This window comes from Proteiniphilum acetatigenes DSM 18083 (genome assembly GCF_000380985.1).
GTDB classification, from domain to species: Bacteria; Bacteroidota; Bacteroidia; order Bacteroidales; family Dysgonomonadaceae; genus Proteiniphilum; species Proteiniphilum acetatigenes.
The window spans coordinates 1-55,440 of record NZ_KB905702.1 but is presented as its reverse complement, the minus strand read 5'-3'; the positions used below and the strand labels follow the sequence as shown (position 1 = coordinate 55,440).

The following is a 55,440-nucleotide window of genomic DNA, read 5'->3' as shown; positions in this document are numbered from 1 at the left end:
GAGATCTTGAGTACGGAGATATTTTTCCGTCTAAAAGAGTATTTAGGCTTAAAAAGGAAGAGCAGCAATGAATAGAACGATATTTTTCAGCGAAATAAGACATTCACTCTTTTCCGGTCGGCTCACTCAAAGCCAGGTCGACGGAATAAACTTCAAGTTGAATGCCTGGGAGCAATCCGGATATACTGATATTCGTTGGCTTGCCTATATGCTTGCCACTGTTTACCATGAGACGGATAAAAAAATGATCCCTATTGAAGAATATGGCAAAGGCTGGGGGAAACCGTACGGTCAGAAAATCAGGCACGACCGTAAACCCTACACTCATCCCGATAAAATCTACTACGGCCGGGGCGACGTGCAGTTAACGTGGTATGAGAATTACGAATTAATGGGCAAACTGTTAGATATCCCGTTACTCGAACAACCCGAACTGGCGTTAGTTCCCGAGATCAGCGCAAAGATCATGATCGAGGGTATGACGAAAGGGAAATCGAATAGAGGCGATTTTACAGGTGTTTCGCTTGAAAACTATTTCAACGTTACAAAAGATGATCCCGTCAATGCCCGGCGAATTATCAACGGTATAGATAAAGCCCACCTGATCGCAACGTATCACTATAAATTTCTATCAGCAATAAAAAACGCATCATGAGAAATCCAAAATTCAATATCGGAGAAAAAGTGTACCACATCACGCCCGACAGTGATCAGGGCGTGGTGTTGGATTGTAGATATTCCATGAGAGAAGGATCCTGGAGTTATATAGTGACGTTTGGGGCTGAAAAGGAAGCATTGTTGTATTATGAAGATGAATTAAGTACAAGTAAAACGTTTTGATGTGAAAAAGATATACCAAAGAAGGGTTGACCAGGGGCACGGAGATTGTATGCAGGCGGCAATGGCTTCCCTGTTTGATGATGAGTATGAAAATGTGCCAGCATTTATAGAGCATAATAATTGGTTTGAGTTGTTCTGTGATTATGTCGAGTCAAAAGGCTATGAATATGACGGGATGCTTCATAACAAGACCTGGGGAACATTGATGAACCCTACTTTTGAATGTCTGGAAGTCCCGAAATTCGACAAATGGTCTTTATTGACCGATGAAAACCTAAAGAATTATCAAGGGGTAGACGGACTATTTTATGCCTCTGTATTGTCTCCTAAATATTTTAACTGGTCGGATATGGACACACATGCCGTTATCTGTGATACAGATTTAAATATCGTCCATGATCCGAATAAAGATTACGAGAATATTAGGGCTTATCCTTTGAGTTCTGTAATAGGCTGTAACGGAATTATCAACGTCTCTATTTTTAAAAAGAAATGATGAAAATAATTTATAGACTAAAATATTATGACAAAAAGTATGAAATACATATTAGGGTTATTGCTGCTTTGCTCCGTTTTTTCAGGATGTAAAACCCGAACGGTATATGTACCAACCGAGCGTACAAAAATAGAATACAGAGACCGATATACGCTCGACAGCGTGTTTTACCGAGACACCGTTCAACTGTCAAGTCGAAATGATACCGTTTTTCGGGATGTGATAAAATGGCGGGAACGATTCAAGATCGTAAAGGATACCGTGAATTTGACTGACAGCATCCCTGTTATTGTCGAGGTTGAAGTACCGGTAAATTATCTCACCAAGTGGCAAAAAATCAGGCTGCAAATACTGAATATGATCGGCGCCCTTGTTGCGGTTTATGTTGCGTATAGTATTGGTCGAAAGAAATGGTTTTAGAGATACGAATATATAAAACAAAAATGAATATAAGGTTAAAGTTTATTGAGCGGATTGTTTTAACAGTCCGCTTTCTTATTTTTGTAAAATGAAGAAAGTATATTCATCGCGGCAATTTGATTTCTATCTCCCCGAGTTTTCAAAGTTAGAACTCGATTTTGCAGGAAATATCGCGGCCGGGTTCCCCTCTCCTGCGGAAGGATTGTCGGATGACAGGATCGACCTCAACAAGCTACTTATCAAACACCCGGATGCTACTTTCTATGCACGTGCAAAAGGGTTATCGATGAATAATGACTTTCAGGAAGGGGATATCCTGATCATAGATAGAAGCGAGGAATGGTCAGATAATAAGATAGCTCTTTGCTTTGTTGATGGGGAGTACACGTTGAAGCGGATAAGCATAAAAGACGGAAAATGCCTGTTGATCCCGTCAAATGAGGTGTTTCCCGTTTTAGAGATGAATAGCGAGGTAATTATCTGGGGTATAGTCATATTTTCAATAAGGAAACATTAATGTTCGCTCTGGTAGACTGCAATAACTTCTATGCGAGTTGCGAGAGGGTGTTTAATCCTTCCCTCAACGATAAACCTGTTGTTGTTTTAAGCAATAATGACGGGTGTGTTATTGCACGTTCTAACGAGGCAAAAGCACTGGGAATACCGATGGGGGCACCCGCATTCGAGTATGACCTGTTGTTCAGAAGGCATAACGTAAAGGTTTTTTCAGCAAATTTCTCTCTTTACGGAGATATGAGCGCACGGGTGATGAATATCCTTTCGAATTACTCTCCCATGCAGGAAATTCACTCTATTGACGAGTGTTTCCTTGACCTAATCGGGATAGACGTAGATTACAGGGAATACGGATTAAAAATGCGTGAACATATCCTGAAATGGACAGGGATTCCCATCGGGGTAGGTATAGCTCCGACAAAAGCACTTTGCAAAGTAGCAAACCGGATCGCAAAGAAATTTCCCCAATTAGGAGGCGTTCACGTGATAGACACCGAGGAAAAAAGAATCAAGGCTTTGAAATGGCTGGATGTGTCAGATGTATGGGGTATCGGCAGACGGAACGCTAAGAAGCTTTATGCAATCGGGGTAAAAACAGCATACGACTTCACCCTATTACCCGAAAGCTGGGTGATGAAACACATGACCATTACAGGCATAAGGCTTCAAAAAGACCTTAAGGGAATACCTTCAATCGAGATGGAATTACCCGAAAAGAAACAGTCAATAGCGACTACACGGTCATTCGACAAGGAATACCGGTCTTTTGACGAGATGAGGGAGCGGATCACTACATTTACCTCACTGGGAGCAGAAAAGCTACGTGCTCAAAATTCGATGTGCAAACGGTTGATGGTGTTTATCGAGACTAACAGATTCAAGGATGAGGACAACTTCTACTCTAATAGTATTGTAGTAAAAATACCATTCCCGACTTCATCCACCCTCGAGATAAACAAATTTGCCGTCACCGGATTAAAAAGTATTTTCAGGGAACACAGGAATTACAAGCGTGCTGGTGTGGTGTTGATGGATTTCGTTGATACAAGCGAATATCAGCCGGATTTGTTCTTGAACTCAAATCCAAAGCATACCAAACTGATGCAATCGATCGACAAACTGAACAAGAAATACGGGCAGCAATTGATAAGATTAGGAAGTCAGGATAAGAAAGTACATAAGATGAAACAGGAACGTTTATCACGGGCGTTCACAACTAACATTAACGAAATAATCGAAGTCAAGGCATAATGTGTTTTACCGTATCAGTTGAAAAAAAAGCAAAAGAGGCAATAAAAGATTACCTAAAAAGTAACAAGGGTGTTCAATTCGATATCTACTTCGAGGATTACTACCTCGTTTCAGGTTTCGCACATCCCAAACTACCCGTCATAAAGCAGGACACGATAACCCTCTCCGAGTGGGGATTGATACCCTCATTCGTCTATTCTGAGGAAATGGCCTTGGACATGAAGTCCAAAACACTGAACGCCCGGAGCGATACGATACACGAAAAAAGGTCGTACAAGGATGCCATTAAATCACAACGCTGCGTTTTGATAGTTGATGGTTTCTTTGAATGGCGGCATGAAGAAAAGAAAATACCGTTTTACATCTACCCTAAAGATGAAACAGTTTTTTATTTGGGATGCATCTACAATTCATGGGTGAACAAACTGACAGGAGAAATACACGACACATTCTCGATCATCACGACCGATGCGAATCCGATGATGGAGTACATCCATAACTCTAAAAAGAGGATGCCCCTTATACTTCACAAAAATAACGTGGCGAAGTGGATTAATCCAGAAACGCCACAGTCCGAAATAGATGAATTGATGAAACCTTACACTGAAAGCCTGATGACTTCTCATATTATCTCGACCGATGCAGGTAACAGTCGTAAGAATAGGAACGTGGCAAATATAAAATGTCAAATTAAATAAGATTTCACTTCATCAATCGCTTCTTTCACACTCCGGGCAATAATATACTTGCTGCCACATTTCTCCGCCTGCATTTGAAATTCTTTCTGCTCGTCGGACTGTCTACCCGTTTTTGTTTTGAATTCAATACAGAGGCTCGCAAAGCCCTTTTTCGGGATAAGTAGAATGGCATCCGCTACCCCACTCTTCACACCTTGCCGTTTCAGATTAGCAGCTTCGATTTTATTGCGTGATCCTCCATTTGGTACAGCGAATAAAAGTTTATCCGGAATATGAGGAAAAAACAGTTTAACCTGATTGAAAAATTCAGATTGGATATCCGCCTCCTCGCTTGAATGCTTCCGCTTCTTCTTTTCCCCGGCATCTTTCTTATCCATGTAGCATTGATAGCACATATAGCCCGCATCGGTAGAAATAACCGATGCGGTTTGCTTTTTACAGGATATACAGGTTTGAAGATTCATCTTATTTGTTCTATGGTATCATAACCAAGGGAAACGGCCAAGCCATATTCTATGGCCGCACCTCTTGACTGTTTCCAATTCTTCAAAAGATAGATCGTATCACATTCAAGGAGCAGCTTTATATCTGCTTTCATGTGTTCAATCCATCCATGATTTACAGTTAACCCGTTATCCAGCGGATTGACAACTGTGAACCCTTCCTCTTTTAATCGTTGTTCGGCTTCGTTGAAATTCCGCTCCACTTCATCGAATGGAAGGCCTGTTATTTGACCGGAAATGTAGATCTTCATATCATCTATATTTTATTGTTTTATTCTCAAAATGTAAATGACACTCCATATCACCCCGCCAATAGAAAACGTTCCTTAGTTCTCCCAGGTCGGTATAATCTCTTTCCGCATACTCCCAACAATCAACGATCCTGCCTATATGCATATCATTCAGACCAGGGAATAATTCTTTTACCCACTTCCATTTTTTGTTTCGCTGTTTTCGATATTCTTTTGTATCCATTATTTTACTCTCCTATATTTCAATATCATCACTCAAATAATACAATACATGCTTCCTTATAAATAGCCGGAAGCGGGCTTTCAATCGTAGTTTCATGATCAATATCTAAACTTTGTGAAATGTATAATCGCCATTGGCTTTGTTAAATCGTAACTCCTGAACCATTCTCTAAAATCGTCAAATGAAAGACCGTCATTTTTTGCGAGGATTTCTAAATTCCAGTATTTGATTTCTCCATCGACTAACTGACTACTGAAAAAGCCCCCTGAGAAACTTAACAGTTGCACGCCTACTCCGTCATCCTTCGCCAATCGGCAAATCTCAACTTGTTTTGAACGATAAGGTTTGCCCGACCAGTATCGGAGAGAGAGAACCGCCTTGCCTTCTTGAACCTCCTTGATCCGGTTTGCCCATAGTTCGAAATTGGCCCGTATGGTGTGGATTTTTTCAGGTGGTTTTTGAAAGCATTCTTGGACAAGTTTGTGTTTATATCTGTCCCCCTGCCCTGATAATATTTTCTCTCTAAAAAAAGTTTCTTCACCTCTTCTCTTATGTGTAGCCGGAAAATAGCGGCTAACGATAATTACGTAAGTTTTCATTTCTGCATATTTCTTTTTATTTCTACCTGAATAACATCGAGGTTATCCTCGATGTAGTCCTTAACCGCCTTGTCGCATTTATCATTATCGTACAACCACATGAGGTATTCGGCTGGTACGTTTCCCATCTTTTCGCCTTTATGTTTACCCCAAGGCATTATTGAATCATCGTTCATCATAATATTAAAATTCTATAGGTTTCCATTTAGTGAAATTCTCACAATACCCGGCAACAGAATTATACTGCTTGTTTTCACGGCTATCTTTTTCATAAATAGCCATATCGTCATTATTATTAGTTACTATGATTTTTTGGCCATCTTTCGGCTTGTCATGTTTTGAACACCATGAATTCGCTATCGCTCGCATTGCTTCCGCTCCAGCCATAAAGTCGTTTTTGACCGAGGTGAAAAACACCTTCGCAGCCATAGAATTAGTGTCTGAATATTTTTCGTTCATATATTTCAAAGCGTATTCGTCCGCTTTCCGCTCTATTTGTCCTTCGTAGTCCATTTTTCAATAGTTTTTCAATCTCAATTTTGTTTCAGGCTGCAATCCTACTCTCAACCTGAACCTCTCATTTTTAATAGTCTCATTCCGTTTCCGGTGAACACGTTCGATCAGCTCCGGATTATCCTTCATTGCCGGCACGTGGCCCGGTTTGAAACGGTATTTCTCACTGCCGGGAACACTCCATCCTTTTTGACCTTTTGTCGGGTTTGGTCGCCTGGCTTCCCTTGCCATCTGTGATATTTCTTTCCTGTTTTTATCCAGGAATCCCCGCTCCTTCTCCAATCCCAATTCCCGGGCTTTACGTATCATTGTCCGTAAACTCACACCCAATTCATCGGCAAGGTCACGGTTGAATGAAGTGGCGAATTTTGAGGTGATAATTTCGATCATTTCATCGCTCCATTCAATGCCGGCAGTCCGTCGTTTTGGTTTGGCGACAACCGGAAGGCTCAATTCGTAATATCTCGAGAAATCAGAATCCATTATCAACAGTTTCTTTTTGATTAAAAAGTTTGGCTATCAGGTCTACGATGTTTTCAGGAATTTCATCCGTACTACCGGTAACGGCATTGGCGATCGCTTTCTTCATCTGGATGATCTGGTAAACCTTTTCATCGATTGTCTTTTTACCGAGAAAGTAATAGCATGTAACGCTGTCTTTTTGCCCTATCCTGTGCGTTCTGTCCTCACATTGCACGCAATCGGCATAAGTCCATGGGAATTCAACAAACGCAACGTTTGAGGCCGCTGTAAGCGTTAAACCAACGCCTGCCGCCTTGATAGAACAAATGATGATATCCGTTTTGGGATTATTCTGGAAACTATCGATAGCCGCTTGTTTTTGCTCCTGGTTCTCCCGGCCTGTTACCGATACTGCAGATGGGAAAGCAGCTTTCAGGCCGTCAACCACTTCATGGAGTGAGCAGAATAATACGATCTTTTGCCCCTGTTCCCGGAAGTCCTGAACGAACTCAACTACTTCTTTAATCTTCCCACGTGCGGAAACCTGCCGGAGTATATTGATACGTACCATTACTTCACCCCGGAGCGCCCTTTGTATCTTTTCGTCGGTAGCGTCCTTGTATTTGATCAGGTATGAGATCAAATCCTTTTCAGCATCCATATATTCTTTCCGGTTAGTGATATCGCAAACCATTGTTTGCCTGATTTTATCCGGAAGATCCTTTAATACCTTTGCCTTTTCACGCCGGAACATGCAATTAGTCCAAAGCTTATAGTTCAACTCCTTTAGGTTACTCGCTTCGTTAGGCCCGGAGCAATACCGTTGAACGAAATGTTTATAACCGCCGAAATCTTCCATTCGTCCTAATATGGATAATTGCGGTACCAGGTCCTTTGGTTTGTTCACTACCGGAGTACCGGTAAGTTGGATGATCCATTCTTTACCGGATGCAATCCCTTTGGTGAATTTTGATTGCTGTGTGGCCGATGATTTGCACCGGTGCGATTCGTCAATAATCACTGATTTGAAAAGATTGATTGTGTTGCGGAACTCAACATCTCGAAGCGTCCAGCGTTCTTTTTTCTTGATCCGCAAAACGAAGTATTTCTTCAGTGATTCATAATTCACGATAAACACCTGGTGCAATCCGGTTTGCCAATAGAACGGCCAACTATCCTTTGCACTATCGGATAGGATCATCGCCTTTTTATCTGTGAATTTATTCCATTCCCGCTCCCAGTTGATCTTGAGCGATGCCGGACAAATCACCAGGCACGGGAATGCATCCGCAAGGTTTATCGTAGCGATTGACTGCATACTTTTTCCGAGACCCGGTTCGTCCGTGTTCATAAACCGCTTCAATTCGAGTCCTCTTTGAATTCCTTCCAGTTGGTACGGATAGGGATTTATCTTCAAATTATGGGGCTGAGAAAGCGGCTTTAATTCCGGCAAATCATACACAACATCCTCGACGGTTTTCGGTGCATCATTCTCAAACATGACAGTCTCGAATCGTTGAACGTAGCTGATAAGCCGATCCAACTGTTCCCGTTGAGATACCGGAACAGTCCATTCTTTTGTTCTTCCGTCAAATCTACGCCCGTCGATCTTCTTAACTGCATCCACGATGGATGGACGATACCGGAAACTGATACGATAAAAACCGCGAGGATCTATACTTACATTCATATTTTATTACGCTGTCGGGTCAAATGCTTTTACTTCAATCTCTTTTTTCTTCCGGCCTCTCTTTTTCGGTTTTTGAGGCTCTGCTGATATATCGGCTTCATCAGGAGCATCGAAATCAAGGCTCATTTGCTTGATACCGAATTTCTCATGAAAAAGGTATTGCTCTACCTCATAATCACAAGCCTCTATATCCGCATACAATTCACCGGCAAAAGGATACGCATCGGTATCTTCGTATTGAATGAATGGAGAGATAAGGTTGAGGACTTTCCCTGATTTGAGCAGCTTTTTACCGATGATTGTAACCCCTGCGCTCTCATCCGATCCACCATGGGTATAACCGGTCACTACATAGCCGTCGAGTTTGGAAAGCGGATAATCATACACGCCAAATTCCTTGATGGCTTCCGCTTCTGGCATTTCGCAAATACATGCAAGATGTACTTTCAGTTTGTCAAGTGCCGCCTGCAGATCACCATGTGCGATTTGAGCGCATTTTTTCTCGATGATGTTTGAATAGTTTTCTTCTGAAAAATACTCTTCATAAGCCGCTTCCAGCTTATAATCTTTGATTTTTGCCTTTTGAATTTTGTTTGTTGCTTCCATTTTTGATAGTCATTGAAATTTTAAAATAACGGGTCTTCAAAATCCACATCCATTATGCCGTCATCGGAGGTGGAGTGTGCGGGAATTTTCAGTATTTCATCTTTTACCATCTCAGAGATCGCATACGGGGTGATAGGTGCCACGTTGAGCGTTTCCGCTACTGCTTTGGCGATATCCTCCGAAACGGGGTTGATTGCGTAAATTGCCCCAGCTGAAAGGATGCGGGTAAACGCTTTGTTTTTCTTCGTTTCCGGAACATCCACCCGGAGCATATTCGTGCCGGCAACATTCTGTTCGGTGCACCGGCCGGCTATGCGATTGTGACCGAATAGCTCCACGATACAGTGTAGGTCGAATTTTTCATTTTCCATTTTCTTTGTCTTTTAGTTGTTGTTCCAATTCTTTAATTCTGTTATGCATTCTCTGTATCCTGAGTGCTATTCCAGACAATTCATTATTGTCGAATTTATATACCACCGCATCCGGTTTGAAGCTGTACAATAACAGATCGTTAATCTCCCGGAGCAAATAGCCGTAATCGATGAAGTGCTTAATTAACTTTCTCATGTTGTTTATTTGAAATGATTAAATCATCTTCTGGGGCGTAATTTTCAACACCCTTAATCTTGTAGTAATAATCGTCGTAATGGGTGATAATTAAAGCCTCTACGACCAGTGTTTTACCGTAGTGTTTTTTAACATGTGGTAAATGGGTCCTACGTGGTACTATTTCGACTTTATCCCCGACTTGAAATTTTGCCGCTTTCATGCTGTTCCTTTCTTTACGAATTGACCTTTTGCGTTCCGGAGCGGCAATTTGCTTTGATACATTTCAATCGCTTTGCTGAGCGATTCAACCTGCAATCTGGCATCGTTTGCGGCTACCTGTAATTTCTGATTTTCTTCTACCAATCCCCTTACATGTGCTTCGAGGGATATGATCCGCTGTTTTAGTTTTCTTTTCGTGAACATGATGTTTCTGTTTTAATGGTTATTATTTAGTCTTTTACTTAATGCCAGATATGCCCTTTCGTACATCTCAACTTGACCTTTCAAGTATGTTATTTGTCTTTGCTGTTTGTGGATGATGATATCCTTTTTAGCTATTTCGGATTGATCCTTACTGCAAAACTTGCCGTCTGTGCCCCGGTATGGGTTATATCCATGTTTTTGCTTTTCAACCGGGAAAAGAAGTAATTGAGATGTTTCCATAATCTAAAATCCTGAATTTTGATAACTTCCTGAAATCCGCATCTCCTCTTTTGCCTTACTGATCAATGTGCGAGCCCAATCTAATTGATGTGTGGCGGATCGATTGACACGCTCACACCAATCGACCATGTATTGCTCCTTTTTGCACAATGACTTGATAATTCCATTTACAGCCGTCGATGTGGCTTTTGCCTGTTTGCCCGCCTCTTTGATTGTCTCGAATATTTCATCTTTCATCTTTTCATTCAGATGGTATTTTGAATCGGCCAATAATTTTCCTGATCGGGCGATATAGACCGCTAAATCGTTTCCCCGATTTACAACTTCCTCAATTTGCTCGCTGCACGTGATATTAAGGAAACTGTCTATTTCCGTCAATTCCTTGATGATTTGTTCGGGTGTTGCGATGTCGAGGTTCATAAGGCTGCAAATTGTTCTTCTAAGTCTTTAATTTTCTCGTTCAGTTCGGATATGATAGCATCGATCACTATGATGGTGTATTTCTCGTGTCCGTCGAGCGTAATTTCTTGAGTGTACTTGCTTTTTTGCGATATATAATCGTAAGCCACCACGGCGTTTTCGATATCCCGATCACTCAGTAATTCTAATTCTCGCTGAAAATAATCCTTGTCATTCGTTAATTCGACAATCTTCCGGTTAATGTCGATAGCTCTCTCCAATATCTCTTTATCCATAATTTTCAAACTATTAATTGCCAATACTTGAATGCGAGGTCGAGATATTTCTCTTTACCTTTTTCATAGGTTTTATCACCCCGCTGAATAAAATATTTGAACACCTTGCAATTCTTTTTCGAGATGGCATAGATGAAATCCCGGTCACTACCTATTATATCCATGTACCACGCCCTGGAGCGATCCCAGTCAAAGAAATCAATCGCCTCTTCAAATTGCTTTTGTGATTCCGCGAAAGTCGATTTCAGATCACCGCCGAAATTCACAGACGAAAGCCAGAAATCCCATTTACATCGAGTGTCGAGAGTAAACTCAAAACCGCAATAATCGAATGGCTGATTTTGCCGGATGCTCACGGTTTGCGTTGACGCATGCTTCAATACGTTCGCCAGAAATGTGTCTTTACGAGATTCCGCAATCAGGGATTTACGCATTTCAATTGCGAGGTCAAAATCTTCTTTCAGGTACAAAACATCATCAACCGTCAGCTTGTAGAAATCAACCCGGTCCGGTTCTGTAATGATGGCATCGATCAGCGTTCCGAATTTGAAAGCTTTCTCCTTATCCCCGTATTGTGTCCGGGGATAAAGGAGATTTTTCAGCTCGGTTAAATCCGAATTGCTAACTTCTTTTCGATTGAAATATGTGTCCGGATTAGCCATTTACTTTGCCTTTACTTCGTCAACATACTCAACAAAAGCGGATTTGATAAACTCACTATCCTTGTTCGCTTTCTTTTCGCAGAAAGTGAGCATTTTCTTATGCACTTTTTCGAGTTCTTCAATAGACAGGGTTGCACCTTCACCGATAAACCACATCTGGTACACTTCGAGAAAACCTTTCGCATTGTTTACTTTGATTTTCTTCGTTACTTTGGCATCAGGTATTGATGTCGGGGCGGCTGCCGCTGTTTGATTGAACGAGTTGAAAATATCAGCCTGTGAAGCTTGAGCCTCAAGTTTTAGTTTTTCTTCCTGCTCTTTGGCCTTTCGTTCCGCTTCACGCTTCTGATTTTCTTCCGCTTCACGGATCCTTGCCTGGGCCTCTGCAAGCGCTGCCGCTTCCGTATCCTTTTTTTTCAGCTCTGCGATACGCTCGAGATCCTTTCGTTTCGATGGGAGTAGTAATATGAAATCATCTTTCATCGACTGTATATCGTCCCGAAACTTTTTCTCACATTCTTTCATGAAGGGTGGCACAACCTCAACCTTGATTTTGTCGATGTCCGGTTTTTCGAGATACACGAAACGGAAACCATCCTTAAATCCTTTGAAGTGTTCACCGGCATTGTATTCGGTAGGAAAATCGGCTACCTTTTGGGAATCAACGTCAAAGTTTTCAAGCGTCAGGCCGGCGAAGAGGTTTGACAATTCGACTGCTTTATCTTCGAAATAGGAAGAATAATATTTCTGCATTGATAAAGCCAGGTCCGCACGGTATTCGCTCTTTTCATTTTCAGCAGCCTGACGCTTCCTTTCAGTCTCTTCACGTGCCTTCTGTTCGGCCAGTTTCTTTGCGGCATATTTATTGCGGAAAACCTGCAATTTTGAGGCAATGGAATTTTTGTTCTCCGGGTTTATTTCGTTTTCCAAAGAGGTAAACTCTTTTGCGATTTTTGTAAGCAACTGTGTAATCGGTGAACGGCGTTCGTTCATATTATTTACTGTCACTTTCGACAATCGAATATATTCAGCCACTTTATCGTCCAACTCGTCATTATCGATTTCTCCATTCCCTTCGATGGTATCGAGCAATGTTTTTCCCGCTTTATTGCAGTTCGTGACTGATTTTTGATTCCTCTGCAGAATGCCGGGCGCATTCTGGATGATGTTTGTAAATTCTTCTACCTTGATAGGTAGATTGGTTGTCTGTGTTGTCATTTGTTGATGTTTTAAATAGTTAGTTCAGTTTCTTTATCAGTTCGATGATGATGTCATCTTTCGATGCTAAATAATTCAATCCGAGTAAATCGCAGATAATTTCTTTTGTATCACCTACCGGCAATTGGGCATCGCTGAACATCTTCCTGAGCGACTTATTTTCCCTCTTTGCCCGTCTCTTCAATTCCCATACGAGTTCGTCCGTACCGGCTTCGTCGAGATAATCATCTATGTCAATATTTACTGTTGCCATATCACCATCCCTCATCCTCATCTTCGACCGTAACGGCCGGTTGAACTATTTCAGGTTGTTGTACCGTTTCCGGTTCATCGAACCCGTTATTGATTACTTCCGCTTCCCCCTCTTCGATACCGTAATCAATTTCTTGTTCCGGTTCTTCTAACGATTGCATATTCGTGAATTTCCCGATTTTCACTTTCGGATATGCATCAAAAGCATGTTTTATCATTTTGTTTTCGAGAAAGCCAGGATCTATTTGCCCGCCGTTAGACGAATACAGCTCATTTGCTTTGCCGATAACACGCTTACGGGCATTCTTATCCCAGTAGCTATTCGCCCGTTCACTAAAGCCTTTCAGGCGGTCGATATCGCCTTCCAAAAGCCACTGATAATCTTCTGAACCGTCATTCCTGACAATTCGGATGAAAGCGCCAACGATCTTGTTTGATTTACGGGGAATGGCAGCCGAATAGGTTATTTTTTTGATCCCTTGATCGAGGTTGATAGAGAAAACATCTCCTTCGTATACTACCACCGGATTATCCGCATATTTGATTTGCCCGGCTCTCATTCTCATTACTAATTCTCCATAACCGGTTACGGAGACGGATGCCCGTTTCTCATAGATGTCATTACCTTTTTCATCCTTGTATCCTGTTTTCGTGCTGCGGGGTATCAGGTAGCAATGGGGCCTGCCGGTCGGATCAAGTGACAAACCGTTAACTGCCATGTCCAAAAAACAGCCATAAAGGCTCATCTTGCTGCATTCCTGTAAAGCCGGATTTTCCTGTAAAACTTTTTGGAAATTGAAAACTTCTTTCTGGTACATCTGAACACCTTTGTCGGTACCATGGATGGCATTGTACATTTGAATGAACTTCTGTTCAACTTTTGGGCTTTCGACGATTTTCGCCGGTTCCAGGGCGTTGATTTCTTCAACCCTGATTTGAATTGCTGTACTCATAATTGTTTTGTTCTAAATAGTTATTGAAATGTGATTTAATTTGCGATTAGTATGTAACCGATACCTCTGATTGCCTGTATCGCTATCAGTGCCAATGCCACAATAAGCAGAGCGACACAGATGATGTTATTGGCCTTTTCCTCGAATAGCTTATCGGTGAAGGCATACCATTTATCAATGATCTTTTTCATGGCTGTAATGCTTTATTGATCGCTTTCCGGCCTTTCTCGACAGCAGCATACGTTTTCCTGAACCATCGCTTGGGAAGAAACCATTTTGCCGCTCTCTGCAGCCTCTTCTCATCTCTCGATACAAATTCCTGCAAGGACTCAAATATTTCAGGTGCGGCAGATATAAGTTGAGCATTGCGGGTTGCGGCATCAATGTCATAATGACGCCCTCCGCAGCCATAAGCACTGCACACCGGCATGTCATCAGATGATCGCACATTTATTATCTCTGAGCCCACGAATGATGATTCGAGTTTCCACGGCCCTTTTGCTCCTTTGAATTCTTTCATCGCTTTGAATTTTAAAAACCGTCAAATTCAGGCTCAACTTCCGTAATCACCGCATCGGTCAAAGTTTTGATTTGTCCGTAACCCAATCCCGGAGATTTTCTCAATTCACCATTCTTGAAAGAAAAGTGATGGTAAACATCATCCTCGATCTTGACTACCTGTAGATATTTCCCTTTGTAGTCGTTTGATGCTATAAGATCGCCGACCTGTACATCCAATTCGGTATTGAATGAATACGCCCGGCCGGTTGGCTCGGCTTGTTTTTCTTTTGTGAAAATTGCTCTGATTGTTTTCATTTTGTTGTCCGTTTTAATTGAATTTTAAATAATACTCTTTGCCTGCATACGGCGCAAATGCCATAGCTACTAATAACCACAGTTGTATTGAGAATATGAAAAATCTTATAAAATGGAGATTTCATAAATTGCCTTGTTTTAAATAGTTAGTTATTTGAATATTTTATTTGCCGGTATGATGTTTTGTATATCGAGCATCCGGCTTGCAGTTTCTAATTCAGTGCGTTTGAAATACACTTTGCCGCGTTTCGGGTTCCCTGTCGGATAACCGACGATCCAGCGTTTGCGGCGCCATTGATCTATCAGGCGTTTTCCGTATTGTTTTTTCGCCTGTGATTCCGTTACAATTTCGTGGGTGATGCCTAACCGGTTGAGGGTATTGAACACCCCTATCTCAATTGATTTCGATACGATTGTTTCGATTATTCTATCTTCCATAATCCACAACGGTTAATATTCGAGTTTATAAAGCGAGTTGGATTTTATGTTGCTTAACACCCGCCAACGCTTTGGCCGGGCTGTTGTTAATTATTGGAGTTGTTAATCGGGTAATTCTTCGTAGGTGAAGCGAACAGTCCGGCAATTGGGCGTAACCTTGAATATCTGCTTCCTGTAACTTTCGAGGTCGGTTGCCACGACAACTTTATCGTTGATTACTTTACGGTCGCCATTGATAAGTTCGCATACTGCTTTTGTTACTACTATCTTCATGTTGTCAGTCATTAAATAGGTTATTGTTCTTTGCATAGAGAAAGAATTCAGCGAGTGACCGGGTACCGGTCCGTTTGAAAGCGTTGCGCTTGTGGGTACGCACCGTTTCAATCGAAATGCACATCCTGTCCGCTACCTGTTCGGCGGTCAAATTATCGTAGTAATTGCGCATTACTTCGAGTTCACGATCCGACAACTTCGAGTTGAATTTCGGCCGGCATACTATGCCGTCAAGTTTGCAGTCACCTGAACCACGCAACGGGCATTCAACTTCTTCGAAATTGAAGTAACCGAATTGATCGACATCAATCACGCTGTCATAGCGGCCCCAATTGCACCGGATAAACCGGCTTACAATCGAATATTCATAGTAGGGCACATTGAAGCGGCGACAGTCATATTCCTTTGATAGAGCGGAAAGCGCCTCTGGATAGAAGTCACCGATCCTTACCATCATTTTGGAAATGAACTCACGATCCTTTTGCGTGAGTTCGTGCACTCCGTTATCGTCATGGATCATTATGCCGCCGGTAGGCGTGATGTAGAATTCCTTGTTTTTCATACGGCCTTCGGGAAAAGAGTTTCGGGGGTAGTCCCAAAGTGATCTGCCATTTTATCCTGCACGTGAAGCGGTGGTACTATGTTCCCTAAACACCATTGGCGCACCGCCCAGTGCGAACGTCCGGTCACAGCCATAATCTCGGCCATAAATTCATCTCGTGGTGATTTGGGTATTTTTCGAGAAGCGGCGGGAAGAGTAGCGTAATACTCTTTGAGTGGTAAATTTGCAAGATTGCTCTTTTCAATCTTGTGTTTCTTGTTTTTTTTGTCCATCTTTGCAATGTTTTAAATAGTTACGACTGATTGTAATTAGTTGTTTCTGTTTTAAATAGTTATTGAAAGTAGAGGGTGGCTATCTATTGATTTGCCGTCGGTGATACCACCCTCTTATTCAGTGTATTAATATCTCTGTTTCATCCACGCATTTGCGTTTTTAAAACTTTTGATGTTGCAAATATATACTATTAGTTTCTGATATGAAACTTTTAGTTGATATTTTGTAGTTAAATAATATTAATATGGTCGATTTGAGCAAAATCGAAGTCCTGGCAAGGGAAAAGGGAATACAGCTCGGGGTTCTTGCAGAGCGCGCCGGTATTAGCTATCAGGCGTTAAATAAACTCATTAGAAATAATTCGACCAAAATAGAAACATTAGTTTCTATTGCTGAAACTCTCGATGTCTCTCCCAGCATCTTTTTTGATAATATCTCAAATGAAACATCCCAGATAATAAATTATCTGAAAGAAAGGGATGATAAGATTGAGGAGTTGATTAGGGAAAATGAAAGGCTAAAAGTTCAAATTGAACAAGGGGAAAAAAGTGTTGCCCCCGGGGAGGATGCTGCATGTGCAGATGTAAGTTAGTTTTCGGAGTTAAGAGGCCTTTATATAAATAAAGATGTATGTTCACGTTGAAATTTCATAAGTCCAAATCAAAGAATTATCCGCTTGTCGAAAAACTTGCTAATAAATTCAGTGAACATACATTTGAAAACGACCTGCATACGATACATATATCCATCAAAGAACTTTTTGAGAAATGGGATTATTTCAACCTAATGTTCTGGAAGTCGGTTGATTGGGTAGATAGTACATTTGGCTATGATGGTTTCGATTTGCACGGGCACGAAGATAAGACAAGGATATTTTATGCTTTACAGCAGGCTCATGTGAAATGGCTATGCTTGTCAGAAGGTTATTTATCACGTATCGCCCCGGCTTATTTCGATGAGACATTGATTGATCGAATCAAAGATGAGGTATTCAATCCGGAAGATACTGACAGGATCCTGGACTTTATACTCGTTGAATCAAACCGGATAGAGTATGAAAAGGAATATGGGCATTTGAACTTCAGAGCTCCGCTCCGTAATAGCGATTTTGAAGGCAGAAGATTAATGAGACAAAATAAAATAGACGAATAATGAAAAGGATTGTTTTCCTGTTTTTGATTCTGTTTCCCCTCATTGTTGTATCATGCTCTAAAGATGATGGCGGGGAAACGCTTGATTATGTGAACTATTCAGGCGAGAATGAGGATGGTGTGAGGAGAATGCTTGCCTTCAAGCCGGACGGAAAATGTGTAGATCATTTTTATGTGAAAGTTGACGGCGGTTCAATAGATTATGAAGTCAGGTACACTATCGATGGCGACAATGTAACACTGATCCAGTCAACCGGCGTATATGCATCCGGTAAATTCTTCAACAACAGAAATACCCTCACGATGGATTACGGGTATGAAGATGGGGTTTGGGTGCTCAGTAAGATTAACTAAGATGGAAGATAAAGACAAAATTATCACTCTTCAGCGAAAAAAGATCGAAGAATTGAGTAAAAAAGTGAACGCCCTGGAACAGGAAGTCGCCCTACTCCATCACGAAAAAACGGAACAAAAAAAGGCGACAAAATCGCCCGCTCTTTGAAATATCTTTGAAATAAAAAACCAGTCCCGCATAAGCGGCTATAAAACAGCTCGATACGGCAAAATAAAATCTGCCTTACAAGCAGAGGGTCGGCGGTTCGAATCCGTCAACGCCCACTTCAAAAATAAAACACTTATCGGTATTCCGGTAGGTGTTTTTTTATTAAGTAATGCACAATTCACACACGGGTTCAGATATTGAGTTTTTCAACCGCTTTCTTCACCCTTATTTTTCTGTTTCTTTTTCATAACTTTGTTGTTGTTAGTTTTTAATGCAAAACGAGATTAAGCTCTGTGGGCGATCAGCAGATGATGCACATAATCATCAAGACCTTTGAACCGTTAAAATAGCAAGAGGAATTGGAATCTATGACTAAATCTAATAATAAATAGAAACATGAATCCAGAGACCAACCGTATAGAATATAAACAACAACTTACTAACAATTTAGAAAAAGAAGCTGTTGCTTTTCTGAATTATAAAGAAGGTGGTGTTATTTATATCGGGATTGACAAAAAAGGGAATGTTGTCGGTGTTCCTGATATTGACGGAGATATGCTTAAAATAAAAGACCGTCTGAAAAATAATTTCATGCCTTCTTGTATGGGATTATTTGATGTGGCGGTAGAGAATATGGATTCAAAGCTTTAGACAAAGAAATGGATAGGCAGGAAATACAAGATAGACGAATAGTCTACTACAAAAATACCGTCTAACGATATTTGGAAAACAACTAAAAGAAAAGCTATAATGTTTTTTTGGATATATTGGATTTTATGTTTAAATTCGCAAAATATAATAGCAATATCTCACTAAATAACCAAACGTGAAATATACTTTGTTTTTAAATTAATAATTATGAAAAAAATTGTTATCTTATTGTCTTTAACTTTTTACTTCACTTTTAATGCTTTCTCTCAGTATTCTTATCAAGATGGGTATGATGCCCATTATGAAAGAGGGAAAATGTACGCAACATGGGACTTGGTAGAAGTGTCTCCTATGATCGTAGATGGAAAAATTATTCTTATGGAAAGAATAAGGCCAGATTATGGAAGCTATAATAATGTGCGTAATGATTTAGGCAGATTACAACAACTCTATCCTGATAAACATAATTATTTTCAAGGGTGTATAGATGGACTTTATTATGGTTTTTATGACAATATAGATCAATGGAAACCGAAAGGCGGAATAGGAGAACAACCAGATGAACCTTAAATTGTAAAAGTTTAGACGAATTAAAAAAAGCCGGGGATCAGTCCGGCTTTTACAGTATAACTCCGTCCGTAATTATTAGTTAACCAAGTTAAGAGGCTCATTAGCTTTGAAGTGATTTTGTGATCCGAAGATTTAAGCCTCTATTACTACATAGCCCGCAACAAATAATACAGCTATTTTGTTAAGTAATGCGGAAAGAGGACAAGTCTGCATGGAATGTTTTCGATAAGTGAGCCCACAAAACGCGTATTATTTAAAATTCATTGATATGTCTGATCAGGAAAAGTATGACCAAATATTTGAAGCCAATAGAAAGTGGATAGAAAAGAATAAGGTAGATAATCCCGAATTATTCGAGCTACTGGCAGCAGAGCAACATCCTGATTTTCTGTATATCGGTTGTTCAGACAGCAGGGTGCATCCGAATCAGGTGATGGGATTAAAGCCCGGAGAGGTCTTTATTCACCGTAATATTGCCAATATGGTGAATGCCATTGATTTGAGCGCTCTTTCGGTCATTAACTATGGAGTGGAACATCTCAAGGTTAAATATATCATTATTTGCGGCCATTACGGATGCGGAGGCATACAAGCTGCCATGGGAAATTTAGACTATGGAATCCTTAATCCCTGGCTGCGTAGTATACGTGATGTCTATCGTCTCCATAAAACAGAGCTCAATGCCATTGAAGATACGGAAGAGAGATATCGTCGTTTTGTTGAAATCAATATCTATGAACAGTGCCGTAATGTATTAAAAATGGCAGAAGTACAAAAGTCATATTACAAGAACGGATATCCGAAAGTAGCCGGATGGGTATTCGATATCAAAGACGCCCGGCTTCATGATCTGCATTTTGATTTTGAAGGGGAGCTTGCGAAAATCAAAGAGATATATGATATTACCGGTAAAGTATGAAAATTCCCTGTCTCTGCCATATCGCAAAAAGATAGGAAGAGAAAAACCATGAGCTATAATACCTTAGTTTTGTGCTATGAAAGCAGAAGTACTGTTATTGTCCCCTACCGGTTCAGGAACGAAAGTTTACATTATCTGGTGACCGATCTGGCAGCCTAGGGCCTGGATATCCCGAGATGAATCATGTAATACACTATCATTTTCCGGCCTTCGTTTTTTGTGTGTGGCATACGAGTTGAAGCCAAACCGTTACCTCAATTATTTTAACTCCATAGCTTCCGCTAACAATTCCAGTGATTTAAAACGGGCTGTCTTGTCATATATATAGTTCGTAATGAATAACTCGTCGGCGCCGGTCTTTTCTATAAAATCTTTTATTTGGGTCCTTACTTTCTCTTTATCGCCATAAAATGTGCAGGCCATCATACTGTACAAAGCCTGTTTCACTTCCGGGCGGGAAAAAGCCGGGGACAAATCTTTCACCGGCGGGGACAACCTGGTCGGATTCCTGGTGACAAGACCAAATATAAACTGTTGCAGGCTTGTTTTCAGGAAAGTAGCGTCTTCGTTTGTGTCAGCTACAATTACATTCGCACCAACCATAAGGTAAGGTTTGGCATGATATGCCGAAGGCTTGAAATGGCTTCTATAAATATCGATTGCCGTGAATAACGATGACGGTGCAAAGTGCGAAGCAAACACGTACGCCAGACCCAATTCGGCTGCAAGATACGCACTGTCGGTACTGGAACCGAGTATCCAAAGAGGTACATCCCGTCCTTCACCCGGCAAAGCACGTACCTTTGCACGACTGTTTTCTTTACTGAAATAGTGTTGCAACGCTTGAATATCTTCTGGAAAATGATGGGTCGTAGATAAGTTATTCCGCCTCAGGGCGGCGGCTGTTGCCGGGTCTGTGCCCGGGGCCCGCCCCAATCCCAAATCAATCCTGCCCGGATATAAAATATCCAATGTTCCAAACTGTTCAGCGATTGCCAAAGGAGTGTGGTTGGGAAGCATAATCCCCCCTGCCCCGACTCTCAGGGTAGTTGTCTTTTCAGCAATATGACCTATTAAAACTGCTGTGGCAGCAGTAGAAGCAGTCACCGTATTATGATGTTCGGCTATCCAGATCCTTTTATACCCGAGCGATTCAATATGTTGTGCAGTGTGCACGATTTCTTTGAGTGCGTCGGGAATATCCTGTCCTTCTACCACGACACCTAAATCCAGCAACGAAATATCAATCTTTTTGTCCATACTTTCAACAATTCAATAGCGTTTATATCGAATAAAGTTACAGATGCCCAATCATTGACCGTCCTGTTCCTTTATCGATACAATATCAAATGTTCACATAAATATAACATCCACTAAACGATTTTACCCAATTATTGTTGAACAAATTTCCGGTCGATTTTTACAAGGTTGATATTTTTAATCATAATTGAGTGGTAGATAAAAAGAGTTACTTGTAAAAAATGGGAATACGGGTGTTGTTCAATCTATCAATCTATCAATCTATCAATAATTCTCTCTCTTACTATACGGTACGCTTTTTGCATATCATATGTTTCATCGGAATGCGTCAGGTTTTCCATATCCCCCAAAATCCGGGATCATCCATCTTATTCTCCATATTTTGGACAAATTGCTTATGAGTGGGAAGCTTAGGTACCGTAAATTTCATGTAGCGCTTATAACAACGAATAATCAAATCAATATCAACGTCTGCCAAAGTCAGCGCTTTATACAAGTCGAACAGGTCACGGCCTTTTTTTCGCTGGTACAATGCACGGAGTTTTGTTCCCAATAATTCTTCTAATACATAGGTAGTCAATTCGCTATTTCCCGAAAACCAACTGTTTTCCATAGAAAAAGGGAATTTGACCAATCCCAACTCGTTAAAGTGTTCGAAACAGTTGATTTCAATTTTCAACCGGATGGGTACAACCGGCTTGCTAAAAACTCATCACTGAAAATGGCTACCAATGCACGGCATATTATCAAATCCTGTTCTACCTGTTCGTTGGTATTCCAGGGAGCTAGTGCCCGCCATTGGGTGATGGATGCCCTGTTTATCATATATTGTCCGTTTCTATTTCAGTATTTACATTTATTTTCCAGCGGGTATCTTTATCCCAACTTACCCTGTTGGAGCGCGTACTCAACGGGATATAATTCAGCTTCCTCCCATATATACGTAACTGTTCGTATAACACATCTGCCTGTTGTTTTCCTTCCAGGATACTCTCCAATATAAATCCCAATCGTTGTATTGCAGCCACAGATGTGTAGTTGAATAATCCTTCCGATGCCGTTGAGAAATCGGTTTGTTCCGCCAGTTCTTCCAAAACGGTTGCAGCCCTGGATAGTCCGCCTATATGTTGTTCGTATTGTATCAGATCCATCGCTGTAAGTTCCGGATTTGAGAAACGAACAACCCCTGTTTCCGAGTTCCTCGTCTGCAAAAGCTGCTCAGGAATCTCCTTCCTGTACACCCATTCAAGGATATTATTCTTTGCCTTGGATACATTAGATGAAGGGTACGTTTACGCTTTATTTTAACTATATAAACCTCACTGTCATTGTATTAATTACATTATTTTTTGAAAACAGGACATAGAAAGTCGTAAAGTACTGAAATAGAAAAAAGCTGAAAATATCCTAACTCCGTCAGGCTGTGTTCTACTTAAAGTATAAGATAGAAGTGGCCAGGGAAAATTTATATTTGTTGAGACTAACCATTTGTGAGCGATTCCTCTTATTGCCATTCTTTTGTTACCAGTTGGTTACGCAATCGCAATACCTTAGAATACATTGGTATTTGGGAAAGCATGTATAATCCCGATTTTAATTATGTCGAATTCGACATAATTAAAAGTCAGGCGTGCCTGAATAGTTTTAGAGTCAGCGTAAAAGACTTGATGGAAAAAGCAAACATTATCAGTCTACAGGCAAAAACAGGACGTTATGGTACATATAGGAAAGTTATATCTAACTTTTCCAAAAAGTGAGACACTGTCTAACGTTTTAAGTTGGAGTCACTATTTTAAAATATTGAGATCCGACAATAACCTGGAAATCAACTTCTACGTCAAACAAGCTGATATTACTCTCTCTGACTTAAGGTAGAAAAAACAAAAAACGTGAAACGGATTAAACAGCTTTTAATCAACCCGTTATTTGCCCTGATCGCTTCAGGATGAGTTGCCGTAAACGTTCCTGGTGCTCATCTCCCCATTGACCCAATACCGAAATAACTGGGATCAACGTTTCTCCAAACTCAGTCAGACTATATTCTACTTTTGGAGGAACTACCGGATAAATCTTTTTTGTAATCAATTCGTGTTCTTCCATTTCTTTCAACTGCATGTTCAGGACCCTGCGGGAAGCATCGGGAATCTTGCGTTGTAATTCACTTGGGCGTTTATGTCCCTCATGGATAAACCACAATAAGCGGATTTTCCACTTGCCGTAAAGGACTTCACCAATCAGGTCAAGGCCGCAATTCAGACTTAACGGTATCTTTCTTTCATACATAGGGACAAATATACCCATATATTCAAAATTGCACAATAGGGGAGAAATTTATCCCTATCCGATTCATTTTTCCGTACTTGTATGAACCCGGCATATCCCCTAATTTTGCACCAAAAGACTAACGTGTGGGGCCAAGGATTTAATCCTCCCACTAATCAACTCATTTTAAAAATCCACCTCCTTTGGGGGTGGTGGTTTAATAACTAAAAATAAAGAACAATGGATTTAAAATTACCGGAAGTCGTATCAGACTTATTAACAGCACAAAAAAATTATGACAGCGATGCTTATGCCGATTGTTTTTCAGAAAAAGCACATGTCATCGACGAAGAAAGGGAGTATAAGGGTAAGAAGGCAATAAAGGACTGGATTGAAGACGCCAATCAACAATTCAAAATAACCATGGTGCCCACTGAATATTCAGGAACCGATTCAGGAGGTATTCTGACAGCCGTAATTTCAGGGGATTTTGATGGAAGCCCGGTCGCGCTGGATTACCATCTGGAGATAACAGACAATATGATTGAGCGTTTAGAAATAACACTCAGCAATGAGTAATAAGTGAAATTCGAGAGATAAATACCGGACCCAATAACCCGTAATCCTTTAGGGGTGATCCTGCTTTCGGACCATTGATTGTCCAGGTTTTTCTATCTTGTTCAGGTAAACCGGCATCATAGGCAAGCCGGTTGAACCAGGTGCTGGTCACGGCTACTTCCAGCCTGTTTTCACCCGGTTGCAGGTATTCGGTAATATCCATCTGATAGGGATAAGTCCATTTGGTGGCTACCTCCGATCCGTTCAGAGTGACTTTGGCAATCATCTCCACCTGTCCCAGGTCAAGCAAATACTGTACTTTATCCGCTGTATTATCTATCTGAAAAGTTGTAAGATAAACAGCCGTACCCGAAAAGGCTTTACCCTCCATGCTTAGTGACGGAATATCTTTCCATGCCGTTAACCGGTCGATTTTAACGGGTGACCCCCCTATCCCCCATCCGGCAGGGAAAGAGACTTCCCAGCCATCCTGGATTTCTATTTCTTCGGTAACGGAGAGCAGCTTTTCGGCGGCAGGGAGAAGTTCTTCCGGTTGGGAGACGTTACTTTCCCGGAACACTACAAAGCAGGATGTGCCTGCCGGAAGATCCATCTCTACTTGCGTATATCCTTCTTCCGTCAGCCTGGATGCCACACCCCGGGTTTCACCCGTCAGCGGGTCCCATATCCCGGCATTGCCCTTACTGCGGAATGAAATAGTACCCTGGTACCCTTTTCCTTCCGGAGCGGATAGAAAATAAAAGTCGCAATCGTCTGTCTTGCGGTGCAACCAGCGGACATCGGAAAACCTGACGTCAATATCCGGTTGAATTTTTTCGGACGTCAGGGCCGACTCGACATTGCCGGTATAGACTTTCCCTTTCCCGACTTTACGAACACTCTGGCTGCCGTCTCCCCAGAGAGCTTCGACCGCCTTTTGGAAACGGGTTTCTTCCGCTTCTCCCCCACTCAGTGTCGCGATGCCTGCGGGTGGTTCTCCTACGACTATTACTCCCTGCTGCGCAAAGGAAAGTATCTTCTCCAGCGTTTCGGGTAACATCCTTTTGCAGTCATACAACCATAAGATGCGGTATGCAATCCCTTCGGGTGTCAGCAATTGCCCGTTCCTGACCGACAGGCGGTTCAGCAATACGTCCGGATTACAGTAGTCGTACGCATAGCCTTCCGGAAAATCAAGAGATTGCTGCGGTTTATGGTTCTGCTCGTCTCCCAGGTACATCAGTACGTCCGATACCGGATTCCCGCTTTCAAGCATGTAGTTACACCTTGCCAGGTAACCGGTAAAGTGCGGCATATGCTCCCACCAGGTTTGTAAACGCAGGAAAGGAGTTCCTATGCCGGAACCGAAGGAGGTGCCCGGAGGCAGAAAATCGGTACGGGGATTGTGGGTGTAGGTATGGAACACCATGTGGGTCACACCCCGTGCCAGGTGTTCGTCCGCCCGGTCTTTCAGGAAACCGGGATGTTCGTTCCACGACAGGTCAAAGGAAGTGAATGCCTCGGCGGCGGTCCTTCCCTTTCCGTATACACGGCTTGCCGATACACACGGTTTTACCGGCTTGAATTCGATGCTGCCGACATAAGAATCCTGCCGTGGATGCCAGAATTCACACATCGGCACATCCGCGTACTTGTAATATTCGAGTATGTCTCCGGGGAAAATATCTCCGGATGCCGTTTCAAATGAGAGCTTCAATCCGTTTTCCTGTGCAATGCGACCCATCTCACCAAAGAAATTCTTCACCAGCAGGTCGTTTAAGGTGACCCGCCAGTCCCGCAGGAAGCGGGCTGTGGTCTCCGGATCTTCGACCACATATCCGAAGATGGCGGGAAACATGGAGAACAGGGAGTAATCCCATTTTTCCCGGAAGATGTTGTCTAAGCCTGCCGTCCACGTCTGGGTCCTGCACTCCCAGCTATCGATCAGCATGCCGTTCAGTAGCCCGTCTTTCAGGCTGCTGTTGTCGGCCAGCAACCGGCCTATATAACCCTCGAAGTTCGCCCTGGCTCCTGAGGTGTCGAGCTTGTTGGATTCCCACCCGGTAGCTTCCGGAGGAGCCGGGCCGTTCTTCATCCCGGTATTCACATGCCCTATCCGCAGGACAGTCCATTTCCCTTCGGGGGCGTCCCATGATAATACTCCTGAAGGATCCATCTTTTCCGTGATATCTGCAATTGTGGAAGGATCGACCCAGGCGACCGGGGATTGCCGGGGATAATCTTCCCTGACAATCCTCCTTAATGTCCAGGCCGCTTCCGACTCCCAGTTCTGTTGCCGGGCAGCAGAGTAAAAGTTGATATATGATATCGCCATGTCGTGCAGGTTGGAGATCTCTATACGGTAGGTTCGTGCTGTTGTTTCCTCACAGGCTATAGAAATAGGCTGGTCATCCTGCCAGCTTCCCGGCGGCATGTCCAGACGGGCAATCTGTTTCATTCCACCACCGGTTTCGGCATAAACGGTGACCGTGATATCCGGTGAATAGCTCCATGCATGAGAAAATGAGTTTACCGGTGGAAATTCCACCGTGCGGACGGTTGTCTCTTCGCCAAACTCCACATCAATGGTTGTCGGTTCGGACACAGAAGGCGACAATACCAGTCTCTTTTGTCCCACCAGACATTCTTCCCACGGCAGATCAGTGCGATTACTGTGTATGGCGGAGGGAATTAACCGGGTGCCCGTGTCCCCTTCCGGTGTAGGGAACGCGATCACAAAAAGATCTTTATAATTGCGCCACTCCTCTTCACTGGGTTGAGGTATTTCCAATGGGATATTTACCATTTGACCGCCGTGTATGTCGGTACGGGAACGTACCAGGTGCCGCATGGAATTCTCCGGTTCTATCCATGGCCCTCCTGCGTAAGACCAGCCAGGGCAATTCTGCATGGTGAAATTAAGGTCCAACCGCTTGCACTCTTCGGCTGTCCAGACGATAAGGCCATCCCACGATTCACTCAATGCCTTGATCTGTGGGGACACGCCCGGCCATTCTCCTCCGAATTGCCCGTGGAACAGTTGGATACCCGAGATGCCGGCAGCAGCAATGGCTTCCAGGTCGGCTGTTATACCTTCCTTCGACACGTTGCCTCCGATAAAATGAAACCATGTCTCCGGATAATGGTCTTTGCCGGGGTTCTTGAAAATCTCTTTGTCAAGCCGATTATTTTTCGAAACTTCCCTTTCCCGACTACCGGAACAGGAGATAAAAAAGAAAAACGATAAACCAGCTAAAAAGAAAGACAGGAACGTTTTTTCACACAAATGCGTTTTCATATGATTGAAATTATTTATTTTCAAAGGTATCATATGGAACTCGCTTTTAATCATCATCTTGGCTGTAATGATGTTCATGCTTGTTTCATATTGTCAATTGATTTAAAAGGACACTCTTTATATCTATCAGGACTACTCCTGAATAATTATCACGGATCAGTAAGACAAAAATACAAAAAATTAAGAGATAGTTGCCGATCCGGGTCGGCAACTATCTCTGTTTTTAGTTGGAAGAATAAATTGTGTATTAAATATTATCCCTTTGTTTTACACATCTTGACTTACTTAACAATGCTAATAAAACATTCCCAGATAAAATTCAGCTACCGCTACCGAGTTTGAAGCTTCGGTCCATTCATCATACCTCAACATGAAGAAGCGGTAACTGCTCTCGGGTATGGTGACATTTCCCGTCACCCTGCCGGGATGGTTGGGATCTGAACTGTTGGACGCCAGATCACTTCCCGGCAAACTCACACTTTCCTGTATGACAGACCACTTGCTCATGTCGGTTATACAATCCGGATCGTTACTCCCGAAAAAACTCACCTTTTGGGGCTTCAAATTCCCATTACCTTGTCCTCCCCGATAGACCATTCTAAAATAATTGAACGACTCTTCTTTACCGAGGTCGATAATAAAATAGAGGTCGTTACCATCGCTTGAGACACCGCCAAAGCTATGCAGAACACCGGTTTTGTTGCGGTTATCCAGGTAAGTCTTCCCGTACCCTTTTATCATCGACAGATATGTATTTTCATTGCCATCGAAGTGCGCCCAGGGAGATATTTGGGCATCTGTACCTGATGCGGCATAAAATAACAGGTGGGAAAGGAATGTTGATTTATTTTTCTCATTCACCTGGGCTTCACTGTTATTATTGAGCGGGGCGCCGTCTGAAATCCGGGTTTCAGGCGCTGCATACCAATTGCTCCTGTCCAGATCGACGTATCGGACGGTGGAAAATTCAATTCCTTCGGAAGATACCGCGACATCATCAAACTCATACAGCGCCCTGTAGATTACAGCCATGCCATTATAATCCTGCAAAGTAATAGTGTTTGTATTGGTTACCTGCGACCTTGATTGCCCTGACGTTTTGTCTGTCCAGATAAACTCATATCCAACCCAGAAACCATCATTTGGTTGCGGCAATGTAAAGGTAGTGGTCCCTTTATCAAACTCTACCTCCTGGATACCGGGAACTTCCATGTAATACTCCCAGGAAGAGTAGAACAAATCTTCGCTACCGGGCTCCGGCAGGTAAACAGAACGGTACCGGAATGAACTTGCTTTAAAATCCTCCAGGTAACCGGTAGTCTGTGCCGAATCAATGAACTGGGTAAAAGAAGTTCCTTCTCCATCTTGTTTCCATTCAAACTCAGTTCCCAACAGTCTTTCATCTATATTCACATCATACGTGATTTTGAAATCATCTCCTTCCCTCTCCTGAGATGCGATCAGCCGGTTTTGTAAAAGGGATTCCCATATTACGCCGTATGATGTCGCGGTAATGGCTACCGGTATGGAACTATTGCCTTTATCATCCAATACTGAAAGTTCAAATATGTATGATGCTTCCACGAGATCATCGATATACACGTTCGTCTCTCCGGACTCATTGAGGGACTCAACAAGGTGTTCCTGTTTATTCATCCAGTATATTTCAACCTTCGATGCACGGGGATCGTCCAGTTCCGGAATTACAATTCGTATGCGGTTACGTCCGCCGATTCCTTTCACCTCAGATTCATCCAGTTTGGTGAGGTAAGTGATCGGCCCGTCTTTAATAAAGTCACTGTATTTGTAATCCATGGGACTACATGAATAAAGCAAACAGATGACTGAGATGATAAAAAAAGGTATTTTATGTTTCATACGATTATTTTATTTTTTTTCTTGTCGGTGTATGGAACTCGCAATAATCATGTTCCCTGGTGAAAACAATTTTTTTGCTCGTTTCATTATATGCTGATATTATTGGGTAGTACATGATTAGTTTGCACCGAAAAAGCTGATTTCACCTATCTGCACCGATCCGGCGTGAAGACTTGTAGCAAAAGTCTTGATTACCTGCACGCGTACATAGCGTACCGGTTGGTCGATGGCATTCAGTGTCATCTCATGCCCGTTTGCGAGTATTTCATTATCTTCGGCAGTACGGTCGTTAGTGCCCGGGTAGGGGTCGAACGAACCATCGGCCCTTGAAAGATAAAACAGTCCCAGGTCAAGCCATGCCTCTTCGTCGTTGATATCATCCACCAATTCACTCGGACTGTCGCCGTTGTACGATGCCCCATAAATCCGGACGATCTGGGGGTGTCCGCCGCGGAACTGGTTTGATGCGTCGTTACGTGGCCACAACAGGAAACGGCTGAGGTTATACTGGGCCCCGAGGTCAATGGTGAAATGCTGGGGAAAGGGTGCTAACGGTTTTGTATGGTAGCATTCCCCGCTGGCACCGATTACACCGTCATAAAGCCTGTCGAATGACACGGCGGAGCCTGACCACGAGTGCATTTTATGTCCCCAGAAGTTCGAGGGTAAAGCGTAACCGGTTTGATCCGGGACATATGAACCGTCACCCGATAAGTTACAAAGGGCGATTTCGTTAAAGATATCTTTCGGCAACTCCATTTCAAACCATGGAGCGCAGACAACATCTTTCGGAGGCGACCAGTGGCCCCATTTGTCACGTACCTGCACACGGAAATTCTGCTCGATATCGGGCTCATGCCCGCGGTTGAAATATTCCACATTCGGATTCACGGTGTAGTGGGTACCTACTTCTACCCATTCATTTGTTGCCTGATCCTGTTTAAACGTGCGGAATGCAAGCTTTGCCCCTGTCTCATTTTCCGCCGTAACACGGATACCCATGAAAGTGGGCAATATCTGGAGGTTATCATGTACGACCATGTAGGGAGGGCGTGTCGGGTTTACCGTCACCTCCACCGGTTCGGAATAGGTCTGTCCATGGCTCACCGAATACAGTTTCACCGTATAGCTCCCCTCTTCACCGAATCCGTCCACCAACAACGAGTCCGTATAAAAGGATGCCGTCTGGTTATATTCAATTCCATCATCCGTAGTCCAGACCGCTTTTACGTACTGTAGGTTTTCGTCGTTTGGACGGTCGTAGTATATAATGGAAGCGCCGTTGAAATTTACCACCTCTTTTACCGTAACCTGCCGGGGTATTTCAGTGCTTCCGGTGGGATTGTTCAACTGGTCCTCCCCACAGGCATAAAAGAAAATAAAAGCTATAGAAAATACTATTTTAAGCTGTTTCATCATCCAAAAAATTAAATTATTACCAACCATAATTCTGAAGTGTATTTTTATTTCGTAAGATCTCTTCATCCGAAACAGGCCAGAAATAGTCCCTCGGGGTAAAATTACGTGTATAAATCCATGTCTCCCTGTAATACAGTGCCGGGTCGGAGGCTTCCAAATTCCATCCTGTAATGGGTTTATTATACTCATCCATCGCCATTTTCCAGCGGCGCAGATCCCAAAACCGATGGCCTTCAAATACGAATTCGATCAATTTCTCCTGTCTCACAATGTCCCGCAATCCATTTTGTCTTTGATACCTGGTGGGGTCATTTGAATAATTGGTCCAGGATTCCTCTACCCCTTTTAATCCCGCCCTGTCGCGTACCAGATCGATATAATATATAGCTTCATTCCTTGCTTCCTGCGTGTTATATGCTTCGTTCAGCGCTTCGGCATACATCAGGTAAAGTTCGGGCAGGCGGAAAACAGGAAAAGGATAACGGGTGTATGTAACCGTGGTAGTACCCGAGCAAACAGTGAGCCAATGCAGTACTTTTTTCGGCCACATTCCGGTTACATTCCATGAATGGGAGATCTGGTTCCCTGAGTATTCGCCGGAACGCGCATGCGGAGCCTGGCCGGTTTCACTGGAATTACCCTGCCCGAACCATATCCCGCGGTCGAAACCTATACTGGCGTAGAGCCTGGGTTCCCGGTCAAAAAACATACCGGCCGTAGCCTCCCCTACCTGCAGGTAATAGAGCTGGTCTGTCCCGGCTATCTTTGGAGTAAACCGGCTGTTATAATCCCATGTCTTGTCTTCCCTGACAGGTACTCCATTCTTCGTATAAAACTGATCGACGATCTTTAAGGGAACTGCAAAATTATTCCTGTTTGTGGTCTGCGAGTTTGCCTGCGTGGCATTAAAGTCACGGGGATAGGCCTGAAGCTGGTATGCCTGGGGCCAACTACGTGAATCGGCCCAGATGACATCATCATTCCACCGTTCTACCAATGATCCCCTGATACTTAGCTTAAGGCGGGTCTGCTCCGAGATATTCCCGAACTGGGTTCCGGTATACCGGTACAATTCACTTTGTCCGATCTCTGTAAAGAAATCGATTGCTTCCTTGCAGGCCCCGGCGGCCTTTATCCATAAGGCGGTTTTTTCCTCTTCCGTCTTATTCGGGTTGAATATTTCGATCCCCCTACGGTCTGTCAATCCCGCATAATCGGTATTGCCGTTGAACAGGGGACTGGCGAATGTCACCAGCATTTTGGCTTTCATCGTCAATGCCACCCCCTTGGTAATCCGCCCCAATTCGGTCGCCTGATCATTCACGGTTATCATCAGGTGGTTCCTGCTGAGCACGTCATCCATTTTATTGACACAATATTCCACGCATTCATCCATTGTGTTACGGAACACATGGGTCACCTCGGTATCGTCCTGTACGCTTAAATTCACATCTTTTATGGGAATGGGTCCATACATGCGTATAAGGTAAAAGTGCAGCCACGCTTTGATCACTTCCACCTCCGCCACCCAACGGTTGCGTTCTTCCAGCGTGATATCGGGCACCCTGTCGATGTTGGCAAGGAAAATATTACAGTCACTGATCCCACGGTAGAGGTTTCTCCCTCCGTTGATCCCTCTCCAGAAATCGAAAAGCGGACTGTCGGAACGCTGGGCTCCCAATGCAAGGTTTTTAGGGTTATTTGCACCCGTATACTGGGTGGCCAACCAGATCTCATCCCCTCCCAATAAAGCCGGATCATCGTTGTATGAACCACTCATAGGCAGATAGGAATAACACATGAAGAAAAACTTCTCAGCCTGCGACCGCATCGAAAAGGCATTGTCTTCAATGGTAGCTATCATATCCGGCACTACATCAAGGTAGTTATTACATGCCGTAATGAAGCTGAAAAAGAAAATTATAACGGGATATCTTAAATTTTTCATACTATTATTTTTTTAAAACGATATATTCATTCCCACATTGAATGTACGTTGAATGGGATAACCTAATCCATTGCCCGCCATCTCCACATCCCATAGTTTGAATTTACTGATGGAAAATAAATTGGAACTGGAAAGATAAATACGCAAACTACTCACCCTGACTTTAGACACCAGGTCTTCGGGAAGGGAATACCCCAGTTCCACGGATTTCAGCCGGAGAAATGCACCGTCACGCATAAACCATGTATTGCGGTGGTTATTATGGCTTACCTGGTTAAGCGCGGTCGCTAATCGGGGCCATGTCGCATAGGGATTCCGGTCGGCTTCGCTCCAGTAGCTGTCTGCAATAAACTTCATAAGGGCGTTGTTCCCTTCAGGGGTTCCCGGTGTGTTATCTACGCCGGTAGTATTGAAAAAAGGAGAAGTAGTGTTATAATTGATCCAGAACGACCGGCGATGGACTCCGTTAAAGAAGAAGGAGAAATCAAAGGATTTATAGCCGATCGACGAACCAAAACCATACTGTATTTCCGGTGTTGTAGGATACCCGATGGGTGCCATGTCACGGTCATTAATGACTCCGTCACCGTTCAGGTCGCGGTACTTGATATCCCCGGCCATCACCTGCGTGCTGCCGAACTGCGTGGGAGAGTTGGCCACGTCCGCTTCGTCAATGAATAACCTTTCGGCAATATACCCGTATTGTTGGGTAGTGGGGTTGCCTATCCGCAGTTTCCACCATTCCGTGTCATAGTCATAATCCTCATATTTGGTATATTCGCTCACCGCATAGGTGAAGTTCACCCTTGACTGTATCCAGAACGATTTTCCTCCTATATAGTTATGGGTAACGGAAAAGTCGGTCCCTCTCCCTTTCGCCTCTCCCAGGTTCGCGTTCGGATTGACCCACAACCCCATTGAATAAGGGATCGTACGGCGCTCCTGTAATATACTCTTCCGATTCTCGGTGAAATATTCCCAAATAATATTAAAGTCCTTGAAGAGCGTCAATTCCATGGCCAGGTTTGTTTTATAGGATACTTCCCACGAAATTTCAGGATCCGCATACCTTCTTATCACCATTCCGGGGCGTGAATAACCATCAACTTCATAACCGAATGTGTATCCGCTCCCTCCTGTAAGGCTGACATCCGACAAATACAGGAAGCGCTGATCGCTGATATTGTCGTTACCCGCCAACCCGTAGGAGCCGCGTAACTTCAACTGCGTTACCGCATGCTTTAAAGGCGTGAAAAATTTCTCGTTCGAAACCATCCAACCGCCACTGATAGAGGGGAAGAAACCCCAACGGTGTTGTTTTGAAAAACGCTCGGAGCCATTGTAGCCAAAGTTGGCTTCCACAAAGTACTTGCTCTGATAAGCATACGAAGCCCTTCCGGCAAGCCCTACGTTCCTGTAAGGGAGAGATCCCAATACCGTAAAAACATCACTGTTGGTAGCGGGAACGGTCCTGTTACGCATCGTGAATACCAGTTGTGCATTGATATCGTGCGATTCGTCAATATTTTTGCCATATACGGCTGATGATTCAAAGTAGGTGGTATTCACTACCGCAGGCATTTCAACATACGACTGCAAGCTCTCCCCGCTGGCATCCGGATTAATGATCTCTACCTTATAATCGCCGGTCAGATAATTGTGTTCCCCCAGTTTATAATAGTAGGGAGAGTAGGCCCGTGAGATCGCGCTGAGCGCTTCCCGCTTGGTATTGAATAAAGCCCTGACACTTAGCCCGTCCAACAGAAACCCCATGTCCTGCTTTAACTCGATCTGCGCACCCATGATGGATTTGTTATATTCCCGGTAGCCCCGCACCATTTGGGCATAAGGATTCAGGTATTGCCCGTCTTCAGCGTTGCCGAAGAGTGTATGGGTAACGTATTTATGGTCATCATCGATAGGATAGTAGGCAGGAAACAAGACAGGGTTACTCTTCATGATCAGGCCATACATCGACGATCCACTGTTGAGAGGCCCGCTATAGTCTTCAAAAGTGCCATCGAGGCTTACCTTCAGTTCGGTTGTTTTGGAAAGGTCGATATTCACGTTCGAACGCAAGGTATATATATCCAGGTTGATATTATTATTAAAGTTATTGCGGGGATCGACCTTCAGGATGCCGCCATCTTTTGTGTACGCCGCGGCTACATAATAACGGGCGATATTACCCCCACCCCGTATATTCAGGTTTACCCGCTGGCTGGTAGAATAATCCCTCATCAGTTCCGATTGCCAGTCGGTCACCGGATACAAAAGCGGATGCAAACCCCGTTCGGTATTCTCTATTTTGTCGTCTGAATATAAAAGAGGAGCCCTTGGGTCGCGGGTGATAAATGCTTCATTATGCATTCTCATATAGGTTATGGGGTCGGCCAGTTGGATCTTTTTGGTAGGCTGTGAAATATTGTTCTCGATCCTGACATTCAACTGGGCGCGCCCTACCCTTCCCTCTTTGGTTTTTATCAGGATCACGCCGTTGGCGCCTCTTGCTCCATAGAGGGCGGTTGCCGCGGCATCTTTCATGATAGAAAAACTCTCTATGTCATCGGGCTGGATACGGGCTAATTCCGTTTTCGATATTTCAATATTGTCCACCAATATGAGGGGATCGACGTTGTAACCAAATGAAGTGACACCGCGGATAAAAAAATCCGCGTTATCCGCACCCGGTTCACCCGAAGACTGGTAAGAGATCATCCCGGCAATCTGTCCGGCAAATGAGGTAGTAAGGTTGCTCGTCGGCATTTTCAGGTCGGAAGGTGAAACGGTGGTGATTGATGCGACCACGCTTTCCTTTTTCTGCGTGCCGAAAGCAACCACGGTGACTTCATCCAGCATACTGGTTTCCTCCAGCATGATCACGTTGATTACCGGTTTGCCTGTCTCCACTGTGAATTCCTGGGTGACAAAACCCATGAAGCTGAAACGCAGGGTATTTCCTGCTTCCACATTATTGAGCACGTAGTCACCATCGATATCGGTTGACGTGCCCGTTGTCGTTCCAACGACCAGAATGGTAACCCCGGGCAAGGCGTTCCCATCAGCATCCAGTACCTTTCCTCTTATCGTCAATTGTTGCGCGATTAACGAAAGAGAAAAAATACACAAAACAAATAACATGATTGTTTTTCTCATCTCTATTGATTTATTATAATTAAAAAATGAACTGACTGTGTACCTGCACAACCCGGGCCGGATGGCTTCATAGCCCGGATGCGAAGGATGACAGGGTGTTTCTGACTTGTCTGTAGATTATCTTTTTGGTAATTTGATCACTTCACTTCCGGCAAGCAGGAGAGCGCCTGTGCCGTACACTTCCCAGCTGTCCGGCGAGAAGTTTTTCTGCGGGTCTGCCCCTATCGGCTGTACCCATCCTACCCGGCCTTCCTCGTTCACACACCGGGTTAACCCCACCCAGGCTTTCCGTACCGCCGGAAGGTAGGTCTCCTTGTCAAGTAACTTGTTGTTGATTCCCCAGGCCAGGGCGTAGCAAAAGAAACCCGAGCCGCTGACTTCCCCGCCGGGATAAGAGTCCGGGTCAAGCAGGCTGGCTCTCCACAGGCCGTCTTGCGGCTGAAGCCCCACGACCCTTTCGGCCATGTCTTTATATAATCCCTCATAAAAAGGGCGTTCCGGATAATCGGCCGGGAGCTCTTTAAGGATACGCACCAGCCCGCCCATCACCCAGCCGTTGCCGCGCGACCAGAAAATCCGCTCCCCGTTCGCTTCATAACGGTCGCTGCTGTCGTTCTTCACCACATAGTTCAGGTCGCGTGCAAAAAGTTTTTCTTCTTTATTGTACAACAGGTCGTAACACTCTTTAAAGTATTTGTCGTTTGCAGCGAAGTAGGAAGGATCATCCAGCGTAACCCCCAGTTTGACCAGTACGGGAGGACCCATGAAGAGGGCGTCGCACCACCACCATTTGATTATATCTACCTTTCCCCTTGTGGGATAGGGCTTTTCAATAAAAAGGCCGATGGTATCGATTGTCGGACGGATCATCTCCTGTCTTTTCTCTATCCGGTACAGATCGATATAGGTCTGACAGATAGCCACGTCGTCGGCATGGTAAAAACGCCTGAAAGGTTCCCATTGGTTGGTATTTCCCATTCTTGATAAAGCGTCGTAAATGTGGTCTGACCGGGTAGTTTCCCATGCGGCAAACACGCCGGCGTAAAAAGCCCCGTTGGTCCAGTCTTTTAAATTATGCTTCGGATTCTTCAATTGCCAGTCGGTGGCCTTTACCATGATCGATCGGATATACGCTTTCTCAAATTCAGGTTCGACTGAATGAACAGAGCATGCACTTACTACTATGAGTAAGACGGATAACAAAATGAAATTTTTTTTCATGATTATTCAATGATTCAATTTTTTAATATTTTATCGTTTTACTAAAAATCTCTCTTTCGAAAATCTTGTCGGATAGTAAAAATAGGGAATCTGCCGGTCAGTTCTCCAATGAGTTTTTCAGTTTCAACACCCCGGTAAAAACTCAATCAACTAATTAAATTGTAATATTTTGTATAATATAACTTAACATGCAAAATGACTCATACCCCTGATGTTCTGCACTTTTATGTACTATCGGTACTGTAAAACAATGAATAATCCCAACAGATTTAACCAATCCGCTTGTATTCATGCGGGCAAAATTAGACGTTCCTGACCCTGAATCAAAAAAAATAAAGTTGACTTTTATTTTGAGTCAATTGATTTTTATTAACTTTGCCAACACGCAATCACTTTAAAAATTTAATAAAATGAGTATTGAATCGACAAAGAAAGTGAAAAGGCATATCGGGCGTAATGTGCGAAGAGTCCGGATGTATTTTGGCGTGAAGCAGGAAGCATTGGCTGCTGATCTTGGTATCAGCCAGCCGGAAGTCTCGAAGATCGAAAATCAGGATGAAATAGAAGAAGTATTATTATCTCAAATTGCTGATGCATTGGGCATATCTTCCGAAGTGATCAGAGATTTTGACATTGAAAAAACGATCCTCAATATTAATCAACATAACTGCCGGGATACAACTATTTCTGAGGGGGCCACTACTGATACTGTTGATCATCAGGTTAATCCATTCGAAAAAATAGTTGAACTATATAAGCGTTTATTAAAAAGTGAGCAAGAAAAGATTGAGTTGTTGAAAAACAGATGATTCTTACTAACTTTGCTTTTAATATAAACAATATAAATATAGTGACGGATGGAAACGACAAATTATGCCAATGGAATTCACCTTGGGAGAAAAATTGAACGGGTACGCCGCCTTCGGGGAATGACTCAGACCGAGTTGGGTGACCTGCTGGGAATAACAAAGCAGGCTGTTTCAAAAATGGAGCAGACGGAAAAATTTAATGACGAACGATTGAAAGAGATTGCTTCGGCATTAGGGGTGACCGTAGAAGGATTAAAAGAGTACAACGAAGATACTGTGCTGTATAATACCAACAACGTTTACAATAACTGTGCTGTTACAACAAGTGCCGGAGGGAATAACCATACTTTTAATAATTTTCCTATAGACAAAACAATTGAGTTCTTTGAGAAGCTGTTGGAAAAAGAAAGAGAGAAATTTGAGTCTTTAAAAAAAGAGAAAGAATAGAAGTCTGTGAAGTCGTTAAAATTGTATGCGACAACTATATTTCAAGAAAAGTTGTAAAAGAACTTATTTCTGCAAAGGACGAAGAAATTAACTGGTTGAAGGACGAAATCAAGTACTTACAGAAAAATATAGAACAATTGCTGGAAATTGTTGAAAAAAAGAGTGATTTTTAACGTACCCATTCACCTAAAATTATTGAAAGGTTGAGTTCGGACTTCAACCCTTCAATTACCAACTTACACAGTTCGTGGGATACTCCCCTATCAGGATATACATCCTGTTTGATGGTATTGATTTCACCAATAGTCTGCTTTACACTCCGGAAAGCAAACATATCCAGATTGTAATCCTACAGATGGATTCGCGCATATAGATCTCATTATCATAACGTTAATTATATTATTTTTTGAAAAAAAAGCTTGGTGATTCAATGATCATACCCTACATTTGTATGATGTGAAGTGTGTATATTTTAATGCCTTAGGTTTTAGATTCTTTCTAAATATCTGCTGAAGATTGTTTCTGTCTCAGGGAAGCAATATCGAAATTATCCGGTCTGAATATTCGGGATTTTTATTTTAACACAAAGAGAATGCAATGCATTCTTTGATACGAAAGCCAGCTTGGAAAGGAATCGGTATGAAAAAGATTCTGCCAAAGAATCGCCACGTATTTGTACAAATAATTTCCTACTTGTACATACTCCTTTTTGTATATACGGCCATCAGTAAACTGCTGGATTTTGAGAACTTCGGGATACAGTTGGCCCAGTCGCCCCTGTTAAGCGCCTATGCAGGCTTCATCGCCCCATTCGTTATCATCACCGAACTGCTTATCGTACTGCTGTTATGCTTTAAAGTCACCCGACTTAAGGGCTTGTATGCCTCCCTCTTCCTGATGGTCGCCTTTACCATCTACATCTATCTGATACTCAATTACAGCGATTTTATACCTTGTTCCTGTGGCGGAATTATTGAAAAACTAAGCTGGACGGAACACCTCTTCTTTAACATTGGTTTTATCGCCCTGGCGTTGGTCGCCATCGTATGGACGGAAAAAGGAAAAGGCACCCGTACCACCAATATAATCCTGAAAAGCGTGTTGCCTTCCCTTATGGCTGCGGGTGTGGTGGTGGCCTTGTTCCTGTCGTCGGAACATATCATCAAAAAGGAGAATAACTTTATCCGGCGGTTCAGCCAACATCCGATACGGGATGAAAAGGCGTTCGACCTGGGCGTCGACTCCTATTACTTTGCCGGTATTGCCAGCGGGCAGGTCTACCTGGGGAATGTAACCGCACCCCTGGTCCTCACCTCCATCGACACCGCTTTGACAACGACAAAAGCCGTGAAGATCCGGCTGGACGATACCACCCACCCGTTCCGCTCCATCCGGATAAAAGTAAAGGCGCCTTATTTCTATGTGTATGACGGGAGCGTGCCGGTAATTTACCGGGGGCAGTTGGGCGATTCGCTGGCCCGTACCGTCAGTTATGCGGACGCCTATTTTTCCCAATTGGAGGTGATAGACTCCCTCAATTTCGCCTTCAGGACACAAAGTGCTGAGACAAAAGCGCAGGTACTGGGCAGCCTACGGTTGGACCGGGACCCGAAGGTAACGCTCCATCACGAACTGTTGGAAAAACAGGTGGACGGGATGTTCGATACCGACGGGCAGTTGCTTCGGGACGACATGACCGGGGAACTGGTCTATATCTATTTTTACCGGAATGAATTTTTAGTGATGGACAGCAGCCTCCACCTTACGCAAAGGCTGCATACCATCGACACCATATCCAGGGCGCAGGTGCAGGTCCGTTCACTATCCGACGGACGGCATAAAATGGATGCGCCCCCATTGCAGGTCAATAAGAGGTCGGCCGTACATAACCGGGTGCTGTTCAATGAATCCAATCTTATGGGAAAATTCGAATCCCGGGAGATGTGGCAGAAGGCAGCCGTTATTGATATGTACCGGACCGACAGGCAGGAATATCCGGGCAGTTTTTATGTGCATCACCGCGGAAGCCATAAAATGACCCGGATGATCGTCACGGATAAATATTTTTTTGTTTTGTCCGGCAATGAAATTGTGCGTTACCGTTTTGCGCAACCGGTGACGCGGCATTTCATCGAAACAGGAGACGCCGAAAACCTTGAACAGAGTAGGCAGCAACATTAAATTTTTTCATTATGACTAAATTTAAACAGTTCCTTGTGCCGGCTGTGATCATATTAATGGGAGCCGGCGCGGCTTTTGCGACTAATACAGCAAAAGTGAGTGACAGTGATCTGGTAACCGGATACTATATCGATAGTTCAACGGGCCAGTGTATAGAGACCAACAAAGGTTGTGTCCGTGTAGGTACCGATGCTTGTACATGGAGTTCCCACGAACTCTATGAGCTAAGTGGAACCAGTTGCGTCGATATGTTGTTTGAACCTGAACAATAGGTATTGAAGAGAAGGCACCCAAAGAGAGGAAGGGCTCTTTGGGGCCTTTTTGTTTTTATTCCAGCCGGTCTACTTTTTTAATCCACTCCATCTCCTTCTTCCCTTTCAGGTAATAATCGAACCAATCTTGTATCCGTAAAGAGAGATCACTGCATGCCTCCTGCGAAAAAAAAGCGTGTCCTTCTTCGGGATAAAACAAGGCGATCACCTTTTTCCGGTTCCGTTTCAACCCGATATAGAACTCCATGGTCTGCTCCCAGTAGATATTCCGGTCCTTCTTCCCGGCCCATAATAAAATAGGAGCATTGACCTGGTCCACATAATGGATCGGGTTATTTCGAAAATAAAGCTGTTTGTCTTCATTGAAACTCTTTTTCATTTCATATTGCCCGGTCTCAAACTGCCAGTAGAAAGGTCTCTTGAAATTGTAGTTATACGAAAAATAGGAACGTACGATATCACTGTTACCGGCCCCGGCAACATAGGCCGCGAACCGGTCGGAATGGGTGGCGATGAAATTAGTTTGATATCCGCCGTGTGAAAATCCAAAAAGACCGATCCGGCTCTTATCGATGCAGGGATTGTCTTCCAACGCATCCAGGGAATGGTGTACACAGTCCAAAGCTGATAATCCGGTACCTTTATCCCCGTAAACGATATCGGGGAAATAGACAAAATACCCTTTTTCCAACAGTAGCCTGAGATTGGGACCGTTCCTGTTTTTCGTACTGAATTCAGCCAAGGGGTAACGGTTGCGTTTGTGACTTTGTATCTGGTAAATACGCACCACCATCGGGTATTTCCCTGAAGGGTTGTAGTTCAACGGGTAATACAGGATACCTTTCAGCAGAATGCCGTCGCTGTTGGTATAGGAAATGATCTCCTGTTTAAGGGATAAGATTGTTTTGTCGGTTTCGTTGCTTTGGTACAGCACGGTTGCATCTTTTCCCGGTTCTTTATATACCAGCCGGGGAGGAAGGTTATAGTTTTCTTCGCTATAATAAAAATGTGTGTAATCCTCGTCGTGTTTCAGCTCTTTAATATTCATGCCGGTGAATGGTATAAGCGTCTCATTCCGCCCATTTCGGTGTAAGATGTAGGCGCCTTTATTTTCATTGCGATTATACAGCCTGAGCAGTAACGGTTTGTCCGGGTCGAATGTTTTCCGGTGAAACCTGTAGGCGATAGTCTGCGAAATCCCGTTCAGGATGGTCACTTTGCATCCTTCAAAATTGCCCGGTTTCGATAAGCTGTTTTCCTTCGGATTATAACACCATAAACCATCATCCCCGTCAAAAAGGACACTTTTCCCGTCCGGTGTAAAATAAGGATTGTGCAATCCATTCCCATCGATGATCTTTTTCGTGTCCGTTGCAACGTGATACGCATACCAGTTATGGCCCTTGCGATATAAGATATATTCCCCTCCGGGTGAAGGATACAACATTGTTTGAGCGTGTGCTGTGATGGTATCCATCAGGGAATATGTCTCTTCCCTGCGGTCATAAATATCTATCTTCAGCCTGGGTGAAGCGATGATATAATCCTGTAAAAGGGAACGGTCGACGCTCACGAAATAACGCCCATTGCCCAGGCTCGCCTTCTCCGCCTGTGAGTCCGCGCCTACCTGTTCGATCTGTTTTGCCACGGGATTCCAGACATGATAGGTAAAAACAGGATGTGGATAGAATTTTCTCTCCAACCGGTAATCATTCCCGTACCAGATATCTACCACCGACGTATCCTGTTTTTCGAAATCGACCACAACTTTGAGGAAATAACTGTTTCCTCCTTCAATGGTCTCCGTAAACACCTGTTGGGTGCTTACGGGCAACACATCCTGTAAAGGATACGCCGCTTTAGTAGTAAGGTCGAGATAGACAACACCCATGGCCCTACTCCCCGGGACCTGTTCATGGATCATGATACCTTGCCGCGCGGGATATATGTCCAGGAGCCTGATTTCGCGGGGAGAGTTATATAGTTGCTCCTTGCCCTTATCACCCAGCCGCACAAGGTGAGAATCTCCATTTTCCTCTTTGGTAATCACATATACACGGTCGTCGTCCGCAATTATAAACCTGGTTGCGTGATCGACGGATTGCAGCAATTTACCCGAAGTATTATACATGCCAACCTTGTTATCGGCTTCTTCATTGTAGTGTAATACAAACCATCCGTTATTTTTCAGCGCTTTCATGTCTTTTACATGCTCGTAATAAATACCGGTTTGCGTTTGCAGGTTCCACAATTCTGCCTTGTGGCTATTGCGTGTAAGCAGGCGGTCACTGCCGATGAAAAAGGGTATTCCTTTGATTGCCCTGGCGCCTGTCACCTTTCCGGGATGCCGGTTATTGAGGATCAGGATCGTGTCATGGTTCCGGTCATACAGTTTGCTGACGGTAAACCATATGGGGTTGTCAACCCTATCCTGAAGACGCATGTCGTAATACCTGTCTGCAAGCTGTTGCAGTTCTTCCTTGCTGTTTTGTGCATTCAGTTCCCGGCCTGCCGGTAGCAACAGGCACAGGGATAATAATAGGATTCTACATCTCATGGTCAATATCCGGTATTTTGAGGGTATAAATTCGGGTTTAGCAACAGTTCGCTTTGTGGAAGCGGCCATACCTGTTTATAATTCTCCCAATTGGGCTTTACGGTGCTTAACTCATCCAGCCTCCCCCACCGTTTCAGGTCAAGGAAGCGGTGACCGGACTCGGTAAAGAATTCACGCCGTTTTTCGGCCAGGAGTTCATTATGAAATTCCTCTTCCGTCAAGGATGCCAATGGGGTTAACCCTGCCCTTTGCCGTGAGGCATTGAGATAGGATAAAGCTTCATCCATCTTGTTTTGCCGGGCCAGCGTCTCGGCGATGATAAAGTAAACCTCCTCCAGGCGAAACATGATGGAGTATTCATCCGTGTTGTTCGACCTGTTCTTGTATTTGTGAGGGCGGTACCATGACTGCTCGTTCACGGTTACTGTGGCGATCCATGCCTGTTTGCGGAGGTCATTGCCGGCAAAGGCGTCCACCAGGTCCTGTGTCAGCGCAAAATTGTGGGGTGCTGAATCGGCAAAGTAATAATGAGTCGCTTCGCTTGTCGCATCCCCGTTGTTCTGCGGTTTCAGCTGCCAAAGGATATGCTTGCCCGATTTGTGGAATACCTCATTGATATCCGTCTCATATTGATAGAGGGGAGACTGAAGGATATTTTTCGCTGTCTGTTCGGCCAGCAGCCATTCTCCCTGGAGCAGGTAAATACGGGCCAGCAGCAGTTGCGCCGCTTTCCGGTTGGGATAAATCCGTTCCGCATCACGGTAGTCATCTACCAACAGGCCGGCTGCCTCCGTAACATCCTTCTCTAATTGTGCCAGCAACGCAGAAGCTTCCGTTTTGCCAATCGTCCGGTTATATTCGTAATCCAGGCTGGTCGTATAAGGAATATCGCCGAAAAGCTGTTGCAGGTAAAAATAGATCAGTGAACGCACCAGCAACGCTTCCCCTTTGATCCGGTTTTTGTCGTCTCCGGACAATGTGGGCGACTGTTCCACACCGTATATAACGGCATTGGCATAATAAATTTGCTGGTAGGAATTGCTCCAAATGCTTGCTATGGAAGTATTGGTTTCCTGTAACTGGTTATGATAAATATCCAGAACCCCGTTCTGGTCATTATAGTAACAGTCCAACTCATCGGCATACATTCCCCCAAGGGTACCCATCCCGGTAAAACTTCCACCTGACATGACAGACCGGTCCCGTACCATGGCGTGTAAATATGCCAATGCGGCGTTGGCGGTTTGCACATCTTCAAACACCTGCGGCGTTCCCAACTGGTTCGAGGGGTACCCCACGTCGATAAGGTCTTCACAGGCTGCCAGGAGTAAACCTCCGATACAAAAAAACAGATATATTTTCTTCATGATCTTTATTTTAAAAGTTAAACTGAACTCCGAACGAATACGTTTTCAGCGGTGGTAAAAAGCCGGTTGAAATAAACTCGGGATCCAGACCGAAATAGTCGGTAAAGGTCAACACATTCTGGCCTTGTGCGTAGAACCGTATATTCTGCACATGTTTGTTTACAGGAAGCAGATAGCTTAACTGGATATTTTTTAAGCGGATAAAAGAGGCATCCCCGACGGCCACCGTACTGTTTTTGAAAAGCAGGAACGACTGGTTTTTCTGTGCATCCACCCCGGAGGAATAAGCCATGTATTGTCCGCCGGGATTATCCTTCGACCATACGTCCAGTGCTTCTACCGGTTGGTTGTTCATCGTACCCGGCATCAGCATGGCACTGTTGTAATTTTTCTGTACCTGGTTCACAAACTGGAACAGGAAAGAGAATTCCCATTGTTTATACGATAACTGGTTGGACCATCCGCCGTAATACCGGGCACCTGTTCTTTTGATCACCTGGTTGTCATCCGGTGAAGAGATATTGCCATCGTTGTTGTAGTCTGTAAAGGTGTAGAGCCCGGTTTCCGGGTCGATCCCCTCGTAATTATACACTTTCGCAATAGACACGGGATAACCGATGACGTATTGGTTTGCATACGTGGAACCCTCCAACCCCGGAAACGATACCAGTTTGTTCCTTGGAAAACTGATGTTGAAACCGCTGTCCCAGTTGAACGTGCCTGTCCTCACCGGATTCGTATTAAGTTCCAGTTCCAGCCCTTTGTTTTCCACCGTGGCCGGCAGGTTTGCCTGGATACGGGTGAAGCCGGTGGTTCCGGGCAACGGGATACCCACCAGTTGGTTGCCCGAACGGTTGCGGAACCAGGCGGTGTTCAACCGTATCCGGTCGTCAAGGAATCCCAGTTCCAACGCGACCTCCAGTTTCGTCGTCTTTTCCCAACTGAAATAGGGATTGTACAACCTGGAAGGGTACAATCCCTTGATTCCCCCATAACTATTACTGCTCACGGTATAGGTATCCAGGTACTGGTAATCCCCGATGGCGTCGCTTCCGGTAAGCCCGTAGCTTGCCCGGAGTTTCCCGAAGCTCAGCCACCGGATATCATTGAAAAACGCTTCTTCAGCGAACAGCCAGGCCACGCCGACCGCCCCGAAGTTGGCAAAACGGTTATCTGTCCCGAAGCGGCTCGACCCGTCCCTACGGCCGGTAAGGTTGAGGATATACCTCTTTTTATATTGGTAATTGATCCTTCCGAATAGCGCAGCGTACTTGTATCCGGTTTCCGTATCGTATATGACAGTCACATTCCCCGCTGCCGCCAGGTTTGTAATCAGGGCATTGCTTTCGAACCGGGATCCCGATATTCCCAAGGCGGACGTTTGCCGGTGCTGGAAAGTACCCCCGACCAATATATCCATTTCATGCGCATTAAATGTGCATCTGTAATTTAACTGGGGCTCCAGTAAATAGGAAAACTGGTGTTGGTTCGCTTTCCTGATGGATGAATGGGTGGCGGATGTAAATCCGAAGGCAGGGTTATATATCGTGCTGGGCGACAATATTTTTTCTTCAAAAACCTGTTGGTTGATCCCGCTGTTCAATTTGATATAAAAAGAGCGGAACAGTTCGTAACTTAGGTTGATATTGAAGTTAAGTGCCTTGTTTTTGTTGTCGTAGGTGCTTTCATACGCTGCAACCGGATTGGTAAAGGTGTTGTCCTCCCAGTTCAGGCTGCCGTCCTCCTTGTAGAGTGCGGGGGCATTGGGGCTAAGCAGGAGAGCCTTGCTGGTGATATCTGTCCGTATCAGGTTATTGGCCTGTCCGGAGAATAGTACGGCCGAACTCAAAGTGAACCGGTTATCATCTGAGCGATGGTTCAGGTTCAGGGAGAGGTTATTGGTCTTGTATTTGAAATCCCTGCCGAAGACGGTGGTTTGCTCGTTATGGCTGGCACTGGCCAGAAAACTTGTATTTTCGCTACCTCCGCTTAAGGAGACCTGGACATTGGAGGTGGTCGCCGTCCTTCCGATCAGTTCGTCCTGCCAGTCCGTATAACGGGTCTGGTCCCAGGTGCCATTGATATCGTATGCGTTCGCCGGATAGTCTGTGATGCCGTCGTTGGCATACGCCTGCCTGCGCATCTCCAGGTATTGCGGGGTATCCATCATCTCCATCTTACCGGCCACGCGGCTAAGGCCGTAGCCGGTGTTCACGCTGAGGGCGGTCTTCCGCCCTGTCCTTCCTTTTTTCGTAGTGACCAGTATTACACCGTTGGCTCCGCGTGAACCGTAGATGGCCGTCGCGTCCGCGTCTTTCAGGATCTCGATGCTCTCGATGTCATTCGGGTTAATGGCGTTCAACGGATTGATTTCCGTATTGGGAAGTATCGATGCCGAAATACTGTTCGAAGCCGTTTCCGGGCTTACCGGCACCCCGTCGATAATATACATGGGGTAGTTCCCCACCCTTCTTAAACTGTTTGTACCACGGATTTGTATCTCATAGCCGCCACCGGCAGCACCGCTACCCTGGGTAATGTTTATTCCCGCCATTCGCCCCTGAAGGGCGGAAAGCGCATTGCTGACCGGTTGATTTTCGATCTCTTTGGCCGTCACCCTGGCAATGCTGCCGGTACGGAGCTGGTCTTTTACGGTATAATATCCGGCATTCACGACCACTTCCGACAACGTAGTGATATCTTCCTGCAACTGCACGTTCAGACGTGTTCTTCCGTTCACGGGTATCTCCTGCGTTTTAAAACCGACAAAGGAGAAGGATAGCACCGCGTCGGCTGGCACGCCTGTCAATGTATAACGTCCGTCTTCTCCGGTGGTCGTACCGGTCGGGGACGTTCCCCTGATCACTATGGTTACACCCGGCAGCGGGTTACCTGTGGATTCGGTAACCCGCCCGGTGACGGTAACCGTTTGCGCGTAAGTAGAGTTTATGAAAGTAAGACAACCTGCCAACAGCAGGAACAACAACCGGTACCGTGTGCATGTACCTCGCAAGAAAGGCAATAACGATATGATTTTCCCAATGTATTCATATTTATATCGTGTGCATTTATACCGTAAGACGGCTAACAACGACAGGCAACTTTCAGGATAATCAGATTTATCTTTTAAAATCATGGTGTATCTGTTTATTTTACAGACCGACAATAAAATTGATCCGCTACAGCGACAAATGGCTTGTCGGCGTTTAGTGAAAAATAAATGCTGAAGTTTCACAGGTCTTTTCATTTCCCAACCTTATTTCATTTCTACAGGCGGACTAACAATCTTGCGAAACTTGGATTAAACGGGTATTTCCGGCGAACGCCGGCTGAAAGAGGAAAGAGTTTGCAGGTAACTGAAACCCGGTGCGGTATTAGACAATCGTACGTGCGGAGAATAAATAGATATTCTGTTGATGAAGGAATAAAACTGCCGGCAATCAGGCTTCTAACGTCTTATTCGATGTGGCTCTGATGTATATGCGGGGATATAAAAAAGAGGCGCGGACGATTGTCGTTATTCCTACATCCAGGCTCCGCAGGGGCCTTTCCAAGAGAATAATACAATGTCCACGCCCTTATTGCTAAGGGCGCTTCCATTCTTTGGTCTCTTGGTTTGAATTTTGCGGATTCGGATATAAGACCAAAAAAAGCGCTATGTAAATCGTACCGTATTTAACAGTACAAAAATACTCATTCTTTTTAATTTCTATGTTTTCATACGCATTTTGTTTAAGTTTTAGATATTTTTTGTAACTTTACTCCTCTCAATTTACTTGAGATTTCAAAGGTGAATGTTGTAACTTTGAAATGTACCTGCTTGGCAGACAGTCATCGTTCAATAATGCAAAAGAATAAAAAAAGAATGAAACCCTGCGTAATATTGAAATGTTTCGAACAAGCGTATTCAAAAAACTTACAAGCGTAAAATATGTTGTACAAGGAGGCATACAAGTTGTATAACTTCTTATTAAAATATCTTCATCTTCGATTTTCTATTATCTTTGTTATAAATTTCAATTTGAGTGAGTTATGAATAATACGGAAAACAATAAAAAGGATGTCCATCAAGGTAAAAATGCAAAGCGACTCAGGGAAGCCAAGGGCGTTAAACAGGATGCAATTGCCATGGAATTAGGAATTTCTCAACAAGCTGTATCCCAATTGGAGAGACGTCAGGAACTGGATGATGCAACAATAGCAGCATACGCCAAAGTTTTGGAGATCGACGAAGTCTTTATCCGGAATATGCCTGATGATTCTCTGCCGGAAGTCGCCGCTAACTTCTTCGACCAAAGTTCTCAAATCTTAAATTTTAATCCTTTGGATAAGCTAATGGAACTCTATTCCGAAAAAGACCAATTATATGAACGGATAGTCAAACTGGAAAAAGAAAAAAGCGCTCTTCTGAGGCAGTCCCGAAAGGACCAGAAATAAGATTCCGGCTTTACTTAACTTATCTCCACAAAAGATAAAGAGAAAAAGCCCTGGACAAATTATAGCCCTGGACAAATTATCTAAATAGCCCTCTTCCAATAATCACTGGTTCTTCTTTGTTGGCTGTTGGTTGAGAAAAACACCCTTCTGGAGAAGTTGTTGAAAGATCCGAAATAAGATTTCGGTTTCTTCCTCCAACCCCTGGGTAGGTATACAAAAAAGGAGGCATTATTTCAAAGCACTTTGTATGTAAGCATGAAAGACTAAACTAAACACTAATAAATATGATGCAATTAAAAGACCTCTGCCTCTCACTTGTTCAATGTGAATCAGAACCAGAAATAATTGATATTTTAAAGACGGAGAAATACTGGGATAACCCTGAGAACTGGCATTACTTTGGAGGAGATGAAAACAACTTCTCAATTATTGGTAATCAACAAAGTAAACCAGAAGCTGCAATCGTTGAAAAGATAATAAATTCTGTTGATGCAGTTTTGATGGGAGAATGTTATAAGAGAGGAATAAAACCTGATGGTGAGAATGCTCCTAAAAGTATTAAAGATGCGCTTATTCATTTTTTTAAAATTGATGAGGGTAAACTTACCAACATTCCGGCTAAAGAGAGAAGTAAGCTAGCGGAAAACATTTGCTTGGTTGTAACAGGAGAAAAAACAAATCCAACGTATACAATAATTGATAAGGGAGAAGGTCAAACTCCAGCAAAATTGCATGACACAATTCTTTCTTTACGTAAATCAAATAAATTAAGAATACCGTTCGTTCAAGGTAAGTTTAATATGGGAGGTACTGGCGTTTTTAGATTTTGCGGAGAAACTAATATTCAATTAATTGTATCAAGAAGAAATCCTGAGATTGCGATAAATGAAGGAGACCCGACAAAAGATTTTTGGGGATTTACAGTAATTAGAAGAGAAGACCCAATTCAGGGTGCTAGAAGTTCAAATTATAAATATCTCGCACCAAGTAAAATGATATTATTTTTCCCCGGAGAAGAATTACCTCTACTTCCTTCTGAATATCCCAATGCCTATGGTAACTCATTAGAATCTGGCACTTTCATTAAATTTTTCGAATACAAAATTGGAGCTGGATTACGAACAAATATACTATTTGACCTCTACAACAAATTATCGCTTTTAATGCCACACATTGCTCTACCTGTAAAATTATATGAACGTAGAAAAGGTTATTCAGGTCATAGTTTTGAAACGATTTTATCCGGACTTTCAGTCAGAATTGATGAAGATAAAATTGAAAATATAGAAGAGAATTTCCCGACTTCCGGCACAATGACAATTTCTGGTCAGAAAATGAGATACTCAATTTATGTTTTCAAAAGAGGCAAACATCAAAAATATACTAAGGATGAGGGAATTATTTTTACAATAAATGGACAAACACATGGATACCTTTCAAAATCCTTCTTTAATAGAAAAGCTGTTGGATTAGGATATTTAGCCGAATCCATTTTAGTTATTCTTGACTGCTCTGAAATAGACGGAAGAGCGCGAGAAGATTTATTCATGAATAGTAGAGATAGATTGAGTTCCTGTCCTCTTAAAACAGATATTGAAATTTCGCTTGAAGAATTACTTAAAAATCACCAAGGTCTAAGAGGTTTAAAAGAGAAAAGGAAGAGAGAAGAAATAGAAAACAAATTACAAGAATCTCAACCGTTGGTTGATGTTCTTCAAGATGTTTTAAGAAAATCGCCAACTCTGTCGAGATTGTTTTTACATGGTAAAGGGCTTTCAAATCCATTTAATACAATTTCAACAGGAAAGGAAGAAGAATTTATCGGCAAGGAATTTCCAACCTACTTTACACTTATTAAGAAATTTCCGCACGATAAACCAAAATTAGCTCATTACAATAGCAAATTCCGTGTTGACTTTAAAACAGATGTTTCTAATAATTATTTTGATAGAAGTAAAGACCCTGGAACTTTTAAAGTTTTTATAAATGGGAAAGAATCTAAAGATGCTTCAATAAATTTGTGGAATGGATTTGCTCATTTAAACGTACTAATTGAAGATTATAAGATTGGGGATTTATTGAATATTCATAGTGAAATTTCGGATGTTAGTAGATACAAACCAATAGATGAGGATTTTTTCGTTTTAGTGGCCGAACCGGTTACAAAAAGTCCTCCGGGAAATGGTAACAGAAAACCACCTTCTTCAGATAAACCAGGAAAAGATTCAACTTCTTCAGATGGTTTTGCATTACCCAATATCATTGAAGTAACAAAAGATGGTAGGAGTGGACACAATTGGGACGAGCAATCATTTGACGACAATTCAGCTTTAAGAGTAAAAGGAAGTGTCGAAGATGGATATGATTATTTTGTAAACATAGACAACATTCATTTACTAACAGAGTTGAAAGCTGCCAAAGGCACCGAAATTCAAGCAATTGAAGCAAAATATAAATTCGGGCTTGTCCTTATAGGGATTGCTCTGTTACAAGAGGATAATAACAAGAATCAAAATGAAGAAGAGGAAGATATTTTTGAAAGGATTTATAAGACATCAAAAGCGATCTCTCCCATTTTAATACCGATGATTGATAGTCTTGGAGCAATTGAAATACATGATATTATTTCAATGCCAGAAGAAATACAATAAATAAGGCAAAAAGAGCAATACTCAATATGCCTGTTTGGTGTTTTCCCCAACTTTAAATGGGTTAAAAAGTAAACACATTACAATCAGGATTTTATATGGTAGAATTTGTTGGGTAAAAATCCTCATTATACATTTTTTTCATATCTTTGCAATTGAGTTTTTATAGCAATTAATATTATCTTAATTCATAGACATTTAACATGTATATAGATTATTCAACTTGGGACAGTTTTGAGTACAAAGTAAGCTCATTACAGCTAGACATAAATAACCCTCGCATACGGCATATGGGCGAAGGTTTAAATCAAACTCAGGTATTGAAAATTCTATTAGACAAGGAAAAGGTATATGAGCTAGCAAAAAAAATTTCAGAAGAAGGTTATTTTATTGGAGAAGAACCTATTATTTGCATAGAGAACAATAAGAAGGTCGTACTAGAAGGAAATAGACGAGTTGCTTCATTAAAATTATTACAGAACCCCAAGAAATATGTGTCAACGGCTAAAGCTAATATCCTGTTGAAAAATATTCTTAAGAACAACATTCCTATTGACGATTATAAGATAAGATGTCATATCGCACCTAATAGATTATTAGCCAATCCTATAATTTATGAACGACATAAAGGTGAGGCCGTACATAAATGGAGAACAGGAAACCAATACTCATTTATAGCTGAAATGTACGAAAAAGACGGTTTGTCTATAGATGATATTTGTGAAGTATTAAATGAAACACGAAGTAACGTTCTAAAGCCATTAAAAGCATATAATTTGTTCATTGAAGGAAAAGAAATTTTAGAGAAAGAAGAAGGAATTATTATTGATATCGAAAATTTTGATTTAACCAATCTTGAGAGGCTCTATGGATTAGAAGAAGCTCGAATTTTTTTAGGCATCGAGTTTGATAATAACAATGGAGAACTAACCATCAAATTACCAAGAGAGGAATTTGAAAAAAGAATTATAGTAACATTTAAAGAGTTGTTTGATGCGGAAAGATTTTCCCGTGAATATAATACGAGAGAAGACTTGAAAAAATTTGTCACTAAATTAACAGAGAGTCCTGATATAGATTTAAGTATAACTACGAGTGAGGAAATTACAAAAAGCCGTGTATCTGAAAATAGGAAAGATTTAGAAAACGAGAAAGGTAAGACTACTGGAAGAAGAAAGAAAACAAAAAAAGGATTTTATTCAAATTTCATCATACCAAGAGACAAGGAAATCATATTTGATAATGAAAAGTTAGATGGTCTATTTTCCGAATTGAAAACATTACCTTTTGATAAGAAATATTCATTTGCTGTTCTCTTACGGTCATATCTTGAACAATCATTATATTTTTATTTGTCTGAAAATAAATTATTAGATGAACTGTCCGATAAAACGAGTGAAGAGAACAAGAAAAACGGAATGAAGAAAGTAGAGACTGTAATCAATTATATAAAAGATGTTCACAAAGTAGAAGATGATATTGACTCTGATACACTTATGAATATCTTGAAATTCAATGGGAATAAAGAATATTCAGATATATCTTTGAAGGCTATGTTAGACTATGTTGTAAAGAATAAACTTATTAATTCTTTAGACAACAATACATACAAAAATGTAAAAGCTTATATTGAGAGAATCAAAATGGATTTAGATCTCGCTATTCATAATATTAAGACAATAATTGACGCCGAGCACAACAAAAGAGCTTGGCAACATTTAGAGCCTTTATTTGTTTATTTGAGTGAGAATATAAATACTGACAATTAATGCATTACTCACCACTTAGATATCCAGGAGGCAAAAATAAATTGTCTGCTTTTATTGCGCAAGTTTGCGTTGATAATAAAGTTAATGGACATTATGTAGAGCCATATGCAGGAGGGGCATCCGTTGCTCTTTTCCTGTTATTTGAAGGATTTGTAAAAAGAATTACAATTAATGATAAAGACCGATCAATATATGCTTTTTGGTATTCTGTCTTAAATCACACGAATCAATTATGTGAATTAGTTCAAAATACAGATGTAACAATTGAAGAATGGAAAAGGCAGAGATTCGTTCAGGAAAACAAGAGAAAAGCAAATCTTTTGGAACTCGGTTTTTCGACTCTATTTTTAAACCGAACCAGTCGTTCTGGAATTATAAATGCAGGAGTTATTGGGGGAATTAATCAAGATGGTAATTATTTGATAGACTGTAGATTCAACAAAGAAGATATAATAAAGAAGATAAGACAGATAGCCAAGAATAAAAAAAACATTAGATTATATTGCAAAGATGCCCTTAAGTTAATAGATAAAATACAGCAGGAAGCTGATAACGAAAATACAATATTTTACTTCGACCCCCCTTACTATCTAAAAGCAAGCACATTATATATGAATCATTACAAAGAAAACGATCATAAGTTAGTCAGCGAAAAAATAAGAGCAATTCAAAATGTTAAATGGATTGTTTCCTATGACAATGTGCCTGAAATACGAAATCTTTATAAGGATTGTGTAAAAAAGGAATATTCTTTCAAGCATACAGCATATAGTATTAGAATAGGGCAAGAAATCTTGTTTTTTAGCTCAACAATTAAGCAACCAAAAATTCCCAATTGGAATCCTATCTATTTTAAATTTAGGAGAACAAAAACTAAGTCGAGTATTATATATAAAAGCAAAATATTCACCCCCATTTCCACATTATGAAGATTAAAAAAATCACGTTCGGAGAAACTCCGTTCAGAATGTTTAGAAATCTTGGGATTGAAATTGCAGAACGTATAACAGTTATTGCAGGACATAATGGTATTGGAAAATCAACTTTATTGGGTTTAATAGCAAATGGATCAGAGCTCAAAAAAAGCAGTGGGACCACATTATTTCAAAAAGCATTTCAGGCTCAATTACATGAATTATTCTATTTAGATAGAGAAAAAGATTATTTTCCCAGACGAAGAGATAAACCATCTTTCAGTTTGATATATTCATGTGAAGACAAAGGAGATTTAATCAAAACTTGTAATGTCTCTGAGCATAAAGAAAAGAGGGGGACTAATATATACCAACGCCTAAAGGTTGTACCAAGAGGAGTCCACTCTGATTGGGTAGAAGTCGGACCCTCTGCGAAAGTTACAATCCCTACTTTATTTCTTAGTATGAGCCGAATGCTTCCTATTGGAGAACATCAAGATAATTTTAATGCAGAATTATTAAGAAGATTGTCCGATGAGGATAGAAGCTTGTAATTAGCAAATTTACAATGTACAAAAAATGGCAATGTTGAGTGTACAACTTTTGGCAATATCCAATGTACAGGTTTAACATTACATTAACTATCTTTTTTTTATTGTATTCAACTGTTTTTTTATTCTTTCTCAAGGAAAGTTTTCCGGTTGTCCATACGGTAACCGTTTCCCTCGAACCTGATCACCTCGCAACGATATAGCAGTCGATCCAGGATGGCTGTGGCTAACACTTCATCATCCAGTGTCTCCGCCCACTGGCTGGGTGACTTG

The 55,440-nt window shown here is 42.6% G+C and carries 64 protein-coding genes, 1 tRNA gene and 2 pseudogenes (1 of these 67 only partly in view); 26 read left to right on the top strand and 41 right to left on the bottom strand.

What is annotated here, in order from left to right:
- The 8 genes from F597_RS0114895 to F597_RS0114860 form a co-directional block, all read left to right on the top strand.
- Window positions 1-75: the 3' portion of a phage holin family protein gene (locus tag F597_RS0114895; protein WP_019540557.1), read on the top strand. The gene continues 375 nt to the left of window position 1, outside the view; the window shows 75 of its 450 coding nt (coding positions 376-450); its start codon lies off the left edge, out of view; its stop codon occupies window positions 73-75.
- Entirely contained in the window at window positions 68-655 is a 588-nt protein-coding gene (locus tag F597_RS0114890; RefSeq protein WP_019540556.1) for a lysozyme family protein, read from the top strand. The genes F597_RS0114895 and F597_RS0114890 overlap by 8 nt, the downstream gene beginning before the upstream one ends.
- Window positions 652-840, top strand: a complete 189-nt coding sequence (locus F597_RS0114885) for a hypothetical protein (protein WP_019540555.1) — start codon at window positions 652-654, stop codon at window positions 838-840. Before F597_RS0114890 ends, F597_RS0114885 begins: the two co-directional genes overlap by 4 nt.
- A 1-nt stretch (window position 841) precedes the next feature.
- Window positions 842-1,336 (top strand): hypothetical protein, encoded by a 495-nt coding sequence (locus tag F597_RS0114880; RefSeq protein ID WP_157279163.1) that lies wholly within the window; start codon window positions 842-844, stop codon window positions 1,334-1,336.
- A gap of 39 nt (window positions 1,337-1,375) precedes the next feature.
- Window positions 1,376-1,756, top strand: coding sequence for a hypothetical protein (locus F597_RS0114875; RefSeq protein WP_026327505.1), 381 nt, complete (start codon window positions 1,376-1,378; stop codon window positions 1,754-1,756).
- 88 nt (window positions 1,757-1,844) lie between these two features.
- Complete coding sequence (locus F597_RS0114870; RefSeq protein WP_019540552.1) at window positions 1,845-2,273, top strand: LexA family protein; 429 nt, start codon at window positions 1,845-1,847, stop codon at window positions 2,271-2,273.
- Entirely contained in the window at window positions 2,273-3,523 is a 1,251-nt protein-coding gene (locus F597_RS0114865) for a Y-family DNA polymerase (protein ID WP_019540551.1), read from the top strand. Before F597_RS0114870 ends, F597_RS0114865 begins: the two co-directional genes overlap by 1 nt.
- The gene (locus F597_RS0114860) at window positions 3,523-4,221 is read left to right on the top strand and encodes an SOS response-associated peptidase (RefSeq protein ID WP_019540550.1); all 699 of its coding nucleotides are present in this window, start codon (window positions 3,523-3,525) and stop codon (window positions 4,219-4,221) included. The genes F597_RS0114865 and F597_RS0114860 overlap by 1 nt, the downstream gene beginning before the upstream one ends.
- On the opposite strand, the gene F597_RS0114855 is transcribed toward F597_RS0114860, so the two are convergent.
- The 26 genes from F597_RS0114855 to F597_RS0114725 all read right to left on the bottom strand — a co-directional run bounded on the left by F597_RS0114855 (window position 4,209) and on the right by F597_RS0114725 (window position 16,421).
- On the bottom strand, window positions 4,209-4,685 hold the full coding sequence (locus F597_RS0114855; protein ID WP_019540549.1) for a VRR-NUC domain-containing protein: 477 nt from the start codon (window positions 4,683-4,685) through the stop codon (window positions 4,209-4,211). The two genes, F597_RS0114860 and F597_RS0114855, sit on opposite strands and share 13 nt — an antisense overlap.
- Window positions 4,682-4,975: a DUF4406 domain-containing protein gene (locus F597_RS0114850; protein WP_019540548.1), complete on the bottom strand. Its 294-nt coding sequence runs from the start codon at window positions 4,973-4,975 to the stop codon at window positions 4,682-4,684. The genes F597_RS0114855 and F597_RS0114850 overlap by 4 nt, the downstream gene beginning before the upstream one ends.
- 1 nt (window position 4,976) lies before the next feature.
- Entirely contained in the window at window positions 4,977-5,198 is a 222-nt protein-coding gene (locus F597_RS0114845; RefSeq protein WP_019540547.1) for a hypothetical protein, read from the bottom strand.
- 98 nt (window positions 5,199-5,296) lie between these two features.
- Complete coding sequence (locus F597_RS0114840; RefSeq protein ID WP_019540546.1) at window positions 5,297-5,797, bottom strand: hypothetical protein; 501 nt, start codon at window positions 5,795-5,797, stop codon at window positions 5,297-5,299.
- The gene (locus tag F597_RS0114835) at window positions 5,794-5,955 is read right to left on the bottom strand and encodes a putative quorum-sensing-regulated virulence factor (RefSeq protein WP_281167194.1); all 162 of its coding nucleotides are present in this window, start codon (window positions 5,953-5,955) and stop codon (window positions 5,794-5,796) included. Before F597_RS0114835 ends, F597_RS0114840 begins: the two co-directional genes overlap by 4 nt.
- A 25-nt stretch (window positions 5,956-5,980) precedes the next feature.
- The gene (locus F597_RS0114830; RefSeq protein ID WP_019540544.1) at window positions 5,981-6,310 is read right to left on the bottom strand and encodes a hypothetical protein; all 330 of its coding nucleotides are present in this window, start codon (window positions 6,308-6,310) and stop codon (window positions 5,981-5,983) included.
- Window positions 6,311-6,313: 3 nt separating this feature from the next.
- Window positions 6,314-6,793: a hypothetical protein gene (locus F597_RS21745; protein WP_019540543.1), complete on the bottom strand. Its 480-nt coding sequence runs from the start codon at window positions 6,791-6,793 to the stop codon at window positions 6,314-6,316.
- Window positions 6,783-8,462, bottom strand: a complete 1,680-nt coding sequence (locus F597_RS0114820; protein WP_019540542.1) for a DEAD/DEAH box helicase — start codon at window positions 8,460-8,462, stop codon at window positions 6,783-6,785. Before F597_RS0114820 ends, F597_RS21745 begins: the two co-directional genes overlap by 11 nt.
- A 6-nt stretch (window positions 8,463-8,468) precedes the next feature.
- Entirely contained in the window at window positions 8,469-9,068 is a 600-nt protein-coding gene (locus F597_RS0114815; protein WP_019540541.1) for a hypothetical protein, read from the bottom strand.
- A 20-nt stretch (window positions 9,069-9,088) separates the two neighbouring features.
- Complete coding sequence (locus F597_RS21740) at window positions 9,089-9,439, bottom strand: hypothetical protein (RefSeq protein ID WP_019540540.1); 351 nt, start codon at window positions 9,437-9,439, stop codon at window positions 9,089-9,091.
- Entirely contained in the window at window positions 9,429-9,635 is a 207-nt protein-coding gene (locus F597_RS0114805) for a hypothetical protein (RefSeq protein WP_019540539.1), read from the bottom strand. Before F597_RS0114805 ends, F597_RS21740 begins: the two co-directional genes overlap by 11 nt.
- Window positions 9,619-9,837, bottom strand: a complete 219-nt coding sequence (locus F597_RS0114800; protein WP_019540538.1) for a hypothetical protein — start codon at window positions 9,835-9,837, stop codon at window positions 9,619-9,621. The genes F597_RS0114805 and F597_RS0114800 overlap by 17 nt, the downstream gene beginning before the upstream one ends.
- Window positions 9,834-10,040, bottom strand: a complete 207-nt coding sequence (locus F597_RS0114795) for a hypothetical protein (protein ID WP_019540537.1) — start codon at window positions 10,038-10,040, stop codon at window positions 9,834-9,836. Before F597_RS0114795 ends, F597_RS0114800 begins: the two co-directional genes overlap by 4 nt.
- Window positions 10,041-10,283: 243 nt before the next feature.
- Window positions 10,284-10,700, bottom strand: a complete 417-nt coding sequence (locus F597_RS0114785) for a hypothetical protein (protein ID WP_019540535.1) — start codon at window positions 10,698-10,700, stop codon at window positions 10,284-10,286.
- Window positions 10,697-10,975, bottom strand: a complete 279-nt coding sequence (locus F597_RS0114780) for a hypothetical protein (protein WP_019540534.1) — start codon at window positions 10,973-10,975, stop codon at window positions 10,697-10,699. Before F597_RS0114780 ends, F597_RS0114785 begins: the two co-directional genes overlap by 4 nt.
- Window positions 10,976-10,980: 5 nt before the next feature.
- The gene (locus F597_RS0114775) at window positions 10,981-11,637 is read right to left on the bottom strand and encodes a hypothetical protein (RefSeq protein ID WP_019540533.1); all 657 of its coding nucleotides are present in this window, start codon (window positions 11,635-11,637) and stop codon (window positions 10,981-10,983) included.
- Window positions 11,638-12,855, bottom strand: a complete 1,218-nt coding sequence (locus F597_RS0114770; protein WP_019540532.1) for a hypothetical protein — start codon at window positions 12,853-12,855, stop codon at window positions 11,638-11,640.
- Between the two features lie 19 nt (window positions 12,856-12,874).
- The gene (locus F597_RS0114765; RefSeq protein ID WP_157279159.1) at window positions 12,875-13,108 is read right to left on the bottom strand and encodes a hypothetical protein; all 234 of its coding nucleotides are present in this window, start codon (window positions 13,106-13,108) and stop codon (window positions 12,875-12,877) included.
- A 1-nt stretch (window position 13,109) separates the two neighbouring features.
- Window positions 13,110-14,060 carry a recombinase RecT gene (locus F597_RS0114760; RefSeq protein ID WP_019540530.1) on the bottom strand — a complete coding sequence of 317 codons (951 nt, stop codon included), beginning with the start codon at window positions 14,058-14,060 and terminating at the stop codon, window positions 13,110-13,112.
- A gap of 35 nt (window positions 14,061-14,095) precedes the next feature.
- On the bottom strand, window positions 14,096-14,251 hold the full coding sequence (locus F597_RS22445; protein ID WP_019540529.1) for a hypothetical protein: 156 nt from the start codon (window positions 14,249-14,251) through the stop codon (window positions 14,096-14,098).
- Window positions 14,248-14,580: a hypothetical protein gene (locus F597_RS0114750; protein ID WP_019540528.1), complete on the bottom strand. Its 333-nt coding sequence runs from the start codon at window positions 14,578-14,580 to the stop codon at window positions 14,248-14,250. Before F597_RS0114750 ends, F597_RS22445 begins: the two co-directional genes overlap by 4 nt.
- Window positions 14,581-14,591: 11 nt before the next feature.
- On the bottom strand, window positions 14,592-14,876 hold the full coding sequence (locus tag F597_RS0114745) for a hypothetical protein (protein ID WP_019540527.1): 285 nt from the start codon (window positions 14,874-14,876) through the stop codon (window positions 14,592-14,594).
- Window positions 14,877-15,026: 150 nt separating this feature from the next.
- A complete protein-coding gene (locus F597_RS0114740; RefSeq protein ID WP_019540526.1) occupies window positions 15,027-15,314 on the bottom strand; it encodes a hypothetical protein in 288 nt (95 codons plus the stop codon).
- Between the two features lie 102 nt (window positions 15,315-15,416).
- Window positions 15,417-15,587, bottom strand: a complete 171-nt coding sequence (locus tag F597_RS0114735; RefSeq protein ID WP_157279157.1) for a hypothetical protein — start codon at window positions 15,585-15,587, stop codon at window positions 15,417-15,419.
- Window positions 15,588-15,591: 4 nt separating this feature from the next.
- Window positions 15,592-16,149: a helix-turn-helix transcriptional regulator gene (locus F597_RS0114730; protein WP_019540524.1), complete on the bottom strand. Its 558-nt coding sequence runs from the start codon at window positions 16,147-16,149 to the stop codon at window positions 15,592-15,594.
- Window positions 16,146-16,421, bottom strand: a complete 276-nt coding sequence (locus F597_RS0114725; RefSeq protein ID WP_019540523.1) for a hypothetical protein — start codon at window positions 16,419-16,421, stop codon at window positions 16,146-16,148. Before F597_RS0114725 ends, F597_RS0114730 begins: the two co-directional genes overlap by 4 nt.
- A gap of 245 nt (window positions 16,422-16,666) precedes the next feature.
- On the opposite strand from F597_RS0114725, the gene F597_RS0114720 reads away from it, so the two are divergent.
- The 8 genes and pseudogenes from F597_RS0114720 (at window position 16,667) to F597_RS0114690 (ending at window position 20,215) form a co-directional block, all read left to right on the top strand.
- Window positions 16,667-17,014 carry a helix-turn-helix domain-containing protein gene (locus F597_RS0114720; protein WP_019540522.1) on the top strand — a complete coding sequence of 116 codons (348 nt, stop codon included), beginning with the start codon at window positions 16,667-16,669 and terminating at the stop codon, window positions 17,012-17,014.
- A gap of 38 nt (window positions 17,015-17,052) precedes the next feature.
- On the top strand, window positions 17,053-17,574 hold the full coding sequence (locus F597_RS0114715) for a hypothetical protein (protein ID WP_019540521.1): 522 nt from the start codon (window positions 17,053-17,055) through the stop codon (window positions 17,572-17,574).
- On the top strand, window positions 17,574-17,927 hold the full coding sequence (locus F597_RS0114710; RefSeq protein ID WP_019540520.1) for a hypothetical protein: 354 nt from the start codon (window positions 17,574-17,576) through the stop codon (window positions 17,925-17,927). Before F597_RS0114715 ends, F597_RS0114710 begins: the two co-directional genes overlap by 1 nt.
- Before the next feature lies 1 nt (window position 17,928).
- Complete coding sequence (locus F597_RS22625; protein ID WP_019540519.1) at window positions 17,929-18,075, top strand: hypothetical protein; 147 nt, start codon at window positions 17,929-17,931, stop codon at window positions 18,073-18,075.
- 52 nt (window positions 18,076-18,127) lie between these two features.
- Window positions 18,128-18,191: transfer RNA gene (locus tag F597_RS22440), tRNA-OTHER, on the top strand.
- Between the two features lie 280 nt (window positions 18,192-18,471).
- Window positions 18,472-18,708: pseudogene (locus F597_RS0114700) on the top strand (AlbA family DNA-binding domain-containing protein); the annotation flags it as partial.
- A 225-nt stretch (window positions 18,709-18,933) separates the two neighbouring features.
- Window positions 18,934-19,296, top strand: a complete 363-nt coding sequence (locus F597_RS0114695) for a hypothetical protein (protein ID WP_019540517.1) — start codon at window positions 18,934-18,936, stop codon at window positions 19,294-19,296.
- 268 nt (window positions 19,297-19,564) lie between these two features.
- A complete protein-coding gene (locus tag F597_RS0114690; protein WP_019540516.1) occupies window positions 19,565-20,215 on the top strand; it encodes a carbonic anhydrase in 651 nt (216 codons plus the stop codon).
- Window positions 20,216-20,473: 258 nt separating this feature from the next.
- Here the strand turns inward: F597_RS0114690 and F597_RS0114680 are convergent, their stop codons facing one another.
- The 4 genes and pseudogenes from F597_RS0114680 to F597_RS0114665 form a co-directional block, all read right to left on the bottom strand.
- Window positions 20,474-21,475, bottom strand: coding sequence for an LLM class flavin-dependent oxidoreductase (locus F597_RS0114680; RefSeq protein ID WP_019540514.1), 1,002 nt, complete (start codon window positions 21,473-21,475; stop codon window positions 20,474-20,476).
- Window positions 21,476-21,723: 248 nt separating this feature from the next.
- A pseudogene (locus F597_RS22085) lies at window positions 21,724-22,300 on the bottom strand (nucleotidyl transferase AbiEii/AbiGii toxin family protein).
- A complete protein-coding gene (locus F597_RS20930) occupies window positions 22,297-22,716 on the bottom strand; it encodes a type IV toxin-antitoxin system AbiEi family antitoxin (protein WP_019540513.1) in 420 nt (139 codons plus the stop codon). Before F597_RS20930 ends, F597_RS22085 begins: the two are co-directional and overlap by 4 nt.
- Before the next feature lie 673 nt (window positions 22,717-23,389).
- The gene (locus F597_RS0114665; protein WP_026327503.1) at window positions 23,390-23,776 is read right to left on the bottom strand and encodes a winged helix-turn-helix transcriptional regulator; all 387 of its coding nucleotides are present in this window, start codon (window positions 23,774-23,776) and stop codon (window positions 23,390-23,392) included.
- A gap of 201 nt (window positions 23,777-23,977) precedes the next feature.
- Between F597_RS0114665 and F597_RS0114660 the strand changes: the two genes are divergently transcribed.
- On the top strand, window positions 23,978-24,316 hold the full coding sequence (locus F597_RS0114660; RefSeq protein WP_019540511.1) for a nuclear transport factor 2-like protein: 339 nt from the start codon (window positions 23,978-23,980) through the stop codon (window positions 24,314-24,316).
- On the opposite strand, the gene F597_RS0114655 is transcribed toward F597_RS0114660, so the two are convergent.
- The 6 genes from F597_RS0114655 to F597_RS0114630 all read right to left on the bottom strand — a co-directional run bounded on the left by F597_RS0114655 (window position 24,303) and on the right by F597_RS0114630 (window position 37,215).
- A complete protein-coding gene (locus F597_RS0114655) occupies window positions 24,303-27,593 on the bottom strand; it encodes a glycosyl hydrolase (protein ID WP_169337988.1) in 3,291 nt (1,096 codons plus the stop codon). The two genes, F597_RS0114660 and F597_RS0114655, sit on opposite strands and share 14 nt — an antisense overlap.
- A 294-nt stretch (window positions 27,594-27,887) precedes the next feature.
- Complete coding sequence (locus F597_RS0114650; RefSeq protein ID WP_019540509.1) at window positions 27,888-29,471, bottom strand: DUF4998 domain-containing protein; 1,584 nt, start codon at window positions 29,469-29,471, stop codon at window positions 27,888-27,890.
- A 117-nt stretch (window positions 29,472-29,588) separates the two neighbouring features.
- Window positions 29,589-30,890, bottom strand: coding sequence for a DUF4959 domain-containing protein (locus F597_RS0114645; protein ID WP_169337987.1), 1,302 nt, complete (start codon window positions 30,888-30,890; stop codon window positions 29,589-29,591).
- 16 nt (window positions 30,891-30,906) lie between these two features.
- Complete coding sequence (locus F597_RS0114640; protein WP_019540507.1) at window positions 30,907-32,838, bottom strand: RagB/SusD family nutrient uptake outer membrane protein; 1,932 nt, start codon at window positions 32,836-32,838, stop codon at window positions 30,907-30,909.
- Window positions 32,839-32,850: 12 nt separating this feature from the next.
- Complete coding sequence (locus F597_RS0114635; RefSeq protein WP_044060368.1) at window positions 32,851-35,994, bottom strand: SusC/RagA family TonB-linked outer membrane protein; 3,144 nt, start codon at window positions 35,992-35,994, stop codon at window positions 32,851-32,853.
- A 117-nt stretch (window positions 35,995-36,111) separates the two neighbouring features.
- Entirely contained in the window at window positions 36,112-37,215 is a 1,104-nt protein-coding gene (locus F597_RS0114630; RefSeq protein WP_019540505.1) for a glycoside hydrolase family 88/105 protein, read from the bottom strand.
- A 410-nt stretch (window positions 37,216-37,625) separates the two neighbouring features.
- Between F597_RS0114630 and F597_RS0114625 the strand changes: the two genes are divergently transcribed.
- Window positions 37,626-38,024 (top strand): helix-turn-helix domain-containing protein, encoded by a 399-nt coding sequence (locus F597_RS0114625; RefSeq protein ID WP_019540504.1) that lies wholly within the window; start codon window positions 37,626-37,628, stop codon window positions 38,022-38,024.
- 48 nt (window positions 38,025-38,072) lie between these two features.
- On the top strand, window positions 38,073-38,471 hold the full coding sequence (locus tag F597_RS0114620; protein ID WP_019540503.1) for a helix-turn-helix domain-containing protein: 399 nt from the start codon (window positions 38,073-38,075) through the stop codon (window positions 38,469-38,471).
- Window positions 38,472-38,640: 169 nt separating this feature from the next.
- Here the strand turns inward: F597_RS0114620 and F597_RS22435 are convergent, their stop codons facing one another.
- Complete coding sequence (locus F597_RS22435; RefSeq protein WP_019540502.1) at window positions 38,641-38,805, bottom strand: hypothetical protein; 165 nt, start codon at window positions 38,803-38,805, stop codon at window positions 38,641-38,643.
- Between the two features lie 305 nt (window positions 38,806-39,110).
- On the opposite strand from F597_RS22435, the gene F597_RS0114610 reads away from it, so the two are divergent.
- Together F597_RS0114610 and F597_RS0114605 are read left to right on the top strand one after the other, a co-directional pair.
- Window positions 39,111-40,652: a DoxX family protein gene (locus F597_RS0114610; RefSeq protein ID WP_044060370.1), complete on the top strand. Its 1,542-nt coding sequence runs from the start codon at window positions 39,111-39,113 to the stop codon at window positions 40,650-40,652.
- A gap of 11 nt (window positions 40,653-40,663) precedes the next feature.
- Window positions 40,664-40,924 (top strand): DUF6520 family protein, encoded by a 261-nt coding sequence (locus tag F597_RS0114605; RefSeq protein ID WP_019540500.1) that lies wholly within the window; start codon window positions 40,664-40,666, stop codon window positions 40,922-40,924.
- A 55-nt stretch (window positions 40,925-40,979) separates the two neighbouring features.
- Here F597_RS0114605 and F597_RS0114600 read toward each other — a convergent pair whose 3' ends face one another.
- From F597_RS0114600 to F597_RS0114590, 3 genes are read right to left on the bottom strand one after another with little or no spacing between them, the layout of a single operon-like run.
- Window positions 40,980-43,481 (bottom strand): S9 family peptidase, encoded by a 2,502-nt coding sequence (locus F597_RS0114600; protein ID WP_026327501.1) that lies wholly within the window; start codon window positions 43,479-43,481, stop codon window positions 40,980-40,982.
- A 2-nt stretch (window positions 43,482-43,483) separates the two neighbouring features.
- Window positions 43,484-44,848: a RagB/SusD family nutrient uptake outer membrane protein gene (locus tag F597_RS0114595; protein ID WP_019540498.1), complete on the bottom strand. Its 1,365-nt coding sequence runs from the start codon at window positions 44,846-44,848 to the stop codon at window positions 43,484-43,486.
- Between the two features lie 10 nt (window positions 44,849-44,858).
- The gene (locus F597_RS0114590; RefSeq protein WP_019540497.1) at window positions 44,859-47,984 is read right to left on the bottom strand and encodes a SusC/RagA family TonB-linked outer membrane protein; all 3,126 of its coding nucleotides are present in this window, start codon (window positions 47,982-47,984) and stop codon (window positions 44,859-44,861) included.
- 896 nt (window positions 47,985-48,880) lie between these two features.
- Between F597_RS0114590 and F597_RS0114585 the strand changes: the two genes are divergently transcribed.
- From F597_RS0114585 to F597_RS0114560, 5 genes are all read left to right on the top strand, one after another.
- Window positions 48,881-49,285 carry a helix-turn-helix domain-containing protein gene (locus tag F597_RS0114585; RefSeq protein ID WP_019540496.1) on the top strand — a complete coding sequence of 135 codons (405 nt, stop codon included), beginning with the start codon at window positions 48,881-48,883 and terminating at the stop codon, window positions 49,283-49,285.
- 284 nt (window positions 49,286-49,569) lie between these two features.
- On the top strand, window positions 49,570-51,936 hold the full coding sequence (locus F597_RS0114580) for a hypothetical protein (protein ID WP_019540495.1): 2,367 nt from the start codon (window positions 49,570-49,572) through the stop codon (window positions 51,934-51,936).
- A 287-nt stretch (window positions 51,937-52,223) separates the two neighbouring features.
- Complete coding sequence (locus F597_RS0114570) at window positions 52,224-53,702, top strand: ParB N-terminal domain-containing protein (RefSeq protein ID WP_019540493.1); 1,479 nt, start codon at window positions 52,224-52,226, stop codon at window positions 53,700-53,702.
- Window positions 53,702-54,631, top strand: coding sequence for a DNA adenine methylase (locus tag F597_RS0114565; RefSeq protein WP_019540492.1), 930 nt, complete (start codon window positions 53,702-53,704; stop codon window positions 54,629-54,631). Before F597_RS0114570 ends, F597_RS0114565 begins: the two co-directional genes overlap by 1 nt.
- Window positions 54,628-55,170, top strand: a complete 543-nt coding sequence (locus F597_RS0114560) for a hypothetical protein (protein ID WP_019540491.1) — start codon at window positions 54,628-54,630, stop codon at window positions 55,168-55,170. The genes F597_RS0114565 and F597_RS0114560 overlap by 4 nt, the downstream gene beginning before the upstream one ends.
- Window positions 55,171-55,289: 119 nt before the next feature.
- Here the strand turns inward: F597_RS0114560 and F597_RS20925 are convergent.
- A partial coding sequence (locus F597_RS20925) for an ATP-binding protein (RefSeq protein WP_044060366.1) occupies window positions 55,290-55,440 on the bottom strand: 151 nt, incomplete at its 5' end.

Excerpts from the sequence above, each read along its gene's own strand:
- F597_RS0114660 (WP_019540511.1), top strand. The coding sequence starts at position 23,978 with ATGGATTTAAAATTACCGGAAGTCGTATCAGACTTATTAACAGCACAA.
- F597_RS0114830 (WP_019540544.1), bottom strand. The coding sequence starts at position 6,310 with ATGGACTACGAAGGACAAATAGAGCGGAAAGCGGACGAATACGCTTTG.
- F597_RS21745 (WP_019540543.1), bottom strand. The coding sequence starts at position 6,793 with ATGGATTCTGATTTCTCGAGATATTACGAATTGAGCCTTCCGGTTGTC.
- F597_RS21740 (WP_019540540.1), bottom strand. The coding sequence starts at position 9,439 with ATGGAAAATGAAAAATTCGACCTACACTGTATCGTGGAGCTATTCGGT.
- F597_RS0114865 (WP_019540551.1), top strand. The coding sequence starts at position 2,273 with ATGTTCGCTCTGGTAGACTGCAATAACTTCTATGCGAGTTGCGAGAGG.
- F597_RS0114600 (WP_026327501.1), bottom strand. The coding sequence starts at position 43,481 with ATGAGATGTAGAATCCTATTATTATCCCTGTGCCTGTTGCTACCGGCA.
- F597_RS0114855 (WP_019540549.1), bottom strand. The coding sequence starts at position 4,685 with ATGAATCTTCAAACCTGTATATCCTGTAAAAAGCAAACCGCATCGGTT.
- F597_RS0114625 (WP_019540504.1), top strand. The coding sequence starts at position 37,626 with ATGAGTATTGAATCGACAAAGAAAGTGAAAAGGCATATCGGGCGTAAT.
- F597_RS0114595 (WP_019540498.1), bottom strand. The coding sequence starts at position 44,848 with ATGAAGAAAATATATCTGTTTTTTTGTATCGGAGGTTTACTCCTGGCA.
- F597_RS0114870 (WP_019540552.1), top strand. The coding sequence starts at position 1,845 with ATGAAGAAAGTATATTCATCGCGGCAATTTGATTTCTATCTCCCCGAG.
- F597_RS0114710 (WP_019540520.1), top strand. The coding sequence starts at position 17,574 with ATGAAAAGGATTGTTTTCCTGTTTTTGATTCTGTTTCCCCTCATTGTT.
- F597_RS22625 (WP_019540519.1), top strand. The coding sequence starts at position 17,929 with ATGGAAGATAAAGACAAAATTATCACTCTTCAGCGAAAAAAGATCGAA.
- F597_RS0114720 (WP_019540522.1), top strand. The coding sequence starts at position 16,667 with ATGGTCGATTTGAGCAAAATCGAAGTCCTGGCAAGGGAAAAGGGAATA.
- F597_RS0114740 (WP_019540526.1), bottom strand. The coding sequence starts at position 15,314 with ATGGAAGATAGAATAATCGAAACAATCGTATCGAAATCAATTGAGATA.
- F597_RS0114835 (WP_281167194.1), bottom strand. The coding sequence starts at position 5,955 with ATGCCTTGGGGTAAACATAAAGGCGAAAAGATGGGAAACGTACCAGCC.
- F597_RS22445 (WP_019540529.1), bottom strand. The coding sequence starts at position 14,251 with ATGAAAAAGATCATTGATAAATGGTATGCCTTCACCGATAAGCTATTC.
- F597_RS0114590 (WP_019540497.1), bottom strand. The coding sequence starts at position 47,984 with ATGATTTTAAAAGATAAATCTGATTATCCTGAAAGTTGCCTGTCGTTG.
- F597_RS0114750 (WP_019540528.1), bottom strand. The coding sequence starts at position 14,580 with ATGAAAGAATTCAAAGGAGCAAAAGGGCCGTGGAAACTCGAATCATCA.
- F597_RS0114565 (WP_019540492.1), top strand. The coding sequence starts at position 53,702 with ATGCATTACTCACCACTTAGATATCCAGGAGGCAAAAATAAATTGTCT.
- F597_RS0114635 (WP_044060368.1), bottom strand. The coding sequence starts at position 35,994 with ATGAGAAAAACAATCATGTTATTTGTTTTGTGTATTTTTTCTCTTTCG.
- F597_RS0114815 (WP_019540541.1), bottom strand. The coding sequence starts at position 9,068 with ATGGAAGCAACAAACAAAATTCAAAAGGCAAAAATCAAAGATTATAAG.
- F597_RS0114605 (WP_019540500.1), top strand. The coding sequence starts at position 40,664 with ATGACTAAATTTAAACAGTTCCTTGTGCCGGCTGTGATCATATTAATG.
- F597_RS0114610 (WP_044060370.1), top strand. The coding sequence starts at position 39,111 with ATGAAAAAGATTCTGCCAAAGAATCGCCACGTATTTGTACAAATAATT.
- F597_RS0114690 (WP_019540516.1), top strand. The coding sequence starts at position 19,565 with ATGTCTGATCAGGAAAAGTATGACCAAATATTTGAAGCCAATAGAAAG.
- F597_RS0114735 (WP_157279157.1), bottom strand. The coding sequence starts at position 15,587 with ATGAAGATAGTAGTAACAAAAGCAGTATGCGAACTTATCAATGGCGAC.
- F597_RS0114560 (WP_019540491.1), top strand. The coding sequence starts at position 54,628 with ATGAAGATTAAAAAAATCACGTTCGGAGAAACTCCGTTCAGAATGTTT.
- F597_RS0114580 (WP_019540495.1), top strand. The coding sequence starts at position 49,570 with ATGATGCAATTAAAAGACCTCTGCCTCTCACTTGTTCAATGTGAATCA.
- F597_RS0114885 (WP_019540555.1), top strand. The coding sequence starts at position 652 with ATGAGAAATCCAAAATTCAATATCGGAGAAAAAGTGTACCACATCACG.
- F597_RS0114645 (WP_169337987.1), bottom strand. The coding sequence starts at position 30,890 with ATGATGAAACAGCTTAAAATAGTATTTTCTATAGCTTTTATTTTCTTT.
- F597_RS0114680 (WP_019540514.1), bottom strand. The coding sequence starts at position 21,475 with ATGGACAAAAAGATTGATATTTCGTTGCTGGATTTAGGTGTCGTGGTA.
- F597_RS0114760 (WP_019540530.1), bottom strand. The coding sequence starts at position 14,060 with ATGAGTACAGCAATTCAAATCAGGGTTGAAGAAATCAACGCCCTGGAA.
- F597_RS0114655 (WP_169337988.1), bottom strand. The coding sequence starts at position 27,593 with ATGAAAACGCATTTGTGTGAAAAAACGTTCCTGTCTTTCTTTTTAGCT.
- F597_RS0114570 (WP_019540493.1), top strand. The coding sequence starts at position 52,224 with ATGGGCGAAGGTTTAAATCAAACTCAGGTATTGAAAATTCTATTAGAC.
- F597_RS0114665 (WP_026327503.1), bottom strand. The coding sequence starts at position 23,776 with ATGGGTATATTTGTCCCTATGTATGAAAGAAAGATACCGTTAAGTCTG.
- F597_RS0114820 (WP_019540542.1), bottom strand. The coding sequence starts at position 8,462 with ATGAATGTAAGTATAGATCCTCGCGGTTTTTATCGTATCAGTTTCCGG.
- F597_RS0114765 (WP_157279159.1), bottom strand. The coding sequence starts at position 13,108 with ATGGCAACAGTAAATATTGACATAGATGATTATCTCGACGAAGCCGGT.
- F597_RS0114875 (WP_026327505.1), top strand. The coding sequence starts at position 1,376 with ATGAAATACATATTAGGGTTATTGCTGCTTTGCTCCGTTTTTTCAGGA.
- F597_RS0114745 (WP_019540527.1), bottom strand. The coding sequence starts at position 14,876 with ATGAAAACAATCAGAGCAATTTTCACAAAAGAAAAACAAGCCGAGCCA.
- F597_RS0114890 (WP_019540556.1), top strand. The coding sequence starts at position 68 with ATGAATAGAACGATATTTTTCAGCGAAATAAGACATTCACTCTTTTCC.
- F597_RS0114630 (WP_019540505.1), bottom strand. The coding sequence starts at position 37,215 with ATGAAAAAAAATTTCATTTTGTTATCCGTCTTACTCATAGTAGTAAGT.
- F597_RS22435 (WP_019540502.1), bottom strand. The coding sequence starts at position 38,805 with ATGTTTGCTTTCCGGAGTGTAAAGCAGACTATTGGTGAAATCAATACC.
- F597_RS0114780 (WP_019540534.1), bottom strand. The coding sequence starts at position 10,975 with ATGGATAAAGAGATATTGGAGAGAGCTATCGACATTAACCGGAAGATT.
- F597_RS0114725 (WP_019540523.1), bottom strand. The coding sequence starts at position 16,421 with ATGGACAAAAAAAACAAGAAACACAAGATTGAAAAGAGCAATCTTGCA.
- F597_RS0114640 (WP_019540507.1), bottom strand. The coding sequence starts at position 32,838 with ATGAAAAATTTAAGATATCCCGTTATAATTTTCTTTTTCAGCTTCATT.
- F597_RS0114795 (WP_019540537.1), bottom strand. The coding sequence starts at position 10,040 with ATGTTCACGAAAAGAAAACTAAAACAGCGGATCATATCCCTCGAAGCA.
- F597_RS0114620 (WP_019540503.1), top strand. The coding sequence starts at position 38,073 with ATGGAAACGACAAATTATGCCAATGGAATTCACCTTGGGAGAAAAATT.
- F597_RS0114805 (WP_019540539.1), bottom strand. The coding sequence starts at position 9,635 with ATGAGAAAGTTAATTAAGCACTTCATCGATTACGGCTATTTGCTCCGG.
- F597_RS0114845 (WP_019540547.1), bottom strand. The coding sequence starts at position 5,198 with ATGGATACAAAAGAATATCGAAAACAGCGAAACAAAAAATGGAAGTGG.
- F597_RS0114785 (WP_019540535.1), bottom strand. The coding sequence starts at position 10,700 with ATGAACCTCGACATCGCAACACCCGAACAAATCATCAAGGAATTGACG.
- F597_RS0114800 (WP_019540538.1), bottom strand. The coding sequence starts at position 9,837 with ATGAAAGCGGCAAAATTTCAAGTCGGGGATAAAGTCGAAATAGTACCA.
- F597_RS0114850 (WP_019540548.1), bottom strand. The coding sequence starts at position 4,975 with ATGAAGATCTACATTTCCGGTCAAATAACAGGCCTTCCATTCGATGAA.
- F597_RS0114770 (WP_019540532.1), bottom strand. The coding sequence starts at position 12,855 with ATGACAACACAGACAACCAATCTACCTATCAAGGTAGAAGAATTTACA.
- F597_RS0114730 (WP_019540524.1), bottom strand. The coding sequence starts at position 16,149 with ATGAAAAACAAGGAATTCTACATCACGCCTACCGGCGGCATAATGATC.
- F597_RS0114775 (WP_019540533.1), bottom strand. The coding sequence starts at position 11,637 with ATGGCTAATCCGGACACATATTTCAATCGAAAAGAAGTTAGCAATTCG.
- F597_RS0114695 (WP_019540517.1), top strand. The coding sequence starts at position 18,934 with ATGAAAAAAATTGTTATCTTATTGTCTTTAACTTTTTACTTCACTTTT.
- F597_RS0114585 (WP_019540496.1), top strand. The coding sequence starts at position 48,881 with ATGAATAATACGGAAAACAATAAAAAGGATGTCCATCAAGGTAAAAAT.
- F597_RS0114860 (WP_019540550.1), top strand. The coding sequence starts at position 3,523 with ATGTGTTTTACCGTATCAGTTGAAAAAAAAGCAAAAGAGGCAATAAAA.
- F597_RS0114650 (WP_019540509.1), bottom strand. The coding sequence starts at position 29,471 with ATGAAACATAAAATACCTTTTTTTATCATCTCAGTCATCTGTTTGCTT.
- F597_RS0114715 (WP_019540521.1), top strand. The coding sequence starts at position 17,053 with ATGTTCACGTTGAAATTTCATAAGTCCAAATCAAAGAATTATCCGCTT.
- F597_RS0114840 (WP_019540546.1), bottom strand. The coding sequence starts at position 5,797 with ATGAAAACTTACGTAATTATCGTTAGCCGCTATTTTCCGGCTACACAT.